This window comes from Marinagarivorans algicola (assembly GCF_001292705.1).
GTDB classification, from domain to species: domain Bacteria; phylum Pseudomonadota; class Gammaproteobacteria; order Pseudomonadales; family Cellvibrionaceae; genus Marinagarivorans; species Marinagarivorans algicola.
Genome location: NZ_LGAK01000035.1, coordinates 1 through 43,212 on the forward strand (window position 1 = coordinate 1; position 43,212 = coordinate 43,212).

Consider the following 43,212-nt stretch of genomic DNA (forward strand, 5'->3'; position numbering starts at 1 on the left):
GCTTACCCAAGACCCATGAACGTGATACTGATCAGCAAACATGATGGTTATACAGAGGTAGGAACACTCCAAGCAAAGTCCCCGCAACTGATAGTCCTATTGCTTTCGTGCGTATTAACTTCATCGCATAGCGCTGATGCTCAACGCAAAGCAAGATATACCATCACGTAATATTATAACCCTCAATGGCGCACTGATCATTTAATGCTCGCTAAGTGACATTAAACACTTATAGTAGAGCCTCTTACGTGGCGAATCTTTCAGCGAGTTACGTCCTGTACACCTTTACTCACCGCTAGAGTCCGATATATGCCTGTTCGTTTTCGCTATCAAACTATAGAATTTAATGATGTGGATATTCATCTGCGTAGCCTGCGTGATAAACAAGAGTTTTCCGACCCTTTTGGTGAAGCCGAAAGCTTAGGTATTTCCTCAGCACAGTGGTCATTATTTGGCGTTGTTTGGGAATCAAGTCAAGTACTGGCTCATAAAATGGCCAGTTTTGATATTACCAATAAGCGTATTTTAGAAATCGGCTGCGGCATGGGTTTATCGAGCTTGCTCCTCAATAAGCGCCACGCTGATATTACAGCTACCGACTACCACCCCGAAGCGGGTAATTTCTTACAAACCAACGCCTCCTTAAATAATTGCGAAGAAATCCCTTTCCTACGAACTAGCTGGGCAGATATCCACGACGGACTAGGCTATTTTGATGTTTTGATTGGTGCCGATTTATTATATGAAATAGAGCATGTCGCTTTATTAGCCAATTTTATTAATCGCCATGCTAGCCCAACTTGCGAGGTATTAATTGTCGACCCAGGTCGCGGGTTTCATAGTGCTTTCTGCAAAAAAATGAGCAGTTTTGGCTTTGAGTTTCGGTTATTGCCGAATGCTTTAGGCGTAGCGGCAAAATCCTATAAAGGTGAAGTGACTCAATTTTTACGCGCCGTATAATCCTTCACCTCACAAACGCCTTTTACCAATCATAATAGCGGGGTTACCTGCTATTTTTGACCCCGGCGGCACGGCCTTAGTCACAACGCTTTGCATACCAATAATACTCCCTGCACCAATATTGACCCCGTCGACAATACCGACATGAGCACCAAGCCATACATCATCTTCGATGACAATACCTTTTGAACTCACTGGTTGCTCACTGATTAATGTATCTGCAGCCATACCATGATTAAACGCATAAAAATGGCAATACGCAGCAATACGACAATGATTACCAATCGTAATTCCCTGACGTCCACCGTCCATGGTTACGTGGTGATTGATACCCACATTGCAGCCAATCGTAATAGGACCGTGCAGTACTGCATCTGCTGCAATAAAGCTCCCAGAGTTGATGACAATCGGACGGCCAGGTTCGGCAAATAGTTTAGCCTCAGGTGCAATAAAACAATCGCCATGAATAATGACCGTTTCCATTTCTTGTAGATATGCTTGTAACTGCGCTTGCCACGCTTGCGCCCACTCACGCTGCTTAGGCTTAAGCCGCCAATAAAGCCAGGGCATATAACTTAAACGCAATTTATGCTGGGTACGATATTTTAACGTTGCATCGGTGTGTAGGTTAGACGCTTTGTACTGTTCAGCCTCTGTATGTACTTCAGTACCTGTAGTTACTGAGTCGGTCATTATATTACTCATGGTATATTCGTGAAATTTTTATTCAAAAAAGCCCAGCAATGCTGGGCTGAATAAAAGGGTCATTTTAAACTCACAATACAAGCTCTCTAAACGTATTAGACTCTTCAATCAAGGAATACATCCTACCTAATAAAAACGCCTAGCCTTGAAGGCCTATAGCTAAGGAGTAAAGTGTCGAGCACACTTGGCCCCCTCAGTGAATCGTTCATGAGTGCTCAATTTGGTATATAAATAGTGGCTAATTAAGCGATATTAAGCGCTCTCTTGATAAACATGGATATCGCGTTGCGGAAAAGGAATGGTTAAACCGGCCTCTTCTACAGCAGCCTTAAGCATAGGACGCGCATCAAAAAAGAAACTCCAGTAGTCCTCTGTTTTCACAAAACCACGGACTAAAAAATCTACCGAGCTTGCACCTAAATCGACCACAGCCACTACATTAGCTTCATCCTGTAAAATACGTGGATCTTGCTTAAGTGCATTTTCCATTGCGATTTTGCCTTTCGCAATGTCATCAGAGTAAGAGATACCAATAGCGATTTCCACTGCACGAATAGGGCTGGCAGTATGATTGATTATATTACCGTTGGCTAATGGTCCATTAGGAATAATCAACGTGCGCTTATCGAATGTTTTTAACGTGGTGACAAAAATACCAATATCCATTACCTCACCTTCTAAGCCCTGTGTTTCCACATAATCACTGACTTTAAATGGACGAAAAATTAAGATCATCACGCCACCGGCAAAATTAGATAAACTACCCTGTAAAGCTAGGCCTACCGCTAAGCCTGCTGCACCCAGTACTGCAACAAAAGAGGTAGTTTCAATCCCAACCATCGAGGCCACACTGATAACCAGTAATACCTTCAAAATAACTTCAAAGATATTAGATAAAAACTTAGCTAAGGTTTCATCCGGTAAGCCTTTCACCGTCGACTTACGTACCAAGTTGCTAAGACGTCCAATAATCCATAAACCCACGATCAGTACCACAATAGCAAGTACAAAACGACCGCCATAAATAGTGACTAACTCAATAATTTTATCAACTTGGCTTTGCATTTGTACCTGTATATCACTAATTTCTTCCATCTCGTATCCCCTGTAGTGTCGTGATGCTCTCATTGAAATGAGTATTAATACAACAAAATTAAGCCCTGTTGGGCCGTTAGAAGGTAAAACATTACTATGTATGCTCACAGGGTCAAGATAAAAATTATTACCGCTGCAAGAAAGTCTAATTCACTAAAAATAATGAATAAGTAACGTTATCGTTAAATCAATGCCTCACGAATACTAAGTCAATCACTGCAGACACAAACATCATTATTTTGGCGCACATAGGCATAATCTATAGATGAATAACCTTCAATTAGCATATAAATAAGAATAAGACATTTAAAAATAAGTGCTGCATCTTATAATGACTTCATTATGTCGTACAATATGTTGATATCAGTCGAGTGCGGTTTGTGGAATACAAACTTTTTATCTATTTTACAGTCCGATGGCACTCAATACTGAATGCAGTTACCCATCAAAATCATAAGGTCATCAAATGAAGAAATTCCTAAGTGTATTATGTCTATTGCTGCCTGTAACGGCACAAGCAGACACCCAAGCTCTACAAAAAGCTATTGAAGGTAAGCATCGTAGTGAGGCAAATGTAGCCCGTGACACCTACCGTAACCCATTAAAGACATTAGAATTATTTGATATTCAACCTCATCATACGGTGGTAGAAGTATGGCCAGGCGGTGGCTGGTATACCGAGATCTTAGCGCCTTATTTGAAAAAGGAAGGCCAACTGATTGCAGCACACTACGATACAACAGACACTCAAGCACCTTATCGGCCGGACTCACGCAAGGGTTTTGAGAAAAAAATGGCTAGTAACAAAGTCTATAGTGCCGTCAAGGTAACCTCATTGATGCTAGATGAAAAAACAGGCACTTTGACGTTACCAGCAGCTAAAAGTGGTACGGTGGATAGGGTCGTTACCTTTAGAGGTGCTCACGGTATGTATTCGCGTGGTGTACTTGATGCAACACTTGCACACTTATTTGATATTCTAAAACCCGGTGGTAAATTAGGCATTGTTCAACATCAGGCCGATCCACACCAAGACTGGATGTCACGTAATATTGGATATGTCGGTAAAGATTTTATCATTAGTGCAGCAGCCAAAGCCGGTTTTGTACTCGATGCAGAAGGCTATTTTAATAATAACCCTAAAGATCACAAACGCTATAAGATTGGGGTATGGCAATTACCACCCTCGTTGAGTAATCTCAAAACCGATGAGGAAAAAGCTCCCTACAAAGCTATTGGCGAAAGCGATCGCATGACATTAGTTTTTGTCAAGCCGCTATGATATTAAGAATTTAAAACGATAATTTTCTCTAGAATTAAACCTATTCACTGTATCGTAAATAAAAAACCTCAGAGTACTCTGAGGTTTTTTATCTTTTATCTTTTATCTTTTATCTTTTATCTTTTATCTTTTATCTTTTAGTTACTCAAAGATGATAAAATTGGGTACTCATGAATTATTGGTCAGGCCACTCAAACCATCTGCGATTTTGTTATCTTCGTGTTTGCGCTTATAGAATCTCATCTTACACCTTCTTATACAGATGCAATGTCTACTGCCAAGCATCTATGCTGGCACTGGTTATTTATAAGCAACCAAACAGTAATCCATTAGTACCTTGATAAGGTGATGTTTTTCAGCTTGGCTGAATAATTACATCATTTATATCTATAACACATAAATTATTTTTATAACACATCAGTACCTTTATACAAGTCATCACCGCGTTTAACTTCTTTAATAAAAATTGACCAGCTTACAAAAAACATAGCAGCAATAATTGGCCCTATAATAAACCCGTTAATGCCAAATAGTGCTATCCCCCCTATTGTAGAAATAAAAATAATATAGTCAGGCATTTTAGTATCGCGGCCAACTAAGATCGGCCGTAATAAATTATCTAGTAGGCTAATCACAAAACAACCAATAACTAATAAAATTATGGCATCCATATATTCACCCACTAGAAAAAAGTAACACATAACTGGTACCCAAACTATGGCTGCGCCAATAGCAGGGATCATAGAAGCAACAGCCATCACAAACATCCATAGTGCAGCCCCCGGGATATCTAAACACCAAAAGGCTAAGCCACCCACAAAACCCTGTAAACTAGCAACTACAATATTACCTTTAACAGTAGCTCGTGTAACTTCTTTAAATTCATCAAATAATCTTCTTTCACGGGCATCGCCTAAAGGAAGCGCATTGAAAATAATATTAGATATTTTTTTCCCATCACGCAAAAAAAAGAAGGCCAAATACAGCATAACGCCAACATTTAAAAAAAACTCAATTGTTGATTTTCCAAAAGAGAACGAGCTTTTAGATAAAAAAGTGCCTAGTGTTTTTAAACTACTATGAGCTTCTTCTTTTAACTTATCAATATTAAGACCGATCTTCTCAAGAGAGTTATTAATCACTGGCGCTGCCGATTCCATTTGCTCTATATATTTATCTGCATTAATTTCATCACTTTTTACTTTTTCAACTAATATTTGTGCCTCGTTGACAGTCAACGTTACAATCATAGTCATTGGAATAATTACAATAATGCAACAAAGCACCAAGGTAATAACCGTGGCTAATGTTTTTTTTCTTGAGAAATAGTTTTCTAAATATATTTTGACGGGATAAAATATAATCGCAATAGCCACTGCCCATAAGATGGCACTGTAAAAAGGTGATATCAACCAAATAAAAATACACGTGAAAAATAACATTAATAACGTAAATATTTTCTTTTCCATAAGCGTTCTCGTTGCTTTTTAAAATGATGTCATGATCTATAAAATAAGATACAACACCTGATATAAATACTTTATAGCAAATAACGGACCCATACGTTAACTTTCAATAGATTACCCATTATTACAGTAAATAATGCAACGTAAGTACTGAGCCAAAGCTATTGGGCATAGTATGCAGAGGCTATGTTTAATGTCATTTTTTGGTGGATTTTAATTTGTCAATCTATGAGTATCAAAGAGACATACTTGATAAATAATGACATTATTCTTTGTAATATTTCCACTAAATTTTACAAAGATTACAAATATTTCGGCTTTGAGATGAGATCAAACAGCTCGACCATACTATTTAAGCGGTATCTACCGTGAAATTAATGCTCTAAATAAACTTGGCCCGGTGCTTGCAATATCTCCCATGACTAAATAACTCAGCGCTTAATCATTCTATTTAAGAGTATGTGTTTTTAGCTACATGCAGGATAAAGAATAATTTATCTTTAATTTTTATATCAATATATAAGGTGATAACAATGAATAGCGATCAATTAAAAGGTCAGTGGAAAGAAATGAAAGGTAAAGTAAAATCGCAATGGGGCAAACTGACCGATGATGACATTACGCGTATCGATGGTGATAAAGACCAGCTCATTGGCAAAATCCAGCAAGAATACGGAAAAACACGTGAAGAAGCCGAACAAGAGGTTGATAAATACCTCCGCGCTTAAATCAAGCTGAGTGGGTGGCTACTTTTAATAGTGGCCACCGCGCTACAATCACCCCAGAATGATGACTATAGAAGCATAAACCATCTGATGCATATATTTATGATCACATTTAGCGCCTAATCATAAATTATCATAGCAAATAGCGTATAATATTCATATTATCAATGCTATCGCTTCATCATCCACCCATCTTTAGGCGAAAAAATGTTTTCCTTAGTCATTACTGCTATCAGTATTATTTTGCTTATTGCTACCTTATTGCCGATGAGCCATTTGAGCCATTGGGTGGTTCGCGGATTAGATTTTCCTCGATTACAGCTAAGTGCTCTATCATTCATAGTTATATTGATCATATTAATATTCGGAGAATACAACGCAATACTGATGCATATAAGCTTTACTTTAAGTATTCTTTGTCTACTTTATCAGCTTTATTGGATTAGACCTTATACACTTTTTCACCAAAAAGAAGTTCAGCAATGCAAAGCACCCAGTATAAATCGGTCACTGACTATTTTGTGCAGTAATGTATTAATGCCAAACGATAACTTTCAATCTTTAATTGAAAAAATCAAACAATACCAACCCGATATTGTAGTGACTTTAGAATCAGATAAGCATTGGGAAAAGGCATTAACTATTATTGAAGAGGAATACAAATACAACGTAAAATGCCCAAAAGATAATCTATATGGCATGCACCTCTATTCTAAATTACCTTTACATAACATCCAGCTTCGCTATCTCATAGAAAAAGAAATCCCATCGATTCATTGCACAATATTGCTTCGTTCAGGCGATACAGTAGAGGCTCATTTTTTACACCCAGCTCCGCCTAGCCCGACAGAAAACACCTACTCCTCAGAGCGTGATGCCGAACTCATTGTTGTTGCAAACAGTATTAAGAATAATAAGCAACCTACCGTGGTAACAGGTGACCTAAATGATGTCGCATGGTCAAAAACCACTCAGTTATTTCGACGATTAAGTGGGCTAAAAGACCCTCGTATTGGGCGTGGTATGTTTAATACGTTTCATGCAAATTATGGGTTTATGCGCTGGCCACTCGATCATGTCTTTCATAGCCCTCAGTTTGACGTTTGTGCAATTGAGCGGCTAAAGATACAAGGCTCTGATCACTTTGCGCTACTGACACACCTTCATCTACGCACCTCAAAAGCTAGTACAGAAGCCTCTGAGATCTTGACTCAAGACGAAGAAGACCTCATTACTCAAAGAATGAATGAGAATAATTTAAAAATAAAAAATCATCAGCTGTGACACTTATCGATTAAAAATCATGCGAATAAAATAATAACCCACTTATGTTGCTATCACTTCTTAGCTTTTGGAACCAAATTCATTAATATTTAAAGAAAAGGATTTACCATCAGTAGCAATCAGGCCTATATCTTGAGCATATTTGTAGTGCACTTCTATTAAGTTAACATTAGGGCTAATCACATTCACAATATAACCACTTTCGGCTAGATCAATAATGGTTGTGCGTAGTTCTGGCTTTTTTAAAAATTCAGTTTTTTTATCATCATAGATAAAAACGTAGCCTTCAATACGACATAATGAATCTTTAGCAAATACAACCTCACCCATAAAATGGCGTCTAGTTGATTTTTCATAAAGCGAGCGATACATAATATGAAGCTTTTCACCTACTGCAATAATCATCTTGTCACCTTTTGTTTATTTAAAATAATATACTCAAGATAGATTATATTTTCTATAATAATAACCAGTCTAGATATTAGCACTGAAATAAAAAACGATACTCTATAGGTTTGTCATAAGATTTCATACCCGCCAAAATCTTCCGCTAAGTCATCGAGTTGCTGGCAAGTATTATTAAAAGTTGCATCTACAGGAATATCATAGCTCACCAGAATACTAGTGCCATTTTTATATCGTCTTACCCTAACGCCTTTTACCGCCCCCGCTTTTAATCTATTTAAAAAACGATCTGCTATTTGGCTCGTATCAAAGCCATACATTATTTGGTTTTCCATAATAAATAGCCCTCCAAATTTATGAAAATTATAGCTCTGCAATCATGCTGAAAAGTATCATGATTAAATTTTTGATGGCTATCATTGTGCATTTCAATATCAAGAGAATTAACATAGCTCTTTTTCAGCACCGTTGATAGCTTTGCATTAATCATTATTATACCCATGATATGACGGTGGATGCCTTACAATATACCCTTATTAGTACTTAAAGAGGGCATAGCACTGAATCTTACAGACGGAATCTAGATAGCCTAGAATTATACATACCACTCATATTATTGATGCTACCAAACTCTACGATTAGAATCTGTCATAATGCTTATACCGTAATAAAAGTCTATTTCCTGTGATATTTATCGAGCACTATATTCTTCCACTGAGCCTAAACACGACACTTGTTCATACACCATTGAGCACTTTTTTGGTGTGTATGCTCGCCATAATGGTTGATAAAATTTTAGGCGAGCCTAAAAAATACCATCCTCTTATTGGCTTTGGCTATTGCGCCAATGTTTTAGAGTGTTACCTGAATAAGGCAATCACCAAACCTAATCGCATAATCAGCTTAAAAGTACGTGGAATAATAGCTTGGCTGTTGATCGTACTGCCGTTACCTCTGCTGTTAATGGGGTATATGATTTTTATAGCGGAACAGCTACCTTGGTACCTAAACTTTGCTATCGAGGTGACTGTTGTTTATTTTGCCCTGGGTCTAAGAAGCCTAAAAGAGCACGCGCTTCAGGTTTTTAGACCACTGAATCTAGATGACTTAAAAACAGCGAGGCACTTTACAGGTTACTTAGTTAGCCGTGATACAAGTGCTTTAACCCCCAGGCAAATGACCCGCGCGACTATCGAATCTATGCTAGAAAATGGCCATGATGCGGTGATAGCAACACTCGTTTGGTATAGTATTGGTGGGTTGCCTGCTGTCTTATTACATCGTTTAGCCAATACCTTAGATGCAATGTGGGGCTACAAAACACCACAGTTTAAAGACTTTGGTTGGTGCGCTGCACGCATTGATGATGCTTTAGGATTTATCAGTGCAAAAATATGCACGCTACTCTATGCCATACAGTCGCCTAAGCATTTTAACAGTAGCCTTTATAATGCAGCCACTCAAGGTGGCCAATATAAAAGCCATAATGGCGGCTGGGTCATGGCTGCAGGAGCAACCGCTTTACAGATTAAACTCGGTGGTAGCGCTGTGTATCATAACCAATCTCATACCAGTCCTACCCTAGGTCAAGGCAATAATATTCAAGTTAACGATATTATACGCAGTATCAACTTAGTCAATAACGCAGCTTATTTATGGTGTTTGTTATTATTTTTCATCGCCTTATTGGCGCACATATAGAAACTAATTTTATCATTTTATGACATATTCAACAGTCGAGCATGGCGGCCAGCTCAACAAAGTAACCGATCGTTTTAATATACCTGTCCAAAAATGGCTCGATTTATCAACAGGTATTGCGCCGTTCACCTACCCTATACCAACTATTCCGCTCACATATTGGCAGCAGCTACCGCAGCCTTGCGCAGCGCTTGGGCAGGCAGCTGCTCATTATTATACTCAAGGCCTAGTAACTCAAAACTTGACAAAAGTTTGCGCCAAAAACTTTTTAGCGAGTCATGGTAGTCAACATGTTATTCAACATTTACCCATACTTTGGCGCCAGCATAACCCGCATAGCCAGTCTGTGTTTGTGCCTGCAAGCGGCTATACCGAGCATAAAAAAAGCTGGGCAGCAGCTGGATTTAATATTACCCACTACACACAATTACCCAACCCTAGCAAGCTACCTATGAATAGCGTTGTAGTACTCATTAACCCCAACAACCCAACCGGTCAATTAACAGCGCTGGAGCATATTCATACACTACTGGCAGCGCTCGAAAAAAAACAGGGATTATTAGTCGTTGATGAAGCATTTATGGATACTGTGCACCCCTCACAAAGCGCCCTTACTTTAATCAATAGCCCTGCGGTAATCATATTAAAATCAATGGGTAAATTTTTTGGTTTAGCGGGTATGCGCTTAGGTTTTGTTGCTGCACACCATTACTGGGTTAACAAGTTACACTCTCTTTTAGGCCCTTGGCCAGTGAATGGTCCAGCACAATATGTTGGCCTTGTTGCATTAAAAGATCAGCACTGGCAAGCACAGCAATACCAAAAATTACATCAACAAGCCACTCAACTTGAACACCTATTAAGTCGCTATTTTAACGAGTCACACAACACAATAACAGGTACACTCCTGTTTAAGTCAGTCAGTACACCATACGCCACTCACCTATTCGAGCAATTGTGCCTGCAAGGTATTTATGTGCGTTTACTGGATGACAAAAGTGGGCTGCGTTTTGGCTTACCCAATGATAAGGGCCTTGTAAGATTTAGCCATGCGTTAGAGCATTTGCGTATTAACGACTGCCTGTTTTAAAAATTAAACTGCAGCGGTTCTAAATCACACGCTTGTGTTCTCTCTAATTTTGTACTCTCTCTAATTTTATGCTGCCTCCAACATATGTTATCACTGGTATTCCAGTACTGCTGTAGCCTACCAAACTAAAAGTGACTTGTGCGATACGGCTGCTTGCACGACTTTATCGTGTGCCGGCTCGACACTTGAAGACTGACTCCATTTGATGGCTACCGAGCCACAAATTTCGGTATAAAGATCGGTATTACCACTTCAAAGCGACACAATACCTCGTAACGGCTTTGCAGAAAACCGGAGGGGGCAGCAGACATTCAATCGTAACATCTGTAGAACTATCTCTGCTGTAAGCGCTAGGTTCCACTGTAGCTAGGTTCCGCTGTAGGCATATGCTCTGCCATTGATATTATTAGCGTTTCATATCAACCGGTCAAATGTACAGAACGAGAGGGCTCGGTTGCACGTATGGGTATGGTGCGGTGGCGTGAGCATTAGCGTGGCCCGCTATACAGTGTTGAGCTCTTTTTAAAAGCCCAACACTTAACATTATTATTGAGTCGCTATTCAGAGATACCAAAATGGGCACTGATGAATCATTATCTGGGCCTTTCAGACCATCCATGGGTGCTATATAAGCGCTCCCCGCGCTTATATGCCCAAAAAATATCCATCAGCAATCTGCTATTAAGCGTTCTCTTTTTGTGCGCGTCGCGCTATTAAGTCGGCTTCAATTTGGCTCATGCGCTGGGTATTGAGCGGGTAAAATATTAGCAATCCTATCGCGCTAATTGAGAAAATCGACGGTATCCAGCTCATTAAGTTCACCATGCCTGCTTTTGCTTGGCTAATTGTATCTGGATCTGTACCTACGTAACCATAACTGGCAAGCACTAGCAGCACTAATGCACCAGCAAAGCCGCCACCCATTTTTTGAATAAAAGTACCCGCTGAGTATAAAAGGCCTGTAGCGCGGCGGCCGTTTTTCCATTCAGAATAGTCAGCTGCATCACCGAGCATACTAAATACTAATACAGGCATAAATGCGGCAAAAAACTCAGCACTCACCCCTAAAGTAAAGACCAAAGTCACATCTTCGGGCTGCGCAAAATAAATGCCACTCGTTAATATGCTGCTACCAATCAGCGATATAGCAAACAAGACTTTTTTACCCAACCATGTAGTAAGGTAACCAGCAATCACAGCCGCAAACATACTCACTAAGGTTGTCACAAAAAAGAACTTACCGCCCAAGCTTGCATCACCCATGTAATGCGTAAAGTAATAGGCCACAGTACCAAAGCGAATACCGTTATAAAACATGGTAAACAAACCTAAGCCTAACAACATTAACCACGGTTTGTTGGTGAGTAAGTCTATAAGATCGCGCTGTGACGAGGTGGTTTCGCTTTCAGGCTTTTTAATAAATTTGCTTAAAAATATGCCTGTTGCACTAATAACAATGGCAAAGATAATGCCACTGATTAAGTCTTGTCGCACAAAAAACAAAGATATAGCGCCCAGTGGGATACACATTAAGGCAACACTTTTAAACATTTCCCCAAAGCCAGCTTGTACCCCCTCAAGTTTTGGCGGCTCAACACGCTCTTTGGTTGTAAAAAAGGTAATACTGCACAGTACAACCAGCAATCCGGCAAATACATAAAATGTTTGCTGATAGCCTTTTACGTCATCGCCTTGGCCAAAGTAGTTAACCATATCAGGGGTGAAGCTCATTACGAGTACACCACCGGCAAACGCACCGGCAAAACGATACCCCGACAAAATAGTGCGCTCGGTATGACTCGGTGTCATCACTCCCATTAAAGCAGAGTAAGGTACATTATTAATGGTATAAGCTAAGGTTAATCCAATATAGGTAAAGTAAGCCCATACAAGCTTCATGCCGGGGCTAATATCTGGCGCTGTAAACGCTAGCACCATAAATAGCGCTAATACCGGTGCCGACCAAATAATCCAAGGGCGAAAACGCCCATGGCGGCTCGTCGTACGATCGGCAATCATGCCCATAATAATATCGGTGATACCATCAGAAAGACGTACTAATAAAAGCAAAGTCGCAGCCGCAGCGGCAGAAATCCCTAAAGTATCAGTATAAAAAATTGCAATATAAGCCAAAGCACCGCGCCAAACTAAGTTAGCAGCAGCGTCGCCCATTGCGTAGCCGGTTTTTTCCGTAAAAGAGAGCTTGTGAGAAGGAGCTATAGCCATGTCTACCTCGTTATTATTAGTACTCTATTGTTGATATACCAAGCAGCGCAAAGCTACAAGGGTAAACCTTGAGCTACCTGCTCGTGTACAGGGAGTTTACTCAAGGCGGATTTTAGCCATGTATAGGTCAAAAAATCGACGCCGCACAATAGCATTTAGTCGCTATGTTATAAAGCATTCCACTGAAGAGCTGCGATTTATGATGTGTAAAATCATCGCGAGCGGTAGCTTTGTTAACAACGGTAACAATATCTAAATCACCGCTCAGCCTACACAATTCACCGCACATCAAGAGCGGGGCTCAACATCTGCAATTAGGCACCAAAAAAGCGCACCCTGAATCAACATCAAGAGTCATTCACTGCAATATACATCGTGTCACTTCGTCCCGTATTGCATCATTCATTACTCACCGAAAAAGCTATCTAAGTGATGAGCATCTGTTATCCTCAGTAACACTAACCTCAATAATGATCTTTCTTCAGTATTTTCATAGCGCTTCTTTATTCCAACACCGGAATCATCTATACCAGTTCATTTACTTAGCTCACTGTCACTCATATTGCAGGAATTTTAATATGCACAACCTTACGCCAACGGGTCAACACATTGTTGATAATTTAAGTAGTCGCTACAACTTAAGCCACGATGCTGTGATGCATATGCTTATTGCTGTGAATAATGGTGCCGGTACTATGGCGCAATTTAATTGCCCCGAGCTAGGTGGCGGGGGTCAGTGGATGGCTGGCGGGATGACAATGGTTGGGGATATGTTTAATTATTCACTCAAAAATACTGTCGATAATCTATGCTCAGAGCTCGCTAACGCCTTAGCAAATAACACCCTTTTTACACCTCCTAGCCATCAAGATGGCAATAACCCTAATGGGTGGCCTAGCGAGTTAGGTCAGCCTTTCAGCTCCGGAGGCCAAAATAATTCACGCTATGCCGTATTCCCTCACCGCTTAGCCGTGGAGGTAGATGGCATATTAAGCGTGTATGACACTCTAGATCATAATATTAGCGGCGTTAGCCAACAGCAGGGCTCGAGTAATTCGCTGGTATTTAATAGTCAGTACGGTACGCTAAGTGTGACCAGTTTACCTAAGATCAATTATCCGCCATCGAATACTGGCAACGCGCTATCAAACAATCAAAATTTTATTCAACCAGTAAACCCATCATCGCCTAGTATTCAGCAACCAGTACAACAGTTAGTACAACAATCCATACAACAGCCAAACCCAAATATGGGCACTCAAAGCTCAGTAATGCAACCATCCAAAACTAACGATGATATATTCCAAATTATTGAAAAGCTTGCCAATTTACGAGACTTAGGCGCTTTAAGCGAAGACGAATATCAAGATAAAAAGAATGATTTACTCAGCCGCATTTAATACGATATAGCGCATTAATGCCAATAGACTAACAAGGCAACGTTAAGTCGCCTTGTTAACGCCAATTAACTATTTAGAGATACCGAAATTGGGCGCTGATGAATTATTATCTGGGCCACTCAAGCCATCCATGGGCGCAATATAAGCACTCCCGGCACTTAAATGCCCAAAAAATAGCACCCTACCAGAGGAATTTTTTCAGCTTGGCCGAATAATTACACGGCAATAAAGGCGCTTTTACTGTTATGGTATTACTTTTTTTTAAGCGCTTGCTCAAATAAAGCGGCCATGGTGCCTTGCTGTACATTGTGCTTAAAGCCACCCTCACTTGATTGCTTACTCTTAGCGTTATTACTGTTGTAGCTTTTCGCCGCGCGCTCATTATTGCGAGTATTCCCACTATTACCACGGGCACCACTGGTACTCTCACCAGGGGTATCATCTAGGCGCATACTTAACGCAATACGTTTGCGCTGCGGATCCACCTCCATCACCAATACTTTCACTATATCGCCAGCGCTAACTACATTGTGGGGGTCCTTAACGAAGGTATGGCTAAGCGCAGAGATGTGCACTAAACCATCTTGATGAACTCCCACATCAACAAAAGCACCAAAATTTGTGACGTTGGTCACTGTACCTTCAAGCACCATACCCAATTCTAAGTCACTAATTTTTTCTACACCGTCTTTTAGCTGCGCTGTTTTAAACTCAGGGCGTGGATCGCGCCCGGGTTTATCAAGCTCTTTTAAAATATCGGTAACGGTGGGCAATCCAAATTGCTCAGTGATATAGTCATTGGGCTTTAAGCTACGCACAAAGTTACTATCACCGACCAGTTGCTTAATATCACGGCTATTTTTTTTGGCGATATGCTCTACAATTTGATACGATTCTGGGTGAACGGCCGAAGCATCTAGAGGATTTTCGCCACCGGCAATACGTAAAAACCCCGCTGCCTGCTCAAAAGCTTTAGGCCCTAAGCGCGCCACTTTTAACAATTGTTTACGATTTTTAAGCGGTCCATTATCGTTACGGAAATTGACAATATTATTAGCAATGGTGGTATTTAAGCCGGCAACACGCGCCAACAGTGGCGCTGATGCCGTATTGACCTCTACACCCACACCATTCACACAATCTTCAACAACCGCATCCAGTGATTTCGCTAAACGCGTTTGTGATACATCGTGCTGATACTGGCCAACACCAATCGATTTTGGGTCAATTTTTACAAGCTCTGCCAGCGGATCTTGTAAGCGCCGTGCAATGGATATAGCGCCGCGAATCGTAACATCTAAATCAGGAAATTCTTTAGCAGCAAATTCGCTGGCAGAATATATGGATGCACCAGCTTCATTTACAATAACTTTTTGAATGGTAAATTCTGGGTGCTGCTTTAAAAAATCACCTACAAATTTATCGGTCTCACGACTTGCTGTGCCATTACCTATCGCAATTAAATTGATATTATATTTTTGGCACATTTTTAATAAAATAGCCTCGGCTTCGGCAATCTTTTTTTGCGGTGGCGTAGGAAATATTGCGCCATGGTCTAACACTTTACCTGTAGCGTCCACCACAGCCATTTTAACACCTGTACGTAAACCGGGATCTAGACCTATAGTAGCTTTTTGGCCAGCAGGGGCAGCTAACAATAAGTCTTTTAAATTGCGAGCAAATACATCAATAGCACCTTGCTCGGCACGCTCACGTAAATCCCCTAAAAGATCCGTTTCTAGGTGAGTCAATATCTTAACACGCCAGCTCCAACGCACTACCTCGGCTAACCATTTATCGGCAGGACGCTCTTGATTTTCAATATTATTACGCTTAGCAATCATCACCTCACACGGATGCATTTGACCGGGCTCAAGGTCTGTCTCCAGAGTAAAACCTAAATTAATAATACCTTCGTTACGCGCTCTAAATAGTGCTAACGCACGGTGACTGGGCATCGTTTTAAAGGCTTCTTTATGCTCAAAGTAATCACGAAACTTCTCACCTTCGGCTTCTTTGCCTGCCACCACGTTCGCCGCTAAATACGCATCACTACGCATAAAGCTACGTGTTTGCTCTAACAGTTTTGCATCTTCACTAAAGCGCTCCATTAAAATTTGCTTGGCGCCATCTAAAGCCTCTTTGGTACTTTCTATTTTATGCTCAGTGTTTAAAAATTGTTCAGCAATGGTCTCTGGTGTCAGTGAGGGGTTAGTGAGTATTTGCTCGGCCAATGGCTCTAGACCAGCTTCGCGAGCAATTTGCGCTTTAGTACGGCGTTTAGGCTTATAAGGTAAATATAAATCCTCTAAGTGTGTTTTAGTCTCGGCATTAACAATATCGCTTTCAAGTGCAGGGGTGAGCTTATCTTGCTCAGTAATTGACTTGATAATCGCTGTGCGACGGTCTTCGAGTTCACGCAGGTAAGTTAAACGCTCTTCTAGGCTGCGCAACTGTGTATCATCTAAGCCTCCAGTCACCTCTTTACGATAGCGCGAGATAAACGGCACTGTCGCTCCTTCATCTAATAAGCCTACGGCGGCTTGTACTTGTTGCAAGTTGACATTCAGCTCGGTCGCGATTTTTGCATATATTTTTATCATAAGGCTTATTGGACTCTGTTATCGTTTGGTACAGTCTACTATTTGTGTGTTGTGCATCTATTACCTAGCTAGCATTATGCGTAAAGTCATCGTCGGCAACAACCTTCCTTTTCACCATCCAGCCAAACATTGAATGACCATAGATAATTGACACAATGAAATGGCTGTCACACGAACAACTCAGCATTTAACACATTTATCTTAAAAGTAGCAATTATAAAGGTAGGTACGCATTGAATTTACTGATCAACCATAATTACTAGACCAACAAATAAAAGCGCTACGATAGAAAACTGTTGATCGGTGGAACAGAATATGTCGATAATAAATACAAATAATCTACACGACAGTTAATAAGGCAGCCTCAGCAAAGGCGCCCAAGCACATCATTATTGAAGGTATTTAATTAAATGTTTAACGCTTCAAAAACGCCAACATCGAGCGCTAATAAATTATTGACTGGCCCCTTAAGTCATCAACGATTTTGCACTCATCGACTTTCTATTTTTGCAAAGTGTCATCGTGCATGCCACTATACAGGTGCAGAGTCTATTCTTACGCTGGGACTAATCACTATACTGGCGCTCACCGTGCTGACATGGCTCGAAAATAACTTATCAGCACCTTTTGGGTAATATTTTACAGCTTGACTATTATTAGCTTAACAAATAATCATTTAAATTTTATCTTGAGTGCTTGCTCGACTTCAGGTGCGACAAACTTATAAACATCGCCATCGAGTGATGCAATCTCCTTAACCAATGACGATGATATAAAGGATAAATGCTCTGAAGGAGTCAAAAATAAACTTTCCATTTCAGGCTCTAAAGCACGATTCATATTTGCCAATTGAAATTCATACTCAAAATCTGACACAGCACGTATACCGCGCACAACACCACACGCTGAGTTTTCTTTTACCACTTGCGCCAATAAACCATCAAAACCACACACTTCAATATTGGGGAATTTAGCCAATACCTGTTCGCACAGTGCAACACGCTCTTCTAAGCTAAATAGTGGCTTTTTACGTGGGCTCGCAGCAACAGCAATCACAACGCGATCAAATAATTTACACGCACGCCCAACAAGATCAATATGACCATTGGTTACAGGGTCGAAAGTACCGGGATATACAACAGTTGAAGGACGGCCAAGTGCCATGAGGAACTCCGTAAAAATGAAATTGGCTATTCATCTAGCCATTATCTGGTTGAATTAAATGAGGCGAGTGTAACAACTTTTTATAGGACTAGGTGCTTTTGGTTTTGCTGCGAGCCAAAGTCATGAGTGTTTAATTAATCACTACCACGTTGATAAAGCGAAAATGTCACTTGCCCTGCTTGCTTACTACGCTGTAATTGCCAATGCGCTGGTGTGTGCAATGCATAATGCTTAGGGGTTTCAATATAAATGTATGCGTTGGTGGCAAGCCATCCGTTTTGCTCTAATTGAGTTAATACACCAGGCCATAAATCGAGTGTAAAAGGCGGGTCAATAAAGACAATATCAAACGACTCGGTAGCAGGTATCGCTAACCATTGCTCGGCGCGCACAGCCCATATTTTGCAATCACTCGCCCCAAGTAGCTTCATATTATTATGCAAATGCTGGTTTGCTATACGATCGGGCTCTAGCATTGTCAAGCTAGCTGCCCCGCGTGAGAGCGCTTCAAACCCTAATGCACCGCTTCCACTAAAGGCGTCAAGGCAACGACTGCCCGGTAAAGAAGGGGCCAACCAGTTAAACAGCGTCTCGCGAATACGGTTACCCGTTGGGCGCAAACCGTCGACTTCAGGAAAGCGTAATACACGCCCACGCCACTGACCGGCAATAATTTTGACATTCGCTGCCCCCATTTTAACAGGGTTAGCGGTTGCTACTTTGGACTTTTTAGCTTGGCGACGGTTTATCACAATAGACTCTAAATCTTGTAAGGGGCTGTTATTATAGCCTTGGCTTTAAAAAGCCGCTATTGATCTTACGATAAGCGATTAATTTTAAAATGAATGGTCGACACATTGAAGGTACACATTAAGTTTGAGGATCAACAAAATTCACTTGATTGCGACCATTTTCTTTTGCGATATAGAGTCGACGGTCAGCCTCTTTGATTAACGCATCGATATTATGACTCGGCCCTATGGCCGCACCAATACTCACTGTAATATTGAATTGATCACGATCACAAAAATCAAAATGCTCTACAAGGCGTCGCAATTTATCAGCAATAATAAAAATCTGATCATTCAGCACATCAGGGCATACCAATACAAACTCTTCACCACCCCAGCGCGCAAAGCAATCATTAGCACGGCTATTATTGATGATTAAAATCACTAACTGCTTAAGCACTTCATCACCTGTAGCATGACCATAATTATCATTAATTGATTTAAAGTGATCAATATCTAAGAGTAAAATGCCTAGTGGAATACTACCGTGCTCGGCACGGAGTCGATCGAGATATTGCTGTAATCCGTCCCTGTTAAGTGCACCTGTTAATGGATCGCGCCCAACACGCTCTTTTAATGATAACTGAGCTTGCGTTAGCTTAACATTATTATTCACTAAGGCAAAAATGGTTTCCTCACTGCGCACAGATCGTCGATATAAATTATAAATTCGTACCATGCCTTCAGTCACAATAATCACTAACCAAATAATTAAAACGGCAAAATATAAAACATCAGGTTTAATCCAATCACCAACAATAACGATATCGACAATTTGCATCACATGGTCACCGGGATCAATAAAATCAATACCCATCGATTGCATCATGTCAAAAGAAACCCTAGCAGCTTCTCGGCTCACATCCCACTGAGCGGCCCACCATTCAGCCGTAGAGAATTCATTAAATTCAATATCTAGCGTACCGTCATTTAATTCACGCGTTTTAATTAATAAAGACATGAATTTAGTCGAGCTATAATCTCCCTCAACCGAAATACCCTCTTCAAAATTGCGTATAAAAACACGAAAGCGATTGCCACTACCTTCGTACCACATCTTTAAGCGCAGCCCTTTAAAGCCTGATAAATCAATACCTAAACCAACTTCTGCTTTTAAGGTCACAGCCTGACCACAACTAATATGCTTATAAGGTTGATGCTGGCAACGCCATTTACCGCTGTGCAAATCCAACCATTCAATAGAGGCTTTGCCTTGTGATGCCGTTTCGCTATAAAGATCGCTATCAAAATCAGGATTTTTTAAAATAGACTCTTCGCGCTCAGGCAGGTATTTCACCAAAATCAGCAGTAGTACCGTCAATAAAGCGGCACTTAAACGAAGCATGTTATAAATATGAGACTTCACTGACAAACCTTTATCACTATACATCCGTATAGCGCCACACAAAGCCTAAAAATTACGATAATGAAGATATTACAGCGTTAGATATCAGTGTAGGTGAGGCTGTACGATCAAGAAGAATAATTTGCTCATGAGGCCGATGATCACGATAGGACAATAACGACAACATAAGTGGTATAGCAGTCCAGCTCCCTCTAAAGTACCGACAGCATAAAGCTATAATATAAGTGAGTATAAGCCCTCCACTTGTGCCAAAATATCTATATAATCGCCGCCCTTTTGTTCACTATGGACTATTGCCATGCCTGAGTTGTACTTTACAATCGCGATAAAATTTGTGTTTTTGTTTGCACCTTTCTTTGTGGTAACGATGTTTTTGGCGTTAACCCGTGGCGAGACGATTGCCGTAAAAAGACACACCGCATTAAGAGCGATTTCTGCCTCTGCCACTATCAGTGTTGTATTGTTTTTTGCTGGGCCTATTTTATTTGAGGCTATTGGGATTACTCTTGATTCATTCCGTATTGGAGCGGGCTCGCTATTATTTTTGACCGCGGTTAGCTTGGTCAATAGTGGCACACGCAATCATGCCAAAGGGCTACCCGATGAGGAGCGCGATGATATTGCTGTTGTGCCATTAGCCATGCCCGTTATTGTTGGGCCTGCCACCATTGGTACCATTTTGGTATTAGGTGCCGAGCTACCCACCTTTACTGAAACCTTTGTCGGAATGCTAGGCATGTTATCGGCACTGATCGTAGTCGGCGCTATGCTTCTGCTATCGGGCATGTTAGAGCGTGCGCTTGGCAAAACCGGTTTAAATATTTTATCTAAAGTGAGTGGCTTAATCTTGGCCGCGATGGCCGCCGAAATCGTTTTTACAGGTGTTGTAGGGTTTTTGAATAAATAACCGTATTTTAACCCGCTTATACTAATCACACCCCGCCCACACTTAAATGCTGATATTACAACCAACTCATAAAAAAACCGGTACTCAAAGAGTACCGGTTTTAAAAGCCCCTGCTTCGCAGGTCGCTATCAATGCTATGTTAGCTAATAACACCCGGAATGACATCATTGGCATAGCCTTGATACTGACTTGATTGATCAGCACCCAAAGCGACCGCTGCGGTATGCAATACGTGTAAATTATTATACGAGGGCCCACCGGCTCGCACATTGCCGGTATTAATCGAATTACCACCACCGGCAATCATAGAGGGGCAATTATTACCTGAATGCCCATCGCCGTTGCCCATATCCGATAGCTCGATGACTATTGTATTATCGAGAACCCCTTCGGTTTTTAATTGATTAATCAAGTAGCCCGATAACGCACTGAGATGCCCACGCATCTCTTGGTAATGACTATAAGTCGGCCCGCCTTGACCACCATGAATGGATTGATGATAGATGCCTTTATAATTTAACTCTGGCACACTAAATTCACCCTGATGATTACCCCAACCAATCGATGCAGCGCTCGTAAGATTACATTTTAAAGCCAACGCGATAATGTCCGATTGCAAATGAGCTTGCTGTGTAAAGGTTGTATCATTTAAAGTAAATGGACTTGGGGTAGCACCCGCATTACAAGCACCACTGCCATCCCCTCCACCGCCTGCATTTTGCAAACGGCTTTCAGTTTCTTCGATGGCAGTAACATGGCGATCTAAGCGCTCAATTTCATAAGTGCCGAGCTTAGACTTTAAAGCATCTAAAGCCTCTTTGTGTGCATCAATCACTGACTGCTTACTACCAATACCACCGGTTGTAGGCGCTGTGCCATTACCAAATAATCGGTTAAATACTACAAACGGGTTATCTTCAAAGTTAACCTGCTGGCCTGCATCCCGTGTTATTTCGCCTTGGCCATTACTTTGAACACCTAAATTGATATATTTATAAGGGTTATTAGCGCCCAAAATCCGGCCCATATTTACCTCAAAACTATCACCACTCCAGCCATTATTAAAAATCGTCGGCATACGGCCATGGCCAGCACCCGAGTGCCCCATATTGCGTAGCCATAAGCAATCATTTTTAACAGGCTCTAAGCCGGCTGACATTTTAGGTAGCGAAAAGTTATCCCGTGGCGCCCAATACTGATGAAGTGCACCACCGGGTACATAAATACACACGACTTTATTACTCTCCACATCACTTAAGGCATCCGCATTACGCGCAATCATCATGCCAGCAACCAAAGGAGACGCCTTAAGTAACCCAGGTGAGATTCCGGCCGAAGCAATGGTTTTTAATAGGCTTCGGCGGTTTTTATCAAATTTATTTTTGTTGGTAATTTTCATAATCTAAACCTTTATCTTTTAAAGACAGAATTTGTCGTTTATTGACGAGACCATGCTTTGCGATAGCGTACCGCTTGCATCGTGGCAAAGTTTTCCAGCATTGCGCGTGGACTTTGAGTCATCATGGTCGAGGTCAGATCTTGAACTTCACAGGCATAACCTGTTTGTTCGGTTGTATTGAGCTGCCCGGCATTCGGGTTGTTTTGATCGATACCATCAACCCCTACACCAACAGCATAACGAAAGAGGTTTTGCGGTAGGCACGATTGCGCTTTAGGCGAAACAGCTAATACTGCACTGAGGCCTTTAGTGCCTTCGAAATCGACTTTTAATGTTTTATCCGCAAGGTTTACTGGGGCATGTAAAGCTCCCATGACATCAATCATATTGCCGTTGAGATCGGTTGTGCGATAGCGACCTACGGTATCAAAGTCTTCCATACCAAAAGCCAGTGGGTTCATCCACTCTTTATGACACTCAACACAAGAGCCCGTATTGGTTAATATTTCGTACTTCATACGGTTGGTCGTTGTACTGGCATTAATAAAGTCAGCATGCTGCTCAAGTAACGCAATACGATCATCGTCAATACCCGCAGGCGGTGCCGGCATCGCTTGGCATAGCATACGACGACGAATGCGGACGGCGCGGCGGAACGGAGCAGACTCAACATCTTCGCCCCAGCGGGCCATAAACCCACCATTAGCAATTAAACCACCACGGTCAGTGGTATTAACACGACGGAAGTTATTACCCGATACACCATTAATGCCATAGTGATTGGCTAGGGCTTGGTTCACATAAGTAAAATCCGCATTAAAGAGTGTGGCAAACGATTCGGTACTATCGAGCATGACTGCCGAAAAGAACTCCCGCGACTCACGCTTCATATGAGGGACCATTTGCTCAAAGCCATTCCATACATTGCTGTCTTTTAAGGACTTTTCCAATTCATTCGTCCCTAGAAGAGCAGCCACAAAATCACCAAGCTTTTCTTTGGCCCGTGGTGTTCCCAATAAACGCCGTACCTGTGTAAGTACTTGTGCATCGGTTTTAAGAGTATTATTAGCCGCTTGAGTTAATAATGTATCGTCTGGTGTTGAGCCGGTAAACGTATAAGCCAACCATGTTGCCATCTCATACGAGGTTAATTCAAAAGCATCGGCGTCCAAGTTACCACCAGATGCTCGCTCACCCACTTCATGACGATACAAAAACTGAGGCGATGACAGCATCCCCTCTAAAGCCAGTTGAATACCCGCTTTAACATCGCCACCAGTTGCTGAGCCATTAGCCATATTGCGATAAGTTGTTCGCTCCTGAACCGTAAGTGCACGACGGAATAACTTAAGTCCTGCATTGTTCACAAATCGATTCGCGCAACTAGTATTAAAATTAGCACAATTAACGAGTGGTCTAAAATTGCGATCAGCTGACCATTGAGCCACTTCTTCGGCCACAGATAAATATCCGTCGTAAGCGGTAGAACTTAATGCAGTTTGCGTATTATTAAAAAAGAAGCCAACTTTAGTATCGGCAGGCAATTTATCGGTTACGTTAAAATCAAGATTGAGTATATCGGTTAGCGTATTTTGATATTCTATTTGGGTGAGTATTTTTAATTGCCGAGCACCGTATTTAACTGGTGCTGTACAGCTTAATTCTGTAACCCATAACGTTTGCAAATAAGCCACTGCGTTACTCGCGCACTGCCGATCACAAGCACCAGGATTATTCGGTGGCATACTGGTTGCAATTTTCGTAATCATGGCCTCCACATCACGCGCAGTATTGAGCGCTGGCGCAATATTGGTACCTGCAGCGCCACCACCATGACAAGCAACACATTGCTCGCTATATACCACTTCACCGAGCTCTTGCGGGGTCGGTGGGCGTACATCACCCACCTCAACAATCGCCGTATTAGAGGGATCAGAAACCGTATTACCCTTATAAGCAATTACTTTATATTCATAATTGCCAACCGCAGTTAAACGATCAACAAAGGTAATAATGTTTTGCGCCACAGTACCTTGTGTTGACCATAAACCATCAGGCCCTTTGCGACGGACAATAACACCCGACTCATTATTTGCATTATCAACCCACGTTAAAGTTGCATCGTTAGAATTTACATCAAAAGCACCACCCAGCGCACTCGGTGCAGCCGGTTTAGCATCGCGTGCAATAGCACCAGCACTAGGATTTGTATTTGCAGTGAGCACTAAGTGGAAGTACACCGGCACAACTTCACCGATAGAGGTTAGGTTAGCCACGGTTCGTAAAACCTCAATGCCACCGTTCATATCAAAGTTTTTACTATCAACAAGGATAGGCGTACGATTAGATACTGATATTTTGTTATTGGTGTGTTTTACAATTAACACCTCAGCACTCACCGCTTGATTAATACCATGCAGCGATAAAACCCCCTGCAAGGTTTGTTCGCGCGTCGTGCCGCGTGGCATGACTTCGATAATAGCTGGGTCAATATCAACACTGTAATACATGTTAGGCAAAATATTAGTTTCAAACAAAAAATTACGCATACGCTGATTACGCGTTGCAATGTTCGACTCTATGCTATTTAAATCGATCGCAAAGGTCGCACTACCATCAACGGCAACACTGCCGCTAATTTTGGTATAGGTGCTGACTTCACCAATATGCTCTTTTTTTACTGTCACAAAGTGCACATTAGACTCTTGTGGCCTAAGCAACCACAAAGCCTGCTCTGTATTGGGTGCACTTGAAGAAGAACTGACCGAAGATTCACTACTCATCACAGACGAACTACTGGCCACAGACGAACTACTCACAATAGAACCATCACATAGTGGGCCTGTGACCACTATATTCGTAGGCGCTTGAGCGCCGCTACTACCGTTCATGCCAAACTCAATCGCCTGACCCGGCGCAATACTGCGATTCCAGTCCAGTGGTTTGGCAGTGTAAGGGTTAGAACCGGTGACTTCGGCATTCCAGCCATCGGTACGCGCCATACCCTCAGGGTACCGCCAAGTGACACTCTGCCAATCGTTAATAGGCGTACTGCCCGTATTGGTAATCACTATTTTGGCACTGAACCCTGAGTCCCAACTATTGACAACAATATGTTCGCACGTAACACTTGCAAAACTTTGTAGACTGAGTGTTGAGCATAAAAGGCCTGCCACTAACCCTAGTGATTGACGATTGATTAGTATTTTACGTGCAGTGTGCATAGCACTTTGGGTTGTCTCAATCACAAACCCAAAGGAAGACCTAAATGTATTTTTTTTCTTTTTCATAATAAATACTCTTTAAATTCCGTTAGATTCATAGGGCGTTATAAAACAAGGTGAAATCTACAGGTACGGCTTTACCAATTGAGCTCAAGTTAGCCAATGCCTTTAGGGTTTCCACACCGCTCTCTAAGTCGTAGTCATCAGCCAATACAATAATTGGGGCCACGTTTTTCACCATAATGGTGGATGCGGTCAAACGGGATACTTTAAGATTAGTGGTAATATCATTTGTTACCCCGTGTAAACTGAGCGCTGCCACAACATTCATCATTAATGACTGGCCAACGGGGATTGAAGATAAGGCATTCATATCAACAGGTAGCGTGACAACAGCTGTACTAAATATGGATGTCTCGAATAGTGAATTTTTCATTCTTTCATCGCGTACAGTAATACCCGATGCCACACTCGCCAAATCAATGACCAAGGTTGCCGAGCCACTCTCACTGATAGCACCCGATAAACGCGTGAAACGCATATTTTCCACAATATGAATTTTTTTGGTGGTCGTAAAATTTAAATGTGATTGATTGGCATCTAAACGCCATATATCGCCATTGCTAGCACTGGAGCTAGACGATGCAATACTCGAAGAACTCACAGGTACTGAGCTAGCAACTGATGAACTCGAAATCGCTATCGAACTTGAAGAAACGGCAAGACTACTCGAACTTATCGCACTTGAAGCACTACCAGTATTGCATACGTCACCGGTAACGATCGGTACAGAGGCCGCGGCTTTACCGTTAGTTCCTGTAAAACCAAAAGCAACAGACTCGCCCATCGCAATGCTGGCATTCCAAACAAGCGCTGAGGCGGTATACGGGCTACTATCTGATACTGTAGCATTCCAACTACCAGTAAGTGCCGAACCATCGCTATACTCCCACCCGACAGTCCACGTATTAATAGGTTGAGCATCATTATTTGTAATTTTTATCTCAGCTTGGAAGCCACTACCCCAATCATTAATAATATTGTATTCACATTGCGCGGCGTGCGTATGTTGAATAAACAACACTGAGACAATCAATATCAGCATGCCATCTCTAAAAAGTCGTTTATGCATTATGTGCTCCTATAGAAGTAAGGTTTGCTTTTTTACTATGCATTGATCATTAATACCCTTATTCATATCGGCTAATATTATTTTTATAAACCAATAACTTCTTTAATAATTAACAGTATTAATGATGGTGAAAAATGAACTGTGGAAATCATCTATAACAAGTATGTCGCTGAGTCATAAATAATCAGGACATATATCTTTATAGTGGGTAATCACCATTATTTATTGTTAAATTTTGATTATGATAATTACCGCTCAAAAAAATAGTACTAGCTATTCATAGATGTAATATTAACTATCTTTAATATTCTAATTGTACGTTAACCATTAATGCTGTAAGCCAAATAAACCATCAGTCAGCAGCCGATTAACATGACAGGCGTTACATGCTTCTAGCGCACCAAACTGCCAATGATTTTTATTATCTTTCATAAAGACCCCATCAATATCGGCAACAGCAAATATCCAATCACTCGCGTCAGGGTTTTGATTAGCAGCCGCTTTTACCGATGCTGTTATTTTTTTAGGCTGGTTATCCATACCATAAATTACACGAATAATGGTCGTACCCACAGGAAAGTGCATACCTTGGTGTAGCGTTAAATAGTCATAAGCGGCAGCATTGTTCACCCACACTCTAATAGTATCGCTAGTCACTAATGAATGAGTGTTACCTGATGTCACTTCTGTATAACCTTCATTCTCATAAGTTTTTATTTGTATTTTGGTATAGGCCATCAATTCATCTTCTTGATCCATGTTCCATGTAATCACCGAATTATTGTGTGATGATGCTCTATCACCAGTACAGCCAACTAAACTTAGGCTTAATAAAATCGTTAACTTCTTCATATCCTTACTCCGTGTATTTTTTACGAATAAACACTTTATTGCATACATTATTTTTAATAATATCTGTGCGTGTTAATGCATCATTAACCCTCGAAGATTAGCTCTCTAATATTTATATGAGGGCCTCATTTTTGATGTCTGTGAGATAGATCAATAAAAAATCATAGATATTTTTTATTTTTTAATGGCGCTAAATAATTACTTATAAAAAATTAAGATAGACAAACACAACTTAATAAAAGAAGGGATTTATTAATGCATACCTTGATATAGCGTAAAAATTTCTCGTGAGTAAGCGTACATACATAGCTATATCTCGATAAAAGCTTTACCATTCGAGCTCTTTACAACTTCAAGTCTTTATGTATTTTTATGATCGACATAACAGCTATTGATAACCATTTGGGGCAACACGGGCAATTTAATTTATTAGATTGGATACTAGCTAAAAATTTAGTGAGCTATAGCAATTACGAGCAATGGCGCTACGGTAAGAGCTCTTATTTAAGCCCCGCAATGCAGCTAGATAAAAAGCAATTGCACGCTCTGATTAAAGCCTCTAATACGCTGTGCAAGAAATTAAAATTGTGTAATGAATTCCAGCCTTTGATAGCATGGGACAACCAGCAGCAAAAGAGCTTAAAAATCGATAGTGATAGCACAATACAAGAGGCATTTTGCCAACGGTGGCTGCGCCCACAAGATGTCCCACAATTAGACTTATTTATGGACAACGCTGCCATCGTGGCAGAAAACACATTATGCAATGCCCTAACCCATAGACAATTTGATGTAGCCCACACACTCATTACAACACTCACCGAGCTAAACCCCAATAACCCAACACTGGGCGAGTACCAAGGCTTACTTTTGTATAGCCAGCATATTACGCAAAATACATTGATTGCACCGGAGACCCTCAGCAGTGAACTAGCAGGCCTAGAAGACGAGGTAGTACCTATTGCTCGCCATGTACTGCGCCATGGCGCACGCGATTACTTAGCCGTTGCCTGGCAGCGCATTGCACGCCAACAACAAGGCGCACCCTACAACCCCAGACAACCTAAACACCATGCTAGCTATGCCTTGGCCCAAATACCTGACTGGCAGAGTGTCTCGCAGGTTTTACTTAACGACCCCTCAACATTTGAGCATGTCGAGCTTATCGCTCGTCTTGCCGATGCATTTTATGCTCTAAACGATAATGCTAAGTCGCGTTTTTGCTGGGTATTAGCCTGCGAGCGATATCCTCAAGCGGCCGAAGCCATCATCGAGGCCACCCAACCGATGAGTGTATTACCATTATGGGAGGATTATTGTGATGCTAATAATGATGACTGGCCTGAATCTTTCTTTGCAAGTTTTATTTTGGCGCGCGAGCCGGCGCTACTCTATCAAAGCGAATACTTTCCAGCCTTTAATCAAACCAGTACCCAACTTGTCGCCAATTTAATGCATAAAAAACTAGCCGGTGATGATGAAATTAACGCCCGGCAACACATTCAGCACTACAGTCATGTACTACTGAATATGGTGATGGGCACTTAATTTATTAAGCTGCACAAAAAGAAAAACCAAAAAAAGGCGAGCTTTTAAGCTCGCCTTTTTTATTATAAAAACTCTGTATTTAGTGGCTATCCCACTCTACACACTCGCCGCAGCACTAAACATCTAAGTTCGACACATTCAGCGCATTGGTTTCAATGAAATCTCTGCGCGGTTCTACATGGTCACCCATTAGACAGGTAAATATTTGATCAGCCGAGATGGCATCTTCGATGGTAACTTGCAGCATGCGACGGCATTCTGGATCCATGGTGGTTTCCCATAATTGCTCTGGGTTCATTTCACCCAGGCCTTTATAGCGCTGAATATTATAACCACGCTTAGACTCAGCCATAATCCACTCTAGCGCTTCTTTAAAGTTAGCAACCGGCTGCTTGCGCTCGCCACGGCTCACATAGGCCGTCTCTTCGAGTAAGCCGTTTAGCAGCTTACCTAAGTCTTGCATGTTTTTATAATCGATCGACTCAAAAAACTCCATGCCAAAGCGCGTATCTTCAGCCACACCATGTGCAGTTGTATTTAGCGCTGGTAAAAAGATATTGCGCTCTTTATCTTCGACGACTTTGGCCACATAGGTGTGTGTTTTACTGTTATCGTTAATCGATACCAAGGCACTATTCAGTGCCGCAACCCACGCATCAACAACCGAGTGATCAGGCAAACTTGACGCTTCTAATGGCGGTAAGCCCACTAACAGCTCGAGAATTTCTTGCGGATAAATTCTCGATAAACGCTCAATGACACCCATCGTTTTACGGTACGCTTTGACAAGTGTTTCGAGTTGTTCGCCCGGCACAGCTGGCGCCCCTTCGGCAACATGCAACTCTACCGACTCAATCGCTGCATTCGTCAAAAACTGCTCTAGCGCAGCTTCATCTTTAAGGTATTGCTCTTGCTTGCCTTTGCTAATTTTATACAGCGGAGGTTGAGCAATAAAGACATGACCACGCTCAACCAACTCACGCATTTGGCGGAAGAAAAAGGTCAACAAGAGTGTGCGGATGTGTGAACCATCCACATCCGCATCCGTCATAATAATGATGCTGTGATAGCGCAATTTATCAGGGTTAAATTCTTGTGCGCCAATACCACAACCTAAAGCGGTAATCAGTGTACCCACCTCAGCCGATTGCAGCATCTTATCAAAACGGGCTTTTTCAACGTTAAGAATTTTACCTTTAAGCGGTAAAATGGCCTGAGTTCTGCGGTCGCGGCCTTGTTTGGCACTACCACCAGCAGAGTCACCCTCCACTAAGTAAATCTCTGACAAGCTGGGGTCTTTCTCTTGGCAGTCTGCAAGTTTACCTGGCAACCCAGCAATATCGAGTACACCCTTGCGGCGTGTTAAGTCACGGGCTTTACGGGCCGCTTCACGGGCACGAGCGGCTTCCATCATCTTAGCCACAATCAGCTTAGCTTCTTGTGGGTTTTCTTGTAAGAAGTCACCAAAAGCAGCGCCCATTTCTTGCTCTACAGCGGTTTTAACTTCGCTAGACACCAGTTTATCTTTGGTTTGCGAAGAAAACTTAGGGTCAGGCACTTTAACAGAAACAATGGCGGTTAAGCCTTCACGGGCATCATCACCGGTGGTGGCTACTTTCTCTTTTTTACCTAGGCCTTCACTTTCAATATAACTATTTAAGCAGCGTGTTAGGGCCCCACGAAAGCCTGCCAAGTGAGTACCGCCATCGCGCTGCGGAATATTATTGGTATAACAGAAGATATTTTCAGCGAAAGTATCGTTCCACTGTAAAGCGACTTCGACCGCTACACCATCTTCGCGCTGATTGGTAAAATGAATGACTTTGTTAATTGTGCTTTTATTTTGGTTTAAATAGTCTACAAAAGCACTTAAACCACCTTCGTATTCAAAAATCTCTTCTTTACCCGAGCGCTCATCATGTAACACAATCCGCACACCCGAGTTCAAAAAAGATAATTCGCGTAAGCGTTTAGCTAAAACTTCATAATGAAATTCTATATTAGTAAAAGTTTCTGATGAGGGTTTAAAGTAGATTTTAGTACCGGACGTCTCTGTATCTCCAATCGCCTCTAGCGGTTTTTGAGGTACACCGTGGATATAAGTTTGCTCAAATAGCTTACCTTGACGACGGATACTTAAACGTAACGTCTCTGAAAGTGCGTTAACTACCGAAACACCCACACCGTGCAAACCACCCGATACTTTATAAGTGTTATCGTCAAACTTACCACCGGCATGCAAGACGGTCATAATCACTTCGGCAGCTGATACCCCTTCTTCATGCATTTCGGTCGGTATACCACGGCCATTATCCGATACACTAATAGCATCATCGGGGTGAATAACAACACGAATCTCCGAGCAATGACCAGCTAATGCCTCATCTATCGAGTTATCGACCACCTCAAACACCATGTGATGCAGGCCAGTACCGTCATCAGTATCACCAATATACATACCTGGGCGTTTGCGTACAGCATCGAGTCCTTTAAGGACTTTAATACTGGACGAATCGTAATCTTGTTGTTCTGCCATGTTGGTGGCTCCCTCGTTATTAGGATGGGCTACTCTGTTCTATCTTGCCATGTTTCACGTGAAACACTTTGCAAGGTTTATTGTTCAGCTCTTGCTGGAGGATCTCCATGTCCGCAGAATAAATGCCAGTGACAAATATTTGCGTGTCTAACTTGTTTAACCATTTTGCGAGCATACGAATATGTTCTTGATCGAGTTCTGCAGGCAAATCATCGATCAACAGCACACTCTGGCGTTGAGTAAAGTGTTCAAACAGTTGTAGTTCAGCTATTAAAAAAGCAGCTACCAAACTTTTTTGTTGGCCGCGCGATAGTATATCTGCTGCCGGTATGTTGTTAACCAATACCTTAAGCTCACTTTTATGCGCACCATAAGTTGTATAGCCGTAGCCTTTATCTCTTTCAAAATTGGCTGTTAACGCTGCAGATAACGTCGTGTATTCCTGAGGCCAGCCTCGCTGATACTTAATCGTGATGGTATAGCTCTTTGGTAGTCCTACCTCGGGAATCAACTGATTGACCCTATCAATAAAAGGCCTGATGCACTCTTGTCTTAATGCATCAATATTAACGGCTAAACGGTTTATCTCTAAATTCCACGGTGCAAGCTCTGCGCCCGCTATTTTATCACGCCTGAGCAAAGTATTGCGCTGCTTTACAGCCTTTGTGTAATCTCGCCACAATAAACTAAAATCATGTTTCACGTGAAACACTAACCAATCAAACATTCTCCGGCGAACTTTAGATGGCCCTTCCAATAGATCATACGACTTAGCATTCATAATTTGCAGCGGCAATAAACTCGCCAAACTTGCAGAAGAATAAACAGCCGAACCATCGATTTTAAAAGTTGATGCGCCACGTAAGGGCCGCAATACGCCAACCTGACTTGTCACCACTGGTGTGTTACCGGCACACTCTAAGCGCGGTGTGATTGATTGGTCAATCTTGGCAAAGACCGCCAATTGTGATGCACCGTGCTGTATTAGCTGGCGATAGTTGATCGTACGAAAAGAACGGCCGTGAGCTAGCAGGCTGATTGCCTCCAGCAGTGAAGTTTTGCCGGAGCCGTTTTCACCATAAAACAGGTTTAAACCCGCTGATGGTTCCAGCTCGATATTGGCTAAGTTACGCACAGCCGTAATGTTTAAATGTGTGATAGTCATTAATACACGGCGGGGCGAAAGAGCCTCGCTAGCCTTACCAATAACGTAGTGAGCCTAATCAATAGATAGGCCTCACTACAAGCGCATAGGCATAACAACATAAACTGAGTCGCTATTTTCAGGGTCTTCGACCAACACACTGCTATTTGTATCAGACAATGTCAGTTTTAGCTGAGACGAAGTAATAACGCTGGAAACATCTTGCAAGTAACTGACATTAAAGCCCACTTCCAAACCATCACCTTGGTATTCTACCGCCACTTGCTCTTCAGCCTCTTCTTGTTCCGGATTATTGGCAGTCACCGTCAATAATCCGTCACTTAATACAAAGCGCACACCTCGGTACTTTTCATTAGCCAAAATAGCCGTACGAGTAAACGCTTGGCGTAAGGCTTCACGGTCGCCCATGACGATTTTATCGCCATTGCGCGGCAATACACGTTCATAGTCCGGAAACTTACCATCGACTAATTTGGAGGTGAATGTAAAATCACTGGTATGCGCACGAATATGACTGGAGCCCAAGACTAACTGCACACTACCCTCTGGTTCAGTTAACAACCGCGATAGCTCGATAACCCCTTTGCGTGGCAAAATAGCTTGCTTGACCCCCTCATAATCAACATTAACAGCCCGTGTACACATGGCTAAACGATGACCATCAGTAGCCACTGCACGTAAAGAGCCACTACGCAGCTCCCACAACATACCATTCAAGTAATAGCGTACATCTTGCTGGGCCATCGCAAAGCTTGTGCGCTCAATCAAGCGCTTAACTTCTTTTTGTTGAGTATTGAATACCAGATCGTCATCACCGGGCTCTACCGAGGGAAACTCATTGGCTGGCAAACTGGTGAGGTTAAAGCGACTTTTACCGCAATGCACATTGACCTTTTGTTCATTAACCGTGAATTGAATACTCGAGCCATCCGATAGGCTTTTACAAATATCTAGCAATTTCTTAGCGGGCACAGTAATCGCACCCACTTCGCTGACGCTTTCGACTTTGACACGCCCTACAATTTCTACTTCTAGATCGGTACCGGTTAAAGACAGATAATCGCCTTCTAGTACAAGTAATACGTTAGCCAATACCGGCATAGTTTGTCTGCGCTCAACAACACCTGCAACCAGTTGTAAAGGCTTTAACAGGGCATCACGGGCGATAGAAAATTGCATGATGGAGGTCTCTTTAGGTCAAATAGGGTTTGAATGTATGTGAAGTGAGAGCGTCAACACTGAGGTTCACCATCACTCAATATCGCTGAAGCTGGTCGTTAAGGTTTTACTCAATAAGGCCTAGTGAGCAAAATATCAACGAATAACCCACTAGGCCTTGTGTATCGCATGGGTCACCCGCAGGTGACTATTGAGCACTGGCTCATGTATTAGGTTGTTAAAGTTCGTAAAAGGTTTTTAACATCTTCGGCAATATCAGCATCTTCTTCGAGAAGCTCTTTAATTTTTCGGCACGCATGCAATACCGTTGTATGATCACGGCCGCCAAAACTCTCGCCAATCTCCGGCAAGCTGTGGTTGGTCAGATCTTTCGCCAAATACATCGCTACCTGACGAGGCCGTGCAACCGAGCGACTACGGCGCTTGGAATGTAAGTCAGAAACTTTAATTTTGTAGTATTCGGCCACAACACGCTGAATATTATCAATACTAACTAAGCGATCTTGTAGTGCGAGTAAGTCTTTGAGTGCTTCACGGACTAAATCTATCGTAATGGGCTTAGCGGTAAATTGTGAATGCGCCATTACACGCTTAAGTGTACCTTCTAGCTCGCGAACATTAGAACGAATGCGCTGCGCAATAAAAAAGGCTGCATCATTTGGCAAAATCATTTGCGCTTGATCGGCCTTGGTTTTGAGAATAGCAACACGCGTTTCTAACTCTGGTGGCTCAATAGCAACGGTTAGACCCCAGCCAAAACGCGACTTTAAGCGCTCTTCTAAACCGTTAATTTCTTTGGGGTAGCGGTCACAAGTTAAAATAATTTGCTGGCCACCTTCTAATAAAGCATTAAAAGTATGGAAGAACTCTTCTTGTGAGCGCTCCTTGCCGGCAAAAAATTGAATATCATCAATAAGTAGCGCATCAACCGAGCGATAATAGCGTTTAAAATCATTAATCGCATTAAGCTGAAGCGCTTTGACCATATCAGCAACAAAGCGCTCAGAGTGCAAATAAACGATTTTGGCATTTGGCTTACGTTGCAGTAAAGCATTGCCCACCGCATGCATTAGGTGTGTTTTACCTAAGCCCACGCCACCATAAATAAACAACGGGTTATACGAACCACCAGGGTTCTCGGCCACTTGGGTTGCAGCAGCTAAGCCAAGCTGGTTCGACTTGCCCTCAACAAAGCTTTTAAAGGTAAACCCAGTATTAAGATGGCTGCGATGTGCAAGGCCACCTTCGATATCTTGTTTTTCTAAGCGTTTACCCACTGTTTGTGGATGTGGTGTATCCGAACGAAAGCCTTGCTGCTCATACGGCCTGCGATCACTATGGCCAGAATGACTATCCAAAGGTATTTGGTATGGCTCTGAGTTATTCAGTGGTTGCTCGTTGGTGGTAATCGGTGCTGACTGCTCGCCACCAAACGTATTATGGCTGTAGTGCTCAGCTGAAAGGTGGTGGCCATGACCCATTTGACTCGCGGTAAAATGACTCGCATTAATCTGCGCATCACTCGGTGATGTGAGCGATAGCTGTTCAGCACTCGGGCGAAATACCTTACTGCCATCTTGCGGTGCTTCAGAATGATGACCATACCCACTATTACCATAATTGGCATCGTAGGCATTATTAGTGTTATCGTTACTATTATTAGTGCTCTTAATACCGCCACTGTTAGCGGTATTGCTGTCGTAACTATTATGACTCTTAAAGTTATTGGCCGCGTTAAGGTCATGCGTGCTATCAAAGCTTTCATTGCCATTTAAGGGCTCATGGGTGCCAAAAACGGCCGGCTGAGAAACTTGCCCACGCAAAGTTGCAGGGTCACGCCGAAATTGCGAAGCCGATTGGCGCTTAGCAGATACCCTGATGGTTACCGGGCATAGAGCCGAGCCCTTTTGGTCTTGGGCAACGATTTCCTCTATTCGACGTAAATAGCGATCACTGACCCAATCTAAAACGAAGCGGTTAGGCGCTAATAAATTAAGGCCTGCCCCTTGCTCTGTATCTACCGACAAAGGCCTAATCCAAGTATTGAAAAGCTGTGCCGAAAGCTCGCCATGCAACTGCTGGCTGCATCTTTCCCAAATAGAGTCGGACAAATGAGTTTCTCCAATTGATCACATACCATGAATCAAGTAAGCCACACGGCTTACCAAACGCCATAGTGGCCATCAATAAATGTATGACGCCCACAAACATTGTTATTCCATACAGCCTTTAACGGTACACCCAAAAGCGCACAGTTATAAAAGTTAACTCGCCTCAAGAAGCACGATACTGTGTACAACACGCTGTTTAACCACAGGTACTGTGCATAAAAAAGGCAAAAACAAGGTTTTTTAAGAGGGTTATAAAATTTTCGGAAGAGTGTAACGGCTGAAGCTCGAGTTATCCACATTTTTATCGGTTTTTTTGAATAATTACGTGGATTATTTTTGTATTATTCCTACAGCCCATGAGCGGTAAGGGTTTTATAAAAAAAAATTATCTCGCATTTGTTTATAACACCTGAATAATACCCACAAAACTGTTAATAAAACTGTTAATAAGCTATTAAAAAGCTGTAGGAACTCGGTGCAAATAACGTATTTTGTCTATATATAGTGTTATTGTCTCAAGTTACACACAAGTAGCGCCGTGCATCGCCTGTCAACCTTTTTACTGTTGCTTTTATGAGCAAAGCTCTGTATTATCCGCCGACTTTTTGCGGCCCTGCCGCTTGAAACCTAAATTCATCCGTTGACTCGGCCATCCATTTTTCAGGTATTTATCATGAAAAGAACATTTCAACCTAGCGTCATTAAGCGCAAGCGTAGCCACGGTTTCCGTGCTCGCATGGCAACTAAGTCTGGCCGTGCTATTTTAGCGCGTCGCCGTGCAAAAGGTCGTCACAGCCTTTCGGCATAGTGATTGCCGGGGTGTTCGGCAAATACCGTGTCATTAATAGATTATTGATGACACAACGTTTAACTGTGCCTTAACTCGTGCTTATAGAGATTTTATAAACACACTAAAAGTAGGAAATCGATGTACCCTCCTCCTTCAACGCAACAAGCGCACAGTGCTAACACCCCAATCTTCTCCTTTGCTTTTACTAAAAAGCAACGTCTGTTAAATAAACACGACTTTTCTCCTGTTTTTGATGATGCCCCTATTCGTGCGTCCAATCAGCACCTGCTAATTTTGTCACGCTTTAACCATGACAATCACTCTCAAGCAAGGCTCGGTTTGGTCATTGCCAAAAAGCATATCCGCCACGCCCATGAGCGCAATAGAATCAAACGTTTTGCTCGCGAGACCTTTCGACTGCAACAACACAAACTTCCTTCAATAGATGCTATAGTGCTTGCCCGCAAAGGGGCAGATACCCTGACTAACCATCAATTACAACAAGCATTTAATGGCTTATGGAAACGCATCATCAAGCGCGCTGCACACGTTGCATCTTAAAACGCGGTTTTTGGGCTAGCTTCATGCAGCCTTTATTATGGCTAGCCGTAATGCTGATAAAAGGTTATCGCTACTTTATAAGCCCGCTTCTTGGGCAAAATTGTCGTTTTTATCCAAGCTGCTCTGCTTACGCAGAAGAAGCTCTGACTACCCACGGGTTGCTCAAGGGGGGTTGGCTTAGCGCCAAACGCATTGGCTGTTGTCATCCGTGGCACGCCGGTGGCTACGACCCCGTACCGCAACCTATCAAACCCCCAAAACCTTAATGGCTTAATTCAAAATGAAGATGGATTGGTTACGCACCTCAATCATTGGTGGCATTTTAGTTGTCGCTTTTTTATTGATCATTCGCTGGAACGAGTTTCAAGAGCGCAAAATTAGCGCCTTAAGTTTGCAACCTGCCTCTGTGGCCGAGTCGATTGATGTCGCAAATGAGCAAGCGGAGCAAATGAGCGAGTTTGATATTCAAGCACCTACTCAAGCTCCTGCTGTCACTCAATTGCCCGCACAAAGCCAGCTCATTAAAGCCAGCTCTGATACCTTAGAAATCACCATCAACCCAGTTGGCGGTGATATTGTTAAAGTGGCCTTGCTCAAACTTAATAACACCCTCGTCAAAGAGGGTGAACAAGCCGAGCCTTTTATTTTGCTCAACCAAACCGCAAATACGACTTACATTGCACGCAGCGGCTTGGCGGGTATTAACGGTACCGATAGCAAAAAAAATCGCCCCACATTTGTCAGCGCTCGTCGTAACTACACCCTAGATGATACCGATGAAACACTCAGTATTGACCTTTTATATCAACAAGAAAGTACCGTTATTACCAAACGCTTTACACTCAAGCGCGGTAGCTACTTGGTTGACCTTGAATACATTATTGATAACAAAGGTGCCTCTCCTTGGCAGGCAAGCTTAGTGGGCAGCATTAAGCGCGACTCTCACAACCCCGTCATTGCACCCGGTGTGGGAATGTCGCCCTTTTTAGGCGCTGCCACCACCACCACCGAAACCAATTACGATAAATACAGCTTTAGCGATATTGCCGAAGAGTCCTTCAAGCACAATAAACAAGGCGGCTGGATAGCCATGGTACAGCACTACTTTGTAAGCGCCTGGATTCCCGATAGCAACACCCAAAACACTTACACATTACGCAAAGCCAAAAACAGCGATATGTACTTTTTTAGCTTTGCCAGTGCCCCCACCGTAGTCGCCGCAGGACAAACCCAAACGATCAGTGCGCAATTTTATGCTGGACCTAAAGATGTCAGTGAACTCGAAAAAATTGCGCCCTACTTAGACCTGACCGTCGATTACGGCTTTTTGTGGATGATTGCTAAGCCGTTATTTTGGGGCCTAGATCATATTCATGATCTCGTGGGTAACTGGGGTATCGCGATTATCTTACTCACGTTACTTATTAAAGTATTATTCTATTACCCTAGCGCCATCAGCTATCGCAGCATGGCCAAAATGCGTAAAGTACAACCCAAAATGCAAGCGCTCAAAGAAACTTACGGCGATGACCGTCAACGTATGTCGCAAGAGCTCATGAAGCTCTACAAAACAGAAAAGGTAAACCCCGTCAGTGGCTGTTTACCCATGCTGTTACAAATGCCTGTATTTATTGCGCTTTACTGGGCGCTAATGGAAAGCGTAGAGTTGCGCCATGCCTCTTTTATGTGGCTCAATGATTTAAGTGTCAAAGACCCTTACTTTGTCTTGCCACTGGTGATGGGTTTCACAATGTGGCTTCAACAACGCTTACAACCGACACCACCAGACCCCACCCAAGCTAAGATCATGCAATGGATGCCCGTATTTTTTACCGGTTTATTTATGTTCTTCCCTGCAGGCTTAGTCGTTTACTGGGTAGTGAACAATACCTTGTCGATTATTCAGATGTACATGATTAACCGACAAATCGAAAACGAAAAGTAATTCGCTTTTTAACACCTTAGCGTCACTAAAACGTTAAAATGGCCGCCTTTATACTGAGTCACTAATGGCTCAATATAAAGTGTGGCCATTTTTGGTTTTTACACACAGTATCAACCCCACTCCACCAACACAGAGAGCATATTATGCACGACACGATTACCGCAGTTGCTACCGCACCAGGCCGTGGTGGCGTAGGCGTAGTGCGTATATCGGGCCCAAAAGCACTAGCGATTGGGCAGGCCATTACCGGCAGTACTCTTACCCCTCGCCACGCTCACTATCTGCCATTCAAAGATGAACACAAACACGTCATCGACCAAGGTATTGCCCTATTTTTTAAAGCCCCCTACTCGTTTACTGGCGAAGATGTTGTTGAGCTACAAGGGCATGGCGGGCCAGTGATTTTAGATATGCTACTCGAGCAAATTACCGCGCACGGTGCACGTTTAGCGAACCCAGGTGAATTTAGTGAACGGGCATTTTTAAATGATAAGCTCGATTTAGCCCAAGCCGAAGCCATAGCAGACCTCATTGATGCTAGCTCGCGTGCGGCCGCCAAACAAGCGGTTAACTCACTGCAAGGCGAGTTTTCGCAAGCGGTCAACACCCTAGTAGAAGAACTGATAGCATTGCGCTTATACGTCGAGGCTGCCATTGACTTTCCCGAAGAAGAAATCGACTTTTTAAATGATGGCCACGTCAGCAGCCAGCTCAACACCATTATGCACACGCTCGAACAGGTGCTAACCAAAGCCGAACAAGGCGCTATTTTGCGTGAAGGCATGAAGGTTGTCATCGCTGGACGGCCCAACGCTGGAAAATCGAGCTTGTTGAACTGCCTCGCTCAAAAAGAAGTCGCGATTGTGACCAATATTGCCGGTACCACACGTGACGTGTTGCGCGAGCACATACATATTGATGGTATGCCACTGCATATCACCGATACAGCAGGCTTGCGTGATAGTAACGATATTGTTGAACAGATGGGCATTGACCGCGCATGGGAAGAAATAGACAGTGCCGACCGCATAATGCTCATTATTGATGCAACCGATACCGCGCAATTAGATGCTCCCAATCACTGGCCAGAGTTTTTTAGCCAACCGCGCTACAGCGAAAAACTCACTGTGGTCTACAACAAAAGTGATCAATTGACACACCAACCTACAGTGACCGCCGAAGGTATTTGGTTATCAGCCAAAACAGGCGAAGGCATTAGCACCTTGCAAGCTCAACTAAAGGCCGCAATGGGTTATCAAGGCACAGCCGAAGGTGGTTTTAGTGCCAGACGCCGTCATTTACAGGCGCTGCAAAAAGCACAAGGCTACCTTATTAATGGGCATCAACAATTGCACGGTTATGCCGCCGGTGAGCTCCTCGCCGAAGACCTACGCCTGGCACAAGATCATCTCAGTGAAATCACTGGGCGCTTTACCCCCGATGACTTGCTCGGCCGTATTTTTAGCAGTTTTTGCATTGGTAAGTAACTCGGGTCAGCAACCCTTATACCGTCAATAAGCCCATCTATGACAGTGTGAGTCATTAAAAAGTCATTATTCAGCCAAACTGGCACACTTCACACATCCTATCGCTAAACCATCTCACAAAACCACAGCCAACAAAACCACAGCAGCACGTCTGTGGTTTGTGTGTGCCTGCCTTTTTGACACCAAACAACAACTCATCACCCCATCTTGGCGTCAGCCTACCGAAAACGCCTAATAAACACTTATGTACACACTACACAACACTTTTACTCACAATCAATACATATTACACACAGACTTATACACAGACAAATATTATCCATAGCTTATAAAAGACTTTTATCAACATAAGAACACAGGTTTACCCACAGTGTGAATAGCTTAATGCGTAAGTTTTGAGCAAACTGATAAAAACCATCCACATTCATCCACAGATATATGCCCGTTTTGGCCAAATTCTCAAAGTTCAGTCATTTTATGCACAACACGCTAACCCTAACCGGAGGGTTAGAAGCAAGGCAATTGCACGGTATAAAAAAAATATAAATGTTTGATTTTATTGACTTTTTTTACATTATTCACAGAATTTTTTTTGCTAACTATAACTATAAATTTAAACTAATATTTATTTCAAATTTTTTTATTCCGAATTTAAAATGTAGAAATTAAGAATTACAGAAATTAAGAAAATACAATTTTTTGTTATCTATTTTGTTGGTTTCGTTTGGTATTTGATCATCAGTAAAGGAAACATGTCGCAAAGCTTCGCAAAATGTGCGCAAGTAAAAACATGCCGTGTATACTGGGCTGAGCCAAGAAAACGAGGAAAGATGCGCCATTCACTCAAAAAGTATCTATTATTTGAATGAACGGGCGTAAAAGATCACTCAGGAAACGAGAAGCCAATCGCAAATTACGACATGGTTAAAAAACAACCATATATAGATAATTGCTAATAGGTTAATATTTGGTCACGTTTGGGTTCGCCCATAATATAGGCTGTGTGCAAGCAACCAGGCTTAGGCTTACATTGCTAGCCGTGGAAACAAGGATACAACCTATAAACGATGGAGCTGTTGAGCGCTTAAGCAATCAACACTAATGGAAGCTAGCCGGTACGGTTAGTCTTTCAAAACAAATTTGGCTTGCTACTTATTTTTAGGCAGCAGGTCTTACTAGCTAATAAAAGACAACCACCCCGGGGGTTTTATTAATGTTCTCCGCTAAAACAATACTGGTCAGATCGGTACTACTTGCCGTAATGACAACATCCATTGCCGCATGCGGCAGTGGCAAAAAGGTTTCTGAACCTGTAATCACAGATCCAACAACCAGTTCATCGGCTGTTGCTTCATCAACCGATGGCACTACGTCATCATCTGACGGTACTGCCTCATCAACCGATGGCACTACGTCATCATCTGAAGGCACTGCGTCATCAACCGATGGCACTGCGTCTTCAACAAGTGACACAGCATCGTCATCTTCAATAACTAGTTCAATGTCTTCTGTTATTGTGGTTGTGCCTAGCTCAAGTGCTCCTGCTTCAAGCTCAAGCGTTCCTGCTTCTAGTTCAAGTGCTCCTGCTTCTAGTTCAAGCGCTCCTGCTTCTAGTTCATCATCTGCCAGCCCAATGCCAACAGATCCTGTTGACTGTAGTACGATTGATATAGCGGCAGGTAAGGCTGCTTATACCGCTTCTAGCTGTACGCTTTGCCACGGCGGATTTGAAGAAAGTACCGGAATGGCTCCTGGTGGGGCATCTGCCGGCTTCGATGTTAATAATTTTGTAGAATTTAATGAATCAGCGACATCGTTGAACACATATCTCGCAACCAAAATGATGAACTTTAAAATGGGTTGTGCTGCTGGTGACAGTGATTGTGAGCAAAAGGCTGATAATATTGCTGCTTACCTAAAAGAATCTTCGGGTATGCCTTATTGTCAAACAGCTTCTTCAAGCTCAGCGCCTGTTGTTTCTAGCTCTTCAAGCTCTAGTGTGATCGTTGTTCCTCCTTCTTCAAGCTCAAGCGTTCCCGCTCCTAGCTCAAGTGCTCCTGCTTCTAGCTCAAGCGTTCCCGCTCCTAGCTCAAGCGCTCCTGCTTCAAGCTCA

The 43,212-nt window shown here is 42.4% G+C and carries 34 protein-coding genes and 1 pseudogene; 15 read left to right on the plus strand and 20 right to left on the minus strand.

Translation table 11 applies throughout. The features are described from left to right. Nucleotides 1-309: 309 nt before the first annotated feature. A complete protein-coding gene (locus tag AC438_RS11890; protein ID WP_053981485.1) occupies nucleotides 310-960 on the plus strand; it encodes a class I SAM-dependent methyltransferase in 651 nt (216 codons plus the stop codon). Nucleotides 961-969: 9 nt separating this feature from the next. Here AC438_RS11890 and AC438_RS11895 read toward each other — a convergent pair whose 3' ends face one another. Beyond that, on the minus strand, nucleotides 970-1,665 hold the full coding sequence (locus AC438_RS11895; protein WP_238376382.1) for an acyltransferase: 696 nt from the start codon (nucleotides 1,663-1,665) through the stop codon (nucleotides 970-972). Nucleotides 1,666-1,917: 252 nt separating this feature from the next. After that, nucleotides 1,918-2,760: a mechanosensitive ion channel family protein gene (locus tag AC438_RS11900; protein ID WP_053981486.1), complete on the minus strand. Its 843-nt coding sequence runs from the start codon at nucleotides 2,758-2,760 to the stop codon at nucleotides 1,918-1,920. 466 nt (nucleotides 2,761-3,226) lie between these two features. Between AC438_RS11900 and AC438_RS11905 the strand changes: the two genes are divergently transcribed. Continuing rightward, nucleotides 3,227-4,042, plus strand: coding sequence for a class I SAM-dependent methyltransferase (locus AC438_RS11905; RefSeq protein WP_053981487.1), 816 nt, complete (start codon nucleotides 3,227-3,229; stop codon nucleotides 4,040-4,042). Between the two features lie 407 nt (nucleotides 4,043-4,449). Here the strand turns inward: AC438_RS11905 and AC438_RS11910 are convergent, their stop codons facing one another. Then, on the minus strand, nucleotides 4,450-5,511 hold the full coding sequence (locus AC438_RS11910) for an AI-2E family transporter (RefSeq protein WP_053981488.1): 1,062 nt from the start codon (nucleotides 5,509-5,511) through the stop codon (nucleotides 4,450-4,452). Nucleotides 5,512-6,041: 530 nt separating this feature from the next. Here AC438_RS11910 and AC438_RS11915 point away from each other — a divergent pair. Together AC438_RS11915 and AC438_RS11920 are read left to right on the plus strand one after the other, a co-directional pair. Further along, nucleotides 6,042-6,236: a CsbD family protein gene (locus AC438_RS11915; RefSeq protein WP_053981489.1), complete on the plus strand. Its 195-nt coding sequence runs from the start codon at nucleotides 6,042-6,044 to the stop codon at nucleotides 6,234-6,236. Nucleotides 6,237-6,770: 534 nt separating this feature from the next. After that, nucleotides 6,771-7,517, plus strand: a complete 747-nt coding sequence (locus tag AC438_RS11920) for an endonuclease/exonuclease/phosphatase family protein (protein WP_202904755.1) — start codon at nucleotides 6,771-6,773, stop codon at nucleotides 7,515-7,517. 60 nt (nucleotides 7,518-7,577) lie between these two features. On the opposite strand, the gene AC438_RS11925 is transcribed toward AC438_RS11920, so the two are convergent. Further along, nucleotides 7,578-7,922: a hypothetical protein gene (locus tag AC438_RS11925; RefSeq protein WP_053981491.1), complete on the minus strand. Its 345-nt coding sequence runs from the start codon at nucleotides 7,920-7,922 to the stop codon at nucleotides 7,578-7,580. A 113-nt stretch (nucleotides 7,923-8,035) separates the two neighbouring features. Continuing rightward, nucleotides 8,036-8,257: a hypothetical protein gene (locus tag AC438_RS11930; protein WP_156317070.1), complete on the minus strand. Its 222-nt coding sequence runs from the start codon at nucleotides 8,255-8,257 to the stop codon at nucleotides 8,036-8,038. Nucleotides 8,258-8,690: 433 nt separating this feature from the next. Between AC438_RS11930 and cbiB the strand changes: the two genes are divergently transcribed. Next, a complete protein-coding gene (gene cbiB / locus AC438_RS11935; RefSeq protein ID WP_082354136.1) occupies nucleotides 8,691-9,623 on the plus strand; it encodes an adenosylcobinamide-phosphate synthase CbiB in 933 nt (310 codons plus the stop codon). A 19-nt stretch (nucleotides 9,624-9,642) separates the two neighbouring features. Next, nucleotides 9,643-10,713, plus strand: a complete 1,071-nt coding sequence (locus AC438_RS11940) for a threonine-phosphate decarboxylase (protein WP_053981493.1) — start codon at nucleotides 9,643-9,645, stop codon at nucleotides 10,711-10,713. 681 nt (nucleotides 10,714-11,394) lie between these two features. Here the strand turns inward: AC438_RS11940 and AC438_RS11945 are convergent. Next, a complete protein-coding gene (locus tag AC438_RS11945) occupies nucleotides 11,395-12,939 on the minus strand; it encodes an MFS transporter (protein ID WP_053981494.1) in 1,545 nt (514 codons plus the stop codon). Between the two features lie 578 nt (nucleotides 12,940-13,517). Here AC438_RS11945 and AC438_RS11950 point away from each other — a divergent pair. Further along, a complete protein-coding gene (locus AC438_RS11950; protein WP_053981495.1) occupies nucleotides 13,518-14,339 on the plus strand; it encodes an SHOCT domain-containing protein in 822 nt (273 codons plus the stop codon). A gap of 251 nt (nucleotides 14,340-14,590) precedes the next feature. On the opposite strand, the gene AC438_RS11955 is transcribed toward AC438_RS11950, so the two are convergent. From AC438_RS11955 to AC438_RS11970, 4 genes are all read right to left on the minus strand, one after another. Beyond that, nucleotides 14,591-16,942 carry a Tex family protein gene (locus tag AC438_RS11955; protein ID WP_053981496.1) on the minus strand — a complete coding sequence of 784 codons (2,352 nt, stop codon included), beginning with the start codon at nucleotides 16,940-16,942 and terminating at the stop codon, nucleotides 14,591-14,593. A 672-nt stretch (nucleotides 16,943-17,614) separates the two neighbouring features. Continuing rightward, nucleotides 17,615-18,106, minus strand: a complete 492-nt coding sequence (coaD, locus tag AC438_RS11960; protein ID WP_053981497.1) for a pantetheine-phosphate adenylyltransferase — start codon at nucleotides 18,104-18,106, stop codon at nucleotides 17,615-17,617. Between the two features lie 134 nt (nucleotides 18,107-18,240). Next, the gene (rsmD, locus tag AC438_RS11965) at nucleotides 18,241-18,858 is read right to left on the minus strand and encodes a 16S rRNA (guanine(966)-N(2))-methyltransferase RsmD (protein WP_238376383.1); all 618 of its coding nucleotides are present in this window, start codon (nucleotides 18,856-18,858) and stop codon (nucleotides 18,241-18,243) included. Between the two features lie 118 nt (nucleotides 18,859-18,976). Further along, nucleotides 18,977-20,263, minus strand: a complete 1,287-nt coding sequence (locus AC438_RS11970; protein ID WP_162230734.1) for a GGDEF domain-containing protein — start codon at nucleotides 20,261-20,263, stop codon at nucleotides 18,977-18,979. Nucleotides 20,264-20,561: 298 nt separating this feature from the next. Between AC438_RS11970 and AC438_RS11975 the strand changes: the two genes are divergently transcribed. Continuing rightward, the gene (locus AC438_RS11975) at nucleotides 20,562-21,170 is read left to right on the plus strand and encodes a MarC family protein (protein ID WP_053981499.1); all 609 of its coding nucleotides are present in this window, start codon (nucleotides 20,562-20,564) and stop codon (nucleotides 21,168-21,170) included. Between the two features lie 139 nt (nucleotides 21,171-21,309). Here AC438_RS11975 and AC438_RS11980 read toward each other — a convergent pair whose 3' ends face one another. The 4 genes from AC438_RS11980 to AC438_RS11995 form a co-directional block, all read right to left on the minus strand. Beyond that, nucleotides 21,310-22,569, minus strand: coding sequence for a DUF1552 domain-containing protein (locus tag AC438_RS11980; protein WP_172676729.1), 1,260 nt, complete (start codon nucleotides 22,567-22,569; stop codon nucleotides 21,310-21,312). A gap of 38 nt (nucleotides 22,570-22,607) precedes the next feature. After that, the gene (locus AC438_RS11985; protein WP_053981500.1) at nucleotides 22,608-25,859 is read right to left on the minus strand and encodes a DUF1592 domain-containing protein; all 3,252 of its coding nucleotides are present in this window, start codon (nucleotides 25,857-25,859) and stop codon (nucleotides 22,608-22,610) included. A 28-nt stretch (nucleotides 25,860-25,887) separates the two neighbouring features. Further along, nucleotides 25,888-26,925, minus strand: a complete 1,038-nt coding sequence (locus AC438_RS11990; protein ID WP_053981501.1) for a cellulose binding domain-containing protein — start codon at nucleotides 26,923-26,925, stop codon at nucleotides 25,888-25,890. Between the two features lie 327 nt (nucleotides 26,926-27,252). Continuing rightward, nucleotides 27,253-27,777, minus strand: a complete 525-nt coding sequence (locus AC438_RS11995; protein WP_156312511.1) for a hypothetical protein — start codon at nucleotides 27,775-27,777, stop codon at nucleotides 27,253-27,255. A 372-nt stretch (nucleotides 27,778-28,149) separates the two neighbouring features. Here AC438_RS11995 and AC438_RS12000 point away from each other — a divergent pair, with 372 nt between their 5' ends. Next, a complete protein-coding gene (locus tag AC438_RS12000) occupies nucleotides 28,150-29,325 on the plus strand; it encodes a hypothetical protein (RefSeq protein ID WP_053981503.1) in 1,176 nt (391 codons plus the stop codon). Nucleotides 29,326-29,440: 115 nt separating this feature from the next. Here AC438_RS12000 and gyrB read toward each other — a convergent pair whose 3' ends face one another. The 5 genes and pseudogenes from gyrB to AC438_RS17355 all read right to left on the minus strand — a co-directional run. Further along, a complete protein-coding gene (gyrB, locus tag AC438_RS12005) occupies nucleotides 29,441-31,861 on the minus strand; it encodes a DNA topoisomerase (ATP-hydrolyzing) subunit B (RefSeq protein WP_053981504.1) in 2,421 nt (806 codons plus the stop codon). Between the two features lie 19 nt (nucleotides 31,862-31,880). Continuing rightward, complete coding sequence (gene recF, locus AC438_RS12010) at nucleotides 31,881-33,026, minus strand: DNA replication/repair protein RecF (protein WP_053981505.1); 1,146 nt, start codon at nucleotides 33,024-33,026, stop codon at nucleotides 31,881-31,883. A 75-nt stretch (nucleotides 33,027-33,101) separates the two neighbouring features. Then, nucleotides 33,102-34,205, minus strand: coding sequence for a DNA polymerase III subunit beta (gene dnaN, locus AC438_RS12015; RefSeq protein WP_053981506.1), 1,104 nt, complete (start codon nucleotides 34,203-34,205; stop codon nucleotides 33,102-33,104). 209 nt (nucleotides 34,206-34,414) lie between these two features. After that, nucleotides 34,415-35,686 (minus strand): chromosomal replication initiator protein DnaA, encoded by a 1,272-nt coding sequence (dnaA, locus tag AC438_RS17220; protein WP_274377615.1) that lies wholly within the window; start codon nucleotides 35,684-35,686, stop codon nucleotides 34,415-34,417. Between the two features lie 447 nt (nucleotides 35,687-36,133). Next, a pseudogene (locus AC438_RS17355) lies at nucleotides 36,134-36,316 on the minus strand (DnaA N-terminal domain-containing protein); the annotation flags it as partial. Between the two features lie 673 nt (nucleotides 36,317-36,989). On the opposite strand from AC438_RS17355, the gene rpmH reads away from it, so the two are divergent. From rpmH to mnmE, 5 genes are all read left to right on the plus strand, one after another. Continuing rightward, the gene (rpmH, locus tag AC438_RS12025) at nucleotides 36,990-37,124 is read left to right on the plus strand and encodes a 50S ribosomal protein L34 (protein ID WP_053981508.1); all 135 of its coding nucleotides are present in this window, start codon (nucleotides 36,990-36,992) and stop codon (nucleotides 37,122-37,124) included. A gap of 120 nt (nucleotides 37,125-37,244) precedes the next feature. Continuing rightward, nucleotides 37,245-37,667 (plus strand): ribonuclease P protein component, encoded by a 423-nt coding sequence (rnpA, locus tag AC438_RS12030; protein ID WP_053981509.1) that lies wholly within the window; start codon nucleotides 37,245-37,247, stop codon nucleotides 37,665-37,667. Nucleotides 37,668-37,690: 23 nt separating this feature from the next. Beyond that, entirely contained in the window at nucleotides 37,691-37,933 is a 243-nt protein-coding gene (gene yidD / locus AC438_RS12035) for a membrane protein insertion efficiency factor YidD (RefSeq protein WP_053981510.1), read from the plus strand. Nucleotides 37,934-37,953: 20 nt separating this feature from the next. Next, a complete protein-coding gene (gene yidC, locus AC438_RS12040; protein WP_053981511.1) occupies nucleotides 37,954-39,612 on the plus strand; it encodes a membrane protein insertase YidC in 1,659 nt (552 codons plus the stop codon). Between the two features lie 143 nt (nucleotides 39,613-39,755). Next, nucleotides 39,756-41,099: a tRNA uridine-5-carboxymethylaminomethyl(34) synthesis GTPase MnmE gene (mnmE, locus tag AC438_RS12045; protein WP_053981512.1), complete on the plus strand. Its 1,344-nt coding sequence runs from the start codon at nucleotides 39,756-39,758 to the stop codon at nucleotides 41,097-41,099. A 1,179-nt stretch (nucleotides 41,100-42,278) separates the two neighbouring features. Here mnmE and AC438_RS12050 read toward each other — a convergent pair. After that, nucleotides 42,279-42,572, minus strand: coding sequence for a hypothetical protein (locus AC438_RS12050; RefSeq protein WP_053981513.1), 294 nt, complete (start codon nucleotides 42,570-42,572; stop codon nucleotides 42,279-42,281). Nucleotides 42,573-42,600: 28 nt separating this feature from the next. On the opposite strand from AC438_RS12050, the gene AC438_RS16840 reads away from it, so the two are divergent. Continuing rightward, on the plus strand, nucleotides 42,601-43,212 hold a 612-nt coding region (locus AC438_RS16840), incomplete at its 3' end, for a hypothetical protein (RefSeq protein ID WP_202904757.1).

Bases quoted from the DNA above. Each gene is read 5' to 3' on its own strand.
- AC438_RS11890 (WP_053981485.1), top strand. From the start codon at position 310: ATGCCTGTTCGTTTTCGCTATCAAACTATAGAATTTAATGATGTGGAT.
- AC438_RS11895 (WP_238376382.1), bottom strand. From the start codon at position 1,665: ATGAGTAATATAATGACCGACTCAGTAACTACAGGTACTGAAGTACAT.
- coaD (WP_053981497.1), bottom strand. From the start codon at position 18,106: ATGGCACTTGGCCGTCCTTCAACTGTTGTATATCCCGGTACTTTCGAC.
- recF (WP_053981505.1), bottom strand. From the start codon at position 33,026: ATGACTATCACACATTTAAACATTACGGCTGTGCGTAACTTAGCCAAT.
- AC438_RS11975 (WP_053981499.1), top strand. From the start codon at position 20,562: ATGCCTGAGTTGTACTTTACAATCGCGATAAAATTTGTGTTTTTGTTT.
- AC438_RS11925 (WP_053981491.1), bottom strand. From the start codon at position 7,922: ATGATTATTGCAGTAGGTGAAAAGCTTCATATTATGTATCGCTCGCTT.
- rnpA (WP_053981509.1), top strand. From the start codon at position 37,245: ATGTACCCTCCTCCTTCAACGCAACAAGCGCACAGTGCTAACACCCCA.
- AC438_RS12000 (WP_053981503.1), top strand. From the start codon at position 28,150: ATGATCGACATAACAGCTATTGATAACCATTTGGGGCAACACGGGCAA.
- AC438_RS11995 (WP_156312511.1), bottom strand. From the start codon at position 27,777: ATGAAGAAGTTAACGATTTTATTAAGCCTAAGTTTAGTTGGCTGTACT.
- AC438_RS11950 (WP_053981495.1), top strand. From the start codon at position 13,518: ATGCACAACCTTACGCCAACGGGTCAACACATTGTTGATAATTTAAGT.
- dnaA (WP_274377615.1), bottom strand. From the start codon at position 35,686: ATGGGTCATGGCCACCACCTTTCAGCTGAGCACTACAGCCATAATACG.
- AC438_RS11905 (WP_053981487.1), top strand. From the start codon at position 3,227: ATGAAGAAATTCCTAAGTGTATTATGTCTATTGCTGCCTGTAACGGCA.
- yidD (WP_053981510.1), top strand. From the start codon at position 37,691: ATGCAGCCTTTATTATGGCTAGCCGTAATGCTGATAAAAGGTTATCGC.
- dnaN (WP_053981506.1), bottom strand. From the start codon at position 34,205: ATGCAATTTTCTATCGCCCGTGATGCCCTGTTAAAGCCTTTACAACTG.
- AC438_RS11955 (WP_053981496.1), bottom strand. From the start codon at position 16,942: ATGATAAAAATATATGCAAAAATCGCGACCGAGCTGAATGTCAACTTG.
- gyrB (WP_053981504.1), bottom strand. From the start codon at position 31,861: ATGGCAGAACAACAAGATTACGATTCGTCCAGTATTAAAGTCCTTAAA.
- AC438_RS11985 (WP_053981500.1), bottom strand. From the start codon at position 25,859: ATGAAAAAGAAAAAAAATACATTTAGGTCTTCCTTTGGGTTTGTGATT.
- AC438_RS11900 (WP_053981486.1), bottom strand. From the start codon at position 2,760: ATGGAAGAAATTAGTGATATACAGGTACAAATGCAAAGCCAAGTTGAT.
- cbiB (WP_082354136.1), top strand. From the start codon at position 8,691: ATGCTCGCCATAATGGTTGATAAAATTTTAGGCGAGCCTAAAAAATAC.
- AC438_RS11910 (WP_053981488.1), bottom strand. From the start codon at position 5,511: ATGGAAAAGAAAATATTTACGTTATTAATGTTATTTTTCACGTGTATT.
- AC438_RS11915 (WP_053981489.1), top strand. From the start codon at position 6,042: ATGAATAGCGATCAATTAAAAGGTCAGTGGAAAGAAATGAAAGGTAAA.
- AC438_RS11920 (WP_202904755.1), top strand. From the start codon at position 6,771: ATGCCAAACGATAACTTTCAATCTTTAATTGAAAAAATCAAACAATAC.
- rpmH (WP_053981508.1), top strand. From the start codon at position 36,990: ATGAAAAGAACATTTCAACCTAGCGTCATTAAGCGCAAGCGTAGCCAC.
- AC438_RS11990 (WP_053981501.1), bottom strand. From the start codon at position 26,925: ATGCATAAACGACTTTTTAGAGATGGCATGCTGATATTGATTGTCTCA.
- AC438_RS11980 (WP_172676729.1), bottom strand. From the start codon at position 22,569: ATGAAAATTACCAACAAAAATAAATTTGATAAAAACCGCCGAAGCCTA.
- AC438_RS11940 (WP_053981493.1), top strand. From the start codon at position 9,643: ATGACATATTCAACAGTCGAGCATGGCGGCCAGCTCAACAAAGTAACC.
- mnmE (WP_053981512.1), top strand. From the start codon at position 39,756: ATGCACGACACGATTACCGCAGTTGCTACCGCACCAGGCCGTGGTGGC.
- AC438_RS11930 (WP_156317070.1), bottom strand. From the start codon at position 8,257: ATGGAAAACCAAATAATGTATGGCTTTGATACGAGCCAAATAGCAGAT.
- yidC (WP_053981511.1), top strand. From the start codon at position 37,954: ATGGATTGGTTACGCACCTCAATCATTGGTGGCATTTTAGTTGTCGCT.
- AC438_RS11945 (WP_053981494.1), bottom strand. From the start codon at position 12,939: ATGGCTATAGCTCCTTCTCACAAGCTCTCTTTTACGGAAAAAACCGGC.